56 protein-coding genes and 1 pseudogene (1 of these 57 cut by a window edge) are annotated in these 56,458 nt (G+C 73.2%); 33 read left to right on the top strand and 24 right to left on the bottom strand.

Features of this window, described 5'->3' with window-relative positions; translation table 11 throughout:
* A protein-coding gene (locus DEU32_RS08890) for a YitT family protein (protein ID WP_217488593.1) crosses the window boundary here: on the bottom strand, positions 1–196 show its 5' end (the start). The gene continues 533 nt to the left of window position 1, outside the view; 196 of the gene's 729 nt are visible here — the first part of the coding sequence; it begins with the start codon at positions 194–196; its stop codon lies beyond the left edge, outside the window.
* A 61-nt stretch (positions 197–257) separates the two neighbouring features.
* On the opposite strand from DEU32_RS08890, the gene DEU32_RS08885 reads away from it, so the two are divergent.
* The 3 genes from DEU32_RS08885 (at position 258) to DEU32_RS08870 (ending at position 5,948) form a co-directional block, all read left to right on the top strand.
* Positions 258–1,709 carry a PLP-dependent aminotransferase family protein gene (locus tag DEU32_RS08885; protein WP_114850199.1) on the top strand — a complete coding sequence of 484 codons (1,452 nt, stop codon included), beginning with the start codon at positions 258–260 and terminating at the stop codon, positions 1,707–1,709.
* Positions 1,710–1,798: 89 nt separating this feature from the next.
* Complete coding sequence (locus DEU32_RS16910) at positions 1,799–2,500, top strand: DUF6518 family protein (RefSeq protein ID WP_147281432.1); 702 nt, start codon at positions 1,799–1,801, stop codon at positions 2,498–2,500.
* Positions 2,501–2,564: 64 nt separating this feature from the next.
* Positions 2,565–5,948, top strand: a complete 3,384-nt coding sequence (locus DEU32_RS08870; RefSeq protein ID WP_114850196.1) for an efflux RND transporter permease subunit — start codon at positions 2,565–2,567, stop codon at positions 5,946–5,948.
* Positions 5,949–6,062: 114 nt separating this feature from the next.
* On the opposite strand, the gene DEU32_RS08860 is transcribed toward DEU32_RS08870, so the two are convergent.
* Both DEU32_RS08860 and DEU32_RS08855 read right to left on the bottom strand, forming a co-directional pair.
* Positions 6,063–6,299 carry a hypothetical protein gene (locus tag DEU32_RS08860; protein WP_114850195.1) on the bottom strand — a complete coding sequence of 79 codons (237 nt, stop codon included), beginning with the start codon at positions 6,297–6,299 and terminating at the stop codon, positions 6,063–6,065.
* A gap of 118 nt (positions 6,300–6,417) precedes the next feature.
* On the bottom strand, positions 6,418–7,446 hold the full coding sequence (locus DEU32_RS08855) for an alpha/beta hydrolase (protein ID WP_147281431.1): 1,029 nt from the start codon (positions 7,444–7,446) through the stop codon (positions 6,418–6,420).
* A gap of 96 nt (positions 7,447–7,542) precedes the next feature.
* Between DEU32_RS08855 and DEU32_RS08850 the strand changes: the two genes are divergently transcribed.
* Together DEU32_RS08850 and DEU32_RS08845 are read left to right on the top strand one after the other, a co-directional pair.
* On the top strand, positions 7,543–8,397 hold the full coding sequence (locus DEU32_RS08850) for a PPK2 family polyphosphate kinase (protein WP_114850193.1): 855 nt from the start codon (positions 7,543–7,545) through the stop codon (positions 8,395–8,397).
* Between the two features lie 212 nt (positions 8,398–8,609).
* Positions 8,610–10,667: a DEAD/DEAH box helicase gene (locus tag DEU32_RS08845; RefSeq protein WP_114850192.1), complete on the top strand. Its 2,058-nt coding sequence runs from the start codon at positions 8,610–8,612 to the stop codon at positions 10,665–10,667.
* Between the two features lie 110 nt (positions 10,668–10,777).
* On the opposite strand, the gene DEU32_RS08840 is transcribed toward DEU32_RS08845, so the two are convergent.
* Positions 10,778–11,287, bottom strand: coding sequence for a mycothiol transferase (locus DEU32_RS08840; RefSeq protein ID WP_114850191.1), 510 nt, complete (start codon positions 11,285–11,287; stop codon positions 10,778–10,780).
* A gap of 49 nt (positions 11,288–11,336) precedes the next feature.
* Positions 11,337–11,807: a MarR family winged helix-turn-helix transcriptional regulator gene (locus tag DEU32_RS08835; RefSeq protein ID WP_114850190.1), complete on the bottom strand. Its 471-nt coding sequence runs from the start codon at positions 11,805–11,807 to the stop codon at positions 11,337–11,339.
* A gap of 188 nt (positions 11,808–11,995) precedes the next feature.
* On the opposite strand from DEU32_RS08835, the gene DEU32_RS08830 reads away from it, so the two are divergent.
* The 4 genes from DEU32_RS08830 to DEU32_RS08815 all read left to right on the top strand — a co-directional run bounded on the left by DEU32_RS08830 (position 11,996) and on the right by DEU32_RS08815 (position 18,001).
* Positions 11,996–12,598, top strand: coding sequence for a TasA family protein (locus DEU32_RS08830; protein ID WP_114850189.1), 603 nt, complete (start codon positions 11,996–11,998; stop codon positions 12,596–12,598).
* Between the two features lie 18 nt (positions 12,599–12,616).
* Positions 12,617–13,720 (top strand): S24/S26 family peptidase, encoded by a 1,104-nt coding sequence (locus DEU32_RS08825; RefSeq protein ID WP_114850188.1) that lies wholly within the window; start codon positions 12,617–12,619, stop codon positions 13,718–13,720.
* Between the two features lie 64 nt (positions 13,721–13,784).
* Positions 13,785–14,948 (top strand): exonuclease SbcCD subunit D, encoded by a 1,164-nt coding sequence (locus tag DEU32_RS08820; RefSeq protein ID WP_114850187.1) that lies wholly within the window; start codon positions 13,785–13,787, stop codon positions 14,946–14,948.
* Positions 14,948–18,001, top strand: a complete 3,054-nt coding sequence (locus tag DEU32_RS08815; RefSeq protein ID WP_114850186.1) for an AAA family ATPase — start codon at positions 14,948–14,950, stop codon at positions 17,999–18,001. Before DEU32_RS08820 ends, DEU32_RS08815 begins: the two co-directional genes overlap by 1 nt.
* Before the next feature lie 84 nt (positions 18,002–18,085).
* Here the strand turns inward: DEU32_RS08815 and DEU32_RS17145 are convergent, their stop codons facing one another.
* Both DEU32_RS17145 and DEU32_RS08810 read right to left on the bottom strand, forming a co-directional pair.
* On the bottom strand, positions 18,086–18,262 hold the full coding sequence (locus tag DEU32_RS17145) for a hypothetical protein (protein ID WP_167509945.1): 177 nt from the start codon (positions 18,260–18,262) through the stop codon (positions 18,086–18,088).
* The gene (locus tag DEU32_RS08810) at positions 18,259–19,065 is read right to left on the bottom strand and encodes a class E sortase (protein WP_229666968.1); all 807 of its coding nucleotides are present in this window, start codon (positions 19,063–19,065) and stop codon (positions 18,259–18,261) included. The genes DEU32_RS17145 and DEU32_RS08810 overlap by 4 nt, the downstream gene beginning before the upstream one ends.
* Positions 19,066–19,150: 85 nt before the next feature.
* Here DEU32_RS08810 and DEU32_RS08805 point away from each other — a divergent pair, with 85 nt between their 5' ends.
* Positions 19,151–19,615, top strand: a complete 465-nt coding sequence (locus DEU32_RS08805; protein ID WP_114850421.1) for a GNAT family acetyltransferase — start codon at positions 19,151–19,153, stop codon at positions 19,613–19,615.
* 32 nt (positions 19,616–19,647) lie between these two features.
* Here DEU32_RS08805 and DEU32_RS08800 read toward each other — a convergent pair whose 3' ends face one another.
* Positions 19,648–20,607 carry an EamA family transporter gene (locus DEU32_RS08800; protein WP_114850185.1) on the bottom strand — a complete coding sequence of 320 codons (960 nt, stop codon included), beginning with the start codon at positions 20,605–20,607 and terminating at the stop codon, positions 19,648–19,650.
* Positions 20,608–20,643: 36 nt separating this feature from the next.
* On the opposite strand from DEU32_RS08800, the gene DEU32_RS08795 reads away from it, so the two are divergent.
* From DEU32_RS08795 to DEU32_RS08770, 6 genes are all read left to right on the top strand, one after another.
* Positions 20,644–21,768 (top strand): CPBP family intramembrane glutamic endopeptidase, encoded by a 1,125-nt coding sequence (locus DEU32_RS08795; protein WP_114850184.1) that lies wholly within the window; start codon positions 20,644–20,646, stop codon positions 21,766–21,768.
* Positions 21,769–21,777: 9 nt separating this feature from the next.
* Complete coding sequence (gene recQ, locus DEU32_RS08790) at positions 21,778–23,595, top strand: DNA helicase RecQ (protein ID WP_114850183.1); 1,818 nt, start codon at positions 21,778–21,780, stop codon at positions 23,593–23,595.
* Positions 23,596–23,730: 135 nt separating this feature from the next.
* Positions 23,731–24,444 carry a 1-acyl-sn-glycerol-3-phosphate acyltransferase gene (locus DEU32_RS08785; protein ID WP_229666970.1) on the top strand — a complete coding sequence of 238 codons (714 nt, stop codon included), beginning with the start codon at positions 23,731–23,733 and terminating at the stop codon, positions 24,442–24,444.
* 121 nt (positions 24,445–24,565) lie between these two features.
* Positions 24,566–24,973: a hypothetical protein gene (locus tag DEU32_RS08780; RefSeq protein WP_114850181.1), complete on the top strand. Its 408-nt coding sequence runs from the start codon at positions 24,566–24,568 to the stop codon at positions 24,971–24,973.
* 395 nt (positions 24,974–25,368) lie between these two features.
* Positions 25,369–25,995 carry a M23 family metallopeptidase gene (locus tag DEU32_RS17140; RefSeq protein ID WP_167510002.1) on the top strand — a complete coding sequence of 209 codons (627 nt, stop codon included), beginning with the start codon at positions 25,369–25,371 and terminating at the stop codon, positions 25,993–25,995.
* A 123-nt stretch (positions 25,996–26,118) separates the two neighbouring features.
* A complete protein-coding gene (locus DEU32_RS08770) occupies positions 26,119–26,967 on the top strand; it encodes an NAD(P)-dependent oxidoreductase (RefSeq protein ID WP_258554825.1) in 849 nt (282 codons plus the stop codon).
* A 54-nt stretch (positions 26,968–27,021) separates the two neighbouring features.
* Here the strand turns inward: DEU32_RS08770 and DEU32_RS08765 are convergent, their stop codons facing one another.
* Both DEU32_RS08765 and DEU32_RS08760 read right to left on the bottom strand, forming a co-directional pair.
* Positions 27,022–27,243: a hypothetical protein gene (locus DEU32_RS08765; protein ID WP_114850179.1), complete on the bottom strand. Its 222-nt coding sequence runs from the start codon at positions 27,241–27,243 to the stop codon at positions 27,022–27,024.
* A gap of 9 nt (positions 27,244–27,252) precedes the next feature.
* Positions 27,253–27,768 carry a MarR family winged helix-turn-helix transcriptional regulator gene (locus tag DEU32_RS08760; RefSeq protein ID WP_058740595.1) on the bottom strand — a complete coding sequence of 172 codons (516 nt, stop codon included), beginning with the start codon at positions 27,766–27,768 and terminating at the stop codon, positions 27,253–27,255.
* Positions 27,769–27,944: 176 nt separating this feature from the next.
* On the opposite strand from DEU32_RS08760, the gene DEU32_RS08755 reads away from it, so the two are divergent.
* The gene (locus DEU32_RS08755; protein ID WP_114850178.1) at positions 27,945–28,838 is read left to right on the top strand and encodes an alpha-E domain-containing protein; all 894 of its coding nucleotides are present in this window, start codon (positions 27,945–27,947) and stop codon (positions 28,836–28,838) included.
* Between the two features lie 362 nt (positions 28,839–29,200).
* On the opposite strand, the gene DEU32_RS08750 is transcribed toward DEU32_RS08755, so the two are convergent.
* From DEU32_RS08750 to DEU32_RS08730, 5 genes are all read right to left on the bottom strand, one after another.
* The gene (locus DEU32_RS08750; RefSeq protein ID WP_114850419.1) at positions 29,201–30,538 is read right to left on the bottom strand and encodes an MFS transporter; all 1,338 of its coding nucleotides are present in this window, start codon (positions 30,536–30,538) and stop codon (positions 29,201–29,203) included.
* A gap of 5 nt (positions 30,539–30,543) precedes the next feature.
* Positions 30,544–30,963, bottom strand: a complete 420-nt coding sequence (locus tag DEU32_RS08745; protein ID WP_114850177.1) for a MarR family winged helix-turn-helix transcriptional regulator — start codon at positions 30,961–30,963, stop codon at positions 30,544–30,546.
* Between the two features lie 299 nt (positions 30,964–31,262).
* Positions 31,263–32,204, bottom strand: coding sequence for an acetamidase/formamidase family protein (locus DEU32_RS08740; RefSeq protein ID WP_114850176.1), 942 nt, complete (start codon positions 32,202–32,204; stop codon positions 31,263–31,265).
* Positions 32,205–32,248: 44 nt separating this feature from the next.
* Positions 32,249–32,518, bottom strand: a complete 270-nt coding sequence (locus DEU32_RS08735) for a hypothetical protein (protein ID WP_114850175.1) — start codon at positions 32,516–32,518, stop codon at positions 32,249–32,251.
* Between the two features lie 9 nt (positions 32,519–32,527).
* Entirely contained in the window at positions 32,528–33,673 is a 1,146-nt protein-coding gene (locus tag DEU32_RS08730; protein ID WP_114850174.1) for an inorganic phosphate transporter, read from the bottom strand.
* Positions 33,674–33,760: 87 nt separating this feature from the next.
* Between DEU32_RS08730 and DEU32_RS08725 the strand changes: the two genes are divergently transcribed.
* From DEU32_RS08725 to DEU32_RS08715, 3 genes are all read left to right on the top strand, one after another.
* Positions 33,761–34,630, top strand: coding sequence for an alpha/beta hydrolase (locus tag DEU32_RS08725; protein ID WP_114850173.1), 870 nt, complete (start codon positions 33,761–33,763; stop codon positions 34,628–34,630).
* 85 nt (positions 34,631–34,715) lie between these two features.
* Positions 34,716–35,765: a biotin/lipoate A/B protein ligase family protein gene (locus tag DEU32_RS08720; protein ID WP_114850172.1), complete on the top strand. Its 1,050-nt coding sequence runs from the start codon at positions 34,716–34,718 to the stop codon at positions 35,763–35,765.
* 72 nt (positions 35,766–35,837) lie between these two features.
* The gene (locus DEU32_RS08715) at positions 35,838–36,167 is read left to right on the top strand and encodes a hypothetical protein (RefSeq protein WP_114850171.1); all 330 of its coding nucleotides are present in this window, start codon (positions 35,838–35,840) and stop codon (positions 36,165–36,167) included.
* Positions 36,168–36,173: 6 nt separating this feature from the next.
* Here DEU32_RS08715 and DEU32_RS08710 read toward each other — a convergent pair whose 3' ends face one another.
* A complete protein-coding gene (locus tag DEU32_RS08710; RefSeq protein ID WP_114850170.1) occupies positions 36,174–36,458 on the bottom strand; it encodes a GNAT family N-acetyltransferase in 285 nt (94 codons plus the stop codon).
* 116 nt (positions 36,459–36,574) lie between these two features.
* Between DEU32_RS08710 and DEU32_RS08705 the strand changes: the two genes are divergently transcribed.
* Both DEU32_RS08705 and DEU32_RS08700 read left to right on the top strand, forming a co-directional pair.
* Positions 36,575–37,930 (top strand): hypothetical protein, encoded by a 1,356-nt coding sequence (locus DEU32_RS08705; RefSeq protein WP_114850169.1) that lies wholly within the window; start codon positions 36,575–36,577, stop codon positions 37,928–37,930.
* Positions 37,931–38,015: 85 nt separating this feature from the next.
* On the top strand, positions 38,016–38,885 hold the full coding sequence (locus DEU32_RS08700; RefSeq protein ID WP_114850168.1) for a site-specific DNA-methyltransferase: 870 nt from the start codon (positions 38,016–38,018) through the stop codon (positions 38,883–38,885).
* Positions 38,886–38,948: 63 nt separating this feature from the next.
* Here the strand turns inward: DEU32_RS08700 and DEU32_RS08695 are convergent, their stop codons facing one another.
* Together DEU32_RS08695 and pgm are read right to left on the bottom strand one after the other, a co-directional pair.
* Positions 38,949–41,411, bottom strand: coding sequence for an MDR family MFS transporter (locus DEU32_RS08695; RefSeq protein ID WP_114850167.1), 2,463 nt, complete (start codon positions 41,409–41,411; stop codon positions 38,949–38,951).
* A gap of 201 nt (positions 41,412–41,612) precedes the next feature.
* A complete protein-coding gene (gene pgm / locus DEU32_RS08690; RefSeq protein ID WP_114850166.1) occupies positions 41,613–43,232 on the bottom strand; it encodes a phosphoglucomutase (alpha-D-glucose-1,6-bisphosphate-dependent) in 1,620 nt (539 codons plus the stop codon).
* A 103-nt stretch (positions 43,233–43,335) separates the two neighbouring features.
* Between pgm and DEU32_RS17395 the strand changes: the two are divergent.
* From DEU32_RS17395 to DEU32_RS08670, 5 genes and pseudogenes are all read left to right on the top strand, one after another.
* Positions 43,336–43,827 (top strand): annotated as a pseudogene (locus DEU32_RS17395) (DUF6177 family protein); the annotation flags it as partial.
* A gap of 116 nt (positions 43,828–43,943) precedes the next feature.
* Positions 43,944–44,153 carry an RNase A-like domain-containing protein gene (locus tag DEU32_RS17510; RefSeq protein WP_229666966.1) on the top strand — a complete coding sequence of 70 codons (210 nt, stop codon included), beginning with the start codon at positions 43,944–43,946 and terminating at the stop codon, positions 44,151–44,153.
* Complete coding sequence (locus tag DEU32_RS08680; protein WP_114850164.1) at positions 44,150–44,473, top strand: contact-dependent growth inhibition system immunity protein; 324 nt, start codon at positions 44,150–44,152, stop codon at positions 44,471–44,473. The genes DEU32_RS17510 and DEU32_RS08680 overlap by 4 nt, the downstream gene beginning before the upstream one ends.
* Positions 44,474–45,023: 550 nt before the next feature.
* Positions 45,024–45,617, top strand: a complete 594-nt coding sequence (locus DEU32_RS08675; RefSeq protein ID WP_147281430.1) for a contact-dependent growth inhibition system immunity protein — start codon at positions 45,024–45,026, stop codon at positions 45,615–45,617.
* A gap of 44 nt (positions 45,618–45,661) precedes the next feature.
* Positions 45,662–46,021: a contact-dependent growth inhibition system immunity protein gene (locus tag DEU32_RS08670; RefSeq protein ID WP_147281429.1), complete on the top strand. Its 360-nt coding sequence runs from the start codon at positions 45,662–45,664 to the stop codon at positions 46,019–46,021.
* 99 nt (positions 46,022–46,120) lie between these two features.
* Here DEU32_RS08670 and DEU32_RS08665 read toward each other — a convergent pair whose 3' ends face one another.
* The 6 genes from DEU32_RS08665 to DEU32_RS08640 all read right to left on the bottom strand — a co-directional run bounded on the left by DEU32_RS08665 (position 46,121) and on the right by DEU32_RS08640 (position 50,861).
* Complete coding sequence (locus DEU32_RS08665; protein ID WP_114850161.1) at positions 46,121–46,366, bottom strand: hypothetical protein; 246 nt, start codon at positions 46,364–46,366, stop codon at positions 46,121–46,123.
* Between the two features lie 159 nt (positions 46,367–46,525).
* Positions 46,526–47,188 carry a methyltransferase domain-containing protein gene (locus DEU32_RS08660; protein WP_114850160.1) on the bottom strand — a complete coding sequence of 221 codons (663 nt, stop codon included), beginning with the start codon at positions 47,186–47,188 and terminating at the stop codon, positions 46,526–46,528.
* Complete coding sequence (locus DEU32_RS08655; protein WP_114850159.1) at positions 47,185–47,832, bottom strand: DUF2064 domain-containing protein; 648 nt, start codon at positions 47,830–47,832, stop codon at positions 47,185–47,187. The genes DEU32_RS08660 and DEU32_RS08655 overlap by 4 nt, the downstream gene beginning before the upstream one ends.
* Positions 47,829–48,695: a glycosyltransferase family 2 protein gene (locus tag DEU32_RS08650; protein ID WP_309473785.1), complete on the bottom strand. Its 867-nt coding sequence runs from the start codon at positions 48,693–48,695 to the stop codon at positions 47,829–47,831. The genes DEU32_RS08655 and DEU32_RS08650 overlap by 4 nt, the downstream gene beginning before the upstream one ends.
* Before the next feature lie 220 nt (positions 48,696–48,915).
* Positions 48,916–49,986: an NAD(P)-dependent oxidoreductase gene (locus DEU32_RS08645; RefSeq protein ID WP_058740577.1), complete on the bottom strand. Its 1,071-nt coding sequence runs from the start codon at positions 49,984–49,986 to the stop codon at positions 48,916–48,918.
* Positions 49,983–50,861 (bottom strand): MTAP family purine nucleoside phosphorylase, encoded by an 879-nt coding sequence (locus tag DEU32_RS08640; RefSeq protein WP_229666964.1) that lies wholly within the window; start codon positions 50,859–50,861, stop codon positions 49,983–49,985. The genes DEU32_RS08645 and DEU32_RS08640 overlap by 4 nt, the downstream gene beginning before the upstream one ends.
* A 115-nt stretch (positions 50,862–50,976) precedes the next feature.
* On the opposite strand from DEU32_RS08640, the gene DEU32_RS08635 reads away from it, so the two are divergent.
* The 6 genes from DEU32_RS08635 (at position 50,977) to DEU32_RS08610 (ending at position 56,193) form a co-directional block, all read left to right on the top strand.
* On the top strand, positions 50,977–52,251 hold the full coding sequence (locus DEU32_RS08635) for a molybdopterin molybdotransferase MoeA (RefSeq protein WP_258554824.1): 1,275 nt from the start codon (positions 50,977–50,979) through the stop codon (positions 52,249–52,251).
* The gene (gene moaC, locus DEU32_RS08630; RefSeq protein ID WP_058740575.1) at positions 52,248–52,736 is read left to right on the top strand and encodes a cyclic pyranopterin monophosphate synthase MoaC; all 489 of its coding nucleotides are present in this window, start codon (positions 52,248–52,250) and stop codon (positions 52,734–52,736) included. Before DEU32_RS08635 ends, moaC begins: the two co-directional genes overlap by 4 nt.
* Positions 52,733–53,245, top strand: a complete 513-nt coding sequence (locus DEU32_RS17505; protein ID WP_114850158.1) for a molybdopterin-binding protein — start codon at positions 52,733–52,735, stop codon at positions 53,243–53,245. Before moaC ends, DEU32_RS17505 begins: the two co-directional genes overlap by 4 nt.
* Positions 53,242–53,718 carry a molybdenum cofactor biosynthesis protein MoaE gene (locus tag DEU32_RS17500; protein ID WP_180225657.1) on the top strand — a complete coding sequence of 159 codons (477 nt, stop codon included), beginning with the start codon at positions 53,242–53,244 and terminating at the stop codon, positions 53,716–53,718. Before DEU32_RS17505 ends, DEU32_RS17500 begins: the two co-directional genes overlap by 4 nt.
* Before the next feature lie 96 nt (positions 53,719–53,814).
* Positions 53,815–54,213 (top strand): PLD nuclease N-terminal domain-containing protein, encoded by a 399-nt coding sequence (locus DEU32_RS08615; RefSeq protein WP_114850157.1) that lies wholly within the window; start codon positions 53,815–53,817, stop codon positions 54,211–54,213.
* Between the two features lie 132 nt (positions 54,214–54,345).
* Complete coding sequence (locus tag DEU32_RS08610; protein ID WP_114850156.1) at positions 54,346–56,193, top strand: ABC-F family ATP-binding cassette domain-containing protein; 1,848 nt, start codon at positions 54,346–54,348, stop codon at positions 56,191–56,193.
* The last annotated feature ends 265 nt before the right edge of the window (positions 56,194–56,458 follow it).

Raw genomic sequence — 56,458 nt, 5'->3', positions numbered from 1 at the left:
GCAGGATGACGACGCTCGACACCACGGTGATGACGCCGAACGACCAGGGCAGCACGTTCTCCAGGCCCTGCGTGAGCACCGTCCACGAGCCGACGCCGACCACGGCGCGGACCTGCAGCGCGGTCGAGGCGCCGTAGAGGAACAGGCCGACGAGGAGCTGGACGGAGCGGAGCGAGAGGCTGACAGAGCGGGGCACGGGTCGATACTCCCGCCGGATTGGCCTGTTGGTCGAGAGCCAATCTGGCTACGGTGGACCCGTGCCCCCGGTTCTCCTGAGCGCCCGATCGGCCGCCCTCCTGCTCACCGACTGGCGGGACGGGACCGACGCCCCCGCGTACGAGGCGCTGTCCGACGCCCTGCGCGTGCTCGTCATCGACGGACGCGTGCCCCTGGGCGTCCGGCTGCCGGCCGAGCGCGGGCTGGCCGAGGCCCTCGGCGTCTCGCGGACCACGGTCGCGAACGCCTACGCCCGACTCCGGTCCGACGGGTTCCTCGTGTCGCTGCGCGGCTCCGGCAGCGTCGTGCACCTGCCGCGGGAGCTCGCCGGGCGCCCGGACCCGGAGCGGCTCGGCGGGGTCGTCGACGGCGGGCTGCTCGACCTGCGCAAGGCCGCCCTGCACGCCGCCCCCGAGGTCGCCGAGGCCGTCGAACGCGCGGTCCGGCACGTCCCCGCGGCGCTCGCCGGCATCGGGTACGACACGGTCGGGGACCCCGGGCTGCGGGCCGTGATCGCCGAGCGCTACACGGAGCGCGGGCTGCCGACCGACCCGTCGCAGATCGTCGTGACCATCGGCGCGCAGCACGCCATCGCGCTGCTCGCCCGGGTGCTCGTGCGCCGCGGCGACGCCGTCCTGGTCGAGTCGCCGACCTACCCGCACGCGCACGAGGCCTTCCGCGAGGCCGGCGGCCGGCTCGTCGGCGTCCCGGTCGACGCGCACACCGGGTGGGACGCGTCGGCACTCGAGACGACGCTCCGCCGGACGGCGCCCGCGGTCGCGTACGTGATGCCCGAGCTGCACAACCCGACCGGCGCGACGATGCCCGCCGCGACCCGGGAGCGCCTGCTCGCGACCGCGGCGGCGACCGGCACCGTCGTGGTGGCGGACGAGACCATGGGCGAGCTCCGGATCGACGGCTCGCCGGAGCTGCCGCTGGCCGCGTCCGCCGTGCCGTCCTCCACCGTCGTGATGATCGGCTCGGCGGCCAAGGTGTTCTGGGGTGGGCTGCGCATCGGGTGGGTGCGCGCCGATCCTGACCTGCTGCAGCGGATGCTGCTCGCCCGCCCGTCGGGCGACCTCGGCACGCCCGTGCTCGACCAGTTGGTCGCGCGGGAGCTCGTCCCGCGGACGGCGGCCGTCCTGGAGGCGCGGCGCACGTTCCTGCGCGCCGGTCGCGACGACGTCGTGGGCGCGTTGCGCACGCGGCTCCCGGAGTGGGACGTCCCGTCGCCGGCGGGCGGGCTGACGACGTGGGTGGGCCTCGGCCGGCCGGTGTCGAGCGCACTCGTGCTCGCCGCGCGGGCCGAGGGCGTGGTGCTCGCCTCGGGCGGGGTCTTCGGTCCCGACGGTGGGTTCGAGCGGTTCCTGCGGGTCCCGTTCACGACCGCGCCGGCGGACCGGGAGCGCATGGTCGACGTGCTCGAGCGGGCCTGGGCGCGGATCGGCGGCGACGGGGTCGGGATCCGCGGATCGCTCGCCGCGGTGGTGTGAGCGCACGTCATCCGCTGGGCTGACCCGCCCGGCGCATCGTCGCTCCGACGGCCGACGCGGTGCGGGCGGCTGCGCCGGAGGCTGAGGACGTGCAGCCGACCCGCCCCACCGACGCCCTCGTCTCCGCCTCTGATCCTGCCTCCGTCCACGTCGTTCCGGCCCGTCCGGTCCCGCCGGTCGCGCGGGTGTCGATCGCCCTGACCGGCGCCCTGCTGGCCGGGGTGCTGACCTCGTTCGGGCAGGCGGTCCCCGCGCTCGCGACCGTGTCGAACTCGGCCGGGCCGTGGTTCGTCGTCGCGGTGCTGCTGTGTGCGGTCGCCGGTGTCCGGGCCGGCCGGGTGGCCCTGCCGCTCGCGATGCTGCTCGGCGTCGTGCTCCTCGAGGTCATGCACGTGGGCTACTGGGCGGCCACGGTGCTGCGCGGGTACCCCGACGTCCTGTCGATCACGAACCCGTGGGTCCTGCTCGGGGTCCCCGCGGGGCTGCTGGCCGGGGCGGTCGCGGTGGCGCTGCGGGTCGGACTCCGGCGCGGCACCCGGGGCGCGGTGCTGGCGGCCGGGGCACTCGGGGTCGTGGCGGCGGTGCTCGTCGGGGAGTCGGTGCGGGCGTTCCTGCGCGTGGCGACGCCCGAGACGACGCCCGCCTGGGCCGTGCAGCTCGCCGTCGGGGTGGTGGTGCTCGTCGTGGCGGTCGTGCGGGCGGGGAGCCCGGTCGGCCGCGTCACGGCGCTCGCGACCGGATTCGTCGGTGCCGTCGGGGTGCTCGGGGCACTGCTGCTCATCGGCGGGTGAGGCGGTTCTCCACAGGTCAGCCGCGGGGGGTCTGGTTCGCAGGTGGAACTGGGAGGATCACCGGGTGCACCTCCTCTCGGTCTTCAGCATCCGGAACCGCGCGCTCATCGCCCTCGTCACCATCGTCGTCGCGGTGTTCGGCGGCATCTCGCTCACGAGCCTGAAGCAGGAGCTCATCCCGAGCGTCGAGTTCCCGCAGGTCGCCATCGTCAGCGCCTACCCCGGTGCCACGCCGGAGGTCGTGTCGAACGACGTGTCGACGAAGATCGAGCAGGCGATCCAGGTCGTGCCGAACCTGGAGTCCACGACCTCGACGTCGTCGACCGGGCAGAGCGTGGTGTCGGCGTCGTTCGACTACGGCTCGAACCTGGCGAGCGCCGAGGACAAGATCCAGACCGCCGTGAACGCACTGTCGCTGCCGGACACCGTGCAGACGCAGATCGTCACCGGGTCGTTCGACGACCTGCCCGTGCTGCAGCTCGCCGTCACGGCCTCCGGCAACCAGGAGCAGCTGGTCGACCGGCTGAACGCGACCGCGGTGCCCGACCTCGAGAAGCTCGACGGCGTGCGGCAGGCGAGCGTGTTCGGCAACCCGGGGCGCCGCGTCGTCATCACGCCGAACGAGTCCGAGCTGGCGGCGAAGGGGCTGACGAGCCAGTCCATCTCGGACGCGCTGAGCGACAACGGCACGCTCATCCCGGGCGGCACGATCACGCAGGACGGCACGACGCTCTCGGTGCAGACCGGGCAGCGCATCGCCTCGCTCGCCGACATCGAGGACCTGCCGCTCACGGCGTCGTCCTCGTCCTCGTCCTCGTCCTCGTCCTCGTCGTCCGCCGGTGGCTCCGCGACGGGCGCGGCCGGCGGCTCCGCCGCGTCGGGCGGGGCCGCGTCCGGTGGCGCCACGTCCGGTGACGGCACCGCGGGGGGATCCGCCGCCGGCCAGACCGGCACCGGGACCACCGCGACCGGCGGGGCGGGCGCGAGCAGTGCCTCCAGTCCGACCCGTCTCGGCGACGTGGCGACCGTGCAGATCGCGGAGTCGCCGCGGACCTCGATCAGCCGGGTGGACGGCAAGACCGCGCTGACCATCGCGATCACGAAGACGCAGGAGGCGAACACGGTCGACGTCTCGGAGACGGTGAAGGCCGCGCTGCCCGGGATCGAGGCGAAGGTGGCGGGGAGCCCGCAGTTCACCGTCGTGTTCGACCAGGCGCCGTACATCCAGCAGTCCATCGACTCGCTGGCCGAAGAGGGCCTGCTCGGCCTCGGCTTCGCCGTCGTCGTGATCCTCGTGTTCCTGCTGTCGTTGCGGTCGACGATCGTCACCGCGATCTCGATCCCGACGTCGGTGCTGCTCGCGGCGATCGGCATGCGCGCGGCCGGCTACACGCTGAACATCATCACACTCGCGGCGTTGACCATCGCGATCGGTCGCGTGGTGGACGACTCGATCGTGGTGATCGAGAACATCAAGCGGCACCTGCAACCCGGCGTCGACCGGGGGCGTGCGGTGCTCGACGCCGTGCGCGAGGTGGCGGGGGCGGTGACCGCGTCCACGCTCACCACCGTCGCGGTGTTCCTGCCCGTGGCCTTCGTCGCCGAGCTCGTGGGTGAGCTGTTCCGGCCGTTCGCGCTCACCGTGACGATGGCGCTCGTCGCGTCGCTGCTCGTGTCGCTGACGATCGTGCCGGTGCTCGCGTACTGGTTCCTGCGCCCGCCGAAGGGACACAAGCACGCGGGTGCGGCCGCGTCTCCTGACTCGTCGGCGTCGGCGTCGGCGTCGCCTGCGTCGTCTGCGTCGTCGACCGGGGTGCTGTCGTCCGGCGCGGACCTGCACGACGCCGCTGCTCCCGACCGGCTTCGCCGCGGGTACCAACCGGTGCTGCGCTGGGCGATCGGGCGGCCCGCGATCGTGCTGGTGCTCGCCGTCCTCGTGCTCGGCGGGACGGCCGCGGCGGTGCCGTTCGTCAAGACGAACTACCTCGGCGACTCCGGCCAGAACACGTTCACCGTGACGCAGGACCTGAAGCCGGGCACGAGCCTCGCCGTGCAGTCGGACGAGGCCGAGAAGGTCGAACGGGCCCTCCGCGACGTCCCCGGCGTGCAGACCGTCCAGACGACGATCGGCTCGAGCGGCCAGTCGATCCAGGCGGCGTTCGGCGGCGGGGCGTCGGCCTCGGTGCAGTACAACGTCACGACCGACGCGCAGCGCGACCAGACGACCATCCAGTCCGACGCGCGGAAGCGCATCGACCGGATCGACGGCGCCGGCGAGGTGTCGCTGACCTCGAGCAGCGGGTTCGGCGGCTCGAGCGACATCGAGGTGGACGTCACCGCCCCGACCCAGGCCGAGCTGCAGACCGCCGCGCAGCAGGTCCTCAAGGAGATGCGGGCGGTCGACGGGACGACGGGAGCGACGAGCAACCTGTCCGCCGCCGAGCCGTACCTGGCCGTGAAGGTCGACCGGCAGGCGGCCGCCGAGCGCGGGCTGACCGAGACCCAGGTCGGCGGGCTCGTCGCCGCGGCCGTGTCACCGCGGGACACCGGGAGCGTCGAGATCGACGACGCGACGCTCGACGTGTACATCGCCGACGCGAACCCGCCGGCCACGATCGACGCACTGAAGAGCCTGTCGATCCCCACCGCGACCGGCGAGGTGCCGCTGTCCGACCTCGCCACGGTCGAGCAGTCCGACGGCCCGACGACGATCACGACGTCGAACGCCGTCCGCACCGCCACCATCACGGTGACGCCGGACGCGTCGAACCTCGGTGCGGCCGTGCAGAACGTCACGAAGGCGGTCGACCAGCTCGACCTGCCGAAGGGTGCGTCGGCCTCGATCGGTGGCGTCGCGTCGAGCCAGTCGTCCGCGTTCAGCCAGCTGTTCCTCGCGATCCTCGTCGCGGTGCTGATCGTCTACGTGATCATGGTCGCGACGTTCCGGAGCCTGCTCCAGCCGGTGCTGCTCCTGTTCTCGGTGCCGTTCGCCGCGACCGGCGCCGTGCTGCTCCAGATCGCGACGGGCATCCCGCTCGGCGTCGCGTCGATCATCGGTCTGCTCATGCTCGTCGGCATCGTCGTGACGAACGCGATCGTGCTCATCGACCTCGTGAACCAGTACCGGCGCCGCGGGCTCCGGGTGCGCGAGGCCCTGGTCGAGGGCGCGACGCGGCGACTCCGACCGATCCTGATGACCGCGCTCGCCACGATCTTCGCGCTGCTGCCGATGGCGATGGGGCTCACGGGCAAGTCGGGCTTCATCTCGCAGCCGCTCGCGCTCGTGGTGATCGGTGGTCTGGTGTCCTCGACGCTGCTCACCCTCGTGGTGCTGCCGGCGCTGTACTCCGTCGTCGAGGGTGCGCGGGAGCGGCGGGCGGACCGTCGGGCGGCGAAGTCGGGAGGTGCCGGGGAACCGGCTCCGGGCGGGGTCAGCGCGTCACACTGATCCCGGTCCCGGTCCCGGTCCCGGTCCCGGTCCCGGTCCCGGTCCCGGTCCCGGTCCCGGTCCGGGTCCGGGTCCGGGTCCCGGTCACGGTCCCGCTCCCGGTCGCGGACTCGGTCAGTGGGTCTCGCTGCCCCGAAACCAGGAGACGAGCGCGCACGTGAGCGTCACGAGGAACACGACGGCCGTGCCCTGGGCGACCACGGCGAGGTGGCCGGTCGCCGCCGCGTAGCCGCTCGTCGCCACCGTGGCCGTGAATGACAGACCGAGCAGGAGCTCGGTCCCGGTCTGTGCGGCGGTGCGGCGCGGCCACTCGGAGGTGGCGCGCGCGGGGCGGGTCGGCGTGTCGGTCACCCCAGGAGTCTGGGGGTGCGAGGGACCCTCGCGCACGCCCGCCTCCGGGTGGCACCCGCACGGGGCACGCGCTCCGCCGGGCCCGGTCGTGTCGCGGTCGGGTCCGGTCGCGTCGCCGTCACCCGAGCCGTGCGTGCAGGAACGCGACGACCCGCTCGCTCATCGCCCGGTCGAGCTGTGCGATCGAGTGCGCCGACCCCTCCACCGCGACGAACGTCACCGGGACGTCGTGGGCACGGAGCGCCGCCACGAACTCCTGGGACTCCCAGAGCGGGATGAACTCGTCGGTGGAGTGTCCGACGAAGAACGGTGCCGTGTCCCGGGTGACGTGGGAGGTCGGTGACGCGCGCTCGGCAGCGGGGCACGCAGTGTACGTCCGGCAGCCGAGGTACAGGAGCTGCTTCCGCTGGAAGGACGCCGAGACGCCGTCCGCGCGGGTGGACCGCTCGGTCAGGTTGGTCGGCCCGCTCAGGTCGACGACCGCGCGGATCCGATCACCTGCGGCGTACGCGGCGGACTCGTGGTCGGTGACGGCGAGCAGCGCGACGAGGTTCCCGCCGGCACTGCCGCCGAAGACCCCGACACGGGCGGCGTCGATGTCGTACGTGGCGAGGGTCGACGGGCGGAACACCCAGTCCAGTGCCCGGCGGACGTCGTCGAGACCCGCGGGGAAGGGGTCGGTCGGCGCCAGGCGGTAGTCGACGTTCACCGTGACGAAGCCCTCGGAGGCGAGGTACTCGCACACGGCCCGGTACGCCGCGGTGGCCTTGTCGCCGTGGGACCAGCTGCCGCCGTGCACCATCATCACGGCGGGCCGTCCACCGCGGCGGTCGGCTGCGTCGTCGGTCGCCGGCGACGGCCGTGGCGACGGGGTCGGTGCCGCTGTGGGGGTCGTCTTCGTGTCCGGGGCACTGTCCGGCGGCAGGCACACGTCGAGCCGCTGCAGGGCATCCGCACCGTAGGGGACGTCCGTGACGACGTCGATGCCCGGGTAGCGGAGCGACAGCGGGTGGATCACGGGGTCCGTCGTCACGGTCGCGTTGCTGTCCGTGGCCGGGTCGGCGCTGCACGACCCGAGTGCTCCGAGCACCCCGATCGCCAGGCCCGCGGCGAGGAGCGCGAGCATCGTTCGACGGCGGGACCTCATCGCGTCCACGCTAACCCGGCTCCGGGCGTTCCCCAGCACCACGCGGACCACGAGCGGGTGCCAGGATGGGGGCGACCCCGTGAGCTGGAGGACCCCGTGAGCCGTCGCAAGGCCTGGAACACCGACCCCGAGCCCCTCCTGCGCGTCGAGGAGGGCTTCCGCCTGGACCGCGTCGACCCGGACTCGACGCCGGGGTTCGCCGGCCGCAAGATCGACGGGCTCGAGTCCCTCGCCGCGGGGGCCACACGCCTCGCCGCCCTGCAGGAGCGCCTGCACGCGGCGAGCACCGCCGGCGACGTGCGCCGCGTACTCCTCGTGCTGCAGGCGATGGACACCGCGGGCAAGGGCGGGATCGTCTCCCACGTCGTCGGTGCGGTCGACCCGAACGGCGTGCACTACGCCGGGTTCAAGGCGCCGACGGCCGAGGAGCGCGAGCACGACTTCCTGTGGCGGATCGAACGCGAGCTTCCGCGCGCCGGCCAGCTCGGCGTCTTCGACCGGTCGCACTACGAGGACGTCCTCATCCAGCGCGTGCGGTCGTTCGCCCCGCCGGAGGAGATCGAGCGTCGCTACGGCGCGATCGTCGACTTCGAGGACGACCTGGTCGCGCAGGGCACCACGATCGTCAAGGTGATGCTGCACATCTCGAAGGACGAGCAGCGCGAGCGCCTCGGCGACCGGCTGGACCGCCCGGACAAGCACTGGAAGTTCAACCCGGGCGACATCGACGAGCGCCTGCTCTGGAACGACTACCAGCAGGCGTACCAGATCGCCCTCGACCGCACGTCGACTGCGCGGGCGCCGTGGTACGTCGTCCCCGCGAACCGCAAGTGGTACGCCCGGCTCGCGGTGCAGCAGCTGCTGCTCCGCGCGCTCGAGGACATGCAGCTCACCTGGCCGCCGGCGGACTTCGACGTGGCGGAGGAGCGCCGCCGGCTCGCGGAGTCCTGACCCGGGGGGCTGGCCGTGGCGGCGGATCTCGCGTAGACTCCCGCGGTCGGCCTTCGACACCGTGACACTGTGATCACGGATTCTGCTTGGGTGTGTGTTGCTCGAGGGCTGGATTCACGTCGAACCGCGACGGGAAGAACCCCCTCTCCGCTCGAAGCTCCGCGCCGATGTCGCTGCCGGGCATGCGGACGTCCGCACCCCGGAAAGTAGCCATGGCCCCGTACGACAAGGGCGCGCGTCAGCGTGCCGACGACCGAGTCCGCCACCCGAACGGCACCCCCGCCGCGCGGAGCAGCAAGCACCGCGGCTTCCGCGCCGCCGACCCGTCGCAGCCGCGACAGAAGCAGCGTTGGGACGCCGAGGAGCGCCGCGGCCGTTCGGCGCAGGGCGAGCGTCCGGCGCGTCCGAACTGGGAGCCGCGCGACGGCGGCCAGCGTCGCGACGACCGTGGCGCGCGTGGCTTCGACCGCAACGACCGCGGTGCACGCGGGTACGACCGGGACGACCGTGCGCCGCGTCGCTCCGACCGGGACGACCGCGCTCCGCGTCGCTCCGACCGGGACGACCGCGCTCCGCGTCGCTTCGAACGGGACGACCGCGCTCCCCGTCGTGATGACCGTGACGACCGTGCCCCGCGTCGCTTCGACCGTGACGACCGCGCCCCGCGCCGCTTCGACCGTGACGACCGTGCCCCGCGTCGCTTCGACCGTGACGACCGTGCCCCGCGTCGCTTCGACCGTGACGACCGTGCCCCGCGTCGCGACGACCGTGACGACCGTGCCCCGCGTCGCTTCGACCGCGACGACCGGGCCCCGCGTCGCTTCGACCGCGACGACCGCGCTCCCCGTCGCGACGACCGGGACGACCGCGCCCCGCGCCGCTTCGACCGTGACGAGCGCCCGCAGCGTCGCGACGACCGCGCTCCCCGCAGCTTCGACCGGGACGACCGTGCCCCGCGCCGCTTCGACCGCGACGATCGGCCCCAGCGCCGCGACGCCCGCGACGAGGCCCGCACCGGGTACGTCCCCGCGGACGACGTCAAGCTCGAGAAGCTCCAGGCCGAGGCGACGATCGCGGCCGACGTCGAGGGCGTGAGCTTCACCGACCTCGGCATCGGCGGCAACATCTCCCGCACCCTCGCGGAGATGGGCGCCACCAGCCCGTTCCCGATCCAGGCAGCGACGATCCCCGACGTGCTCGCCGGCAAGGACGTGCTCGGCCGTGGCCGCACCGGTTCCGGCAAGACCATCGCCTTCGGTGCGCCCCTCGTCGAGAAGCTCATGGAGCACGGCGGCGGCACGAAGCGCCGGATGGGCCGTGCCCCGCGCGCCCTCATCCTCGCCCCGACCCGCGAGCTCGCCCTGCAGATCGACCGCACGGTGCAGCCGATCGCCCGTTCGGTCGGCCTCTTCACGACGCAGATCTACGGCGGTGTGCCCTACGGCCGCCAGGAGGGTGCCCTCGAGCGCGGCGTCGACATCATCGTCGGCACGCCCGGTCGCGTCCAGGACCTCATGAACAAGGGGAAGCTCGACCTCAGCGAGGTCGTCGTCTCCGTGCTCGACGAGGCCGATCACATGTGCGACCTCGGGTTCCTCGAGCCGGTGCGCGAGATCCTCTCGGCCACGGCCGAGGTCACCCCGCACGGCGACCGTGCGCAGAAGCTCCTGTTCAGCGCGACGTTGGACGCACAGGTCGCGTCGCTCGTGTCGGAGTTCCTGCACGAGCCGAGCGTCCACGAGGTCGCCGGCGAGGACCAGGCGTCCTCGACGATCGACCACCGCGTGCTCGTGGTCGAGCAGCGCCAGAAGGACCAGGTCCTCGAGGAGCTCGTCGCGGGCGACGGCAAGACCATCGTCTTCGCCCGTACCCGCGCCTACGCCGAGCGTCTCGCCGACCAGTTCGAGGACGCCGGCATCCGTGCGACCTCGCTGCACGGTGACCTCAACCAGTCCCGTCGGACCCGCAACCTGCAGCTCCTGACGAGCGGCCGGGTGAACGTCCTCGTCGCGACCGACGTCGCGGCGCGCGGCATCCACGTCGACGACGTCTCGCTCGTCGTGCAGGCCGACGCCCCCGACGACTACAAGGCGTACCTGCACCGTTCGGGCCGCACGGGCCGTGCCGGCAAGGAGGGCACCGTCGTGACGCTCGTCCCGCGTGGCCGCCGCCGCAAGATCGAGGGCATCCTCGAGAACGCGGAGATCGAGGCGGACCTCGTCGAGGCCGGCCCGGGCGACGGGATCGTCGCGCAGCTCGCTGCGCGCTGATCGCGACGCGACCGGAGAACGGACGGGAGGCACGGTGCCAGCTGGCACCGTGCCTCCCGTCCGTCTTCCCGCACCTCGCACGTTGCGTCTCGCGAAGAACGCGCGGCGGGTCAGCGCGAGAAGAACAGCAGGCCGCGCACGTACCCGGCCTGCCCCGCGTGCTGGACGCAGTCGTCGAGGATGCTGACCAGCCGTGCGCCGCGCGTGACGGGCGGGTCCCACGCGTCGTCGACCACGGGGTCGAGGTCCTCCGGGCCGAGCGTCGCCAGGTAGGCGACCGTGCGCTCGTGCACGGCACGCAGGTACCCGTTCAGCAGTTCGGCCGAGGCCCGGACGCGACCGACGTCGTCCCGGGACATGCCGTAGCCGAGGGCCTCGGCGGGGAACGGCAGGCCGAAGCGCTCGACCCAGCCGTCCGCGGTCCAGACCTGCTCGCTGCCCGCCAGGTCCGCGACCTGCGCGTCCTGGCCGCGTGCGGTGTGCCACGCGAGCCAGGCGAGTGTGTTCGCGCCGGTTGCCGGTCGTGTCGCGAGCTGGTCCTCGGACAGGCCGTCGAGGGCCCTGGCGACGGTCTCGGGGACGCGGGAGAACGCTTCGGTGAGGAGTTCGGACGGTGTCATGCCGCCGACGCTACGCGGCCCTCCCGCAGCTCGGACGGGCTCGCTCCGGTCAGCGGCGGCGGTCGAGGGCGCTGCCGACGGCCTCGAGCGCGGCCGCCACACGGGCGAGGTCGGCAGGGTCGACGCCCGAGCGGAAGGCCTCCCGGTACAGTGCCGCGACCTCGCCGGCGACCGCGGCCCCGGAGGGGGTCAGGTGCACGAGGATGCTCCGTCGGTCGCCGGGGTTCGGCCGTCGTTCGATGTGCCCGCGCTGCTCGAGTCGGTCGATCAACGAGGTCATCGCACCCGTGGTGAGCTCGAGGTGGTCGCTCGCGTGCTTCGGCGTGACGCCCGCGTCTGCACCGGCGACGAACACCAGGAACCGCAGGTCGGTCGCGTGCAGCCCGCGCAGGGCGCTCTGGTGCGTCAGGACCCGCGCGTGCTGGGTCTGCAGCGCTCGGAAGGCCTGGAGCACGCGGTCCAGGTCGTCGACCGGCGCCGGGCGGTCGGCGGTGGTGAGCGTGGTGAGGGTGTTCGTCATGGGACTCGTCTCGGGAGGATGTACCTCATTCAACAAGTATGTGAACGATTGAGCAAGTGATGCGCAAAGAGTCTTGTGGAACGCTCAGGGAGCACGTACGGTGTTGCCCAACCACCAGGTTCCGCAGCGCGACCAACCACCGCGGGTCCGGAACCGAAACCGATCAGAACCCCTCTCGGAGGACAACCATGTCCCGTGTGTCTCCTCGTGCTGCCCGGCTCGCAGCCTGGATCGCCGTCCCGGCCGCACTCGTCGCCTCGGGGGTCGTCGTCTCGACGGCCTCGTACTCCGCCTTCTCCGACACCACGTCGAACCCGACGAGCAACTGGACCGCCGGCAGCGTCGCCCTGTCCGACGACGACAGCAACACCGCGCTCTTCACGGTCACGAACCTCAAGCCCGGGTCGACCGGGTTCAAGTGCATCGCCGTCACGTCCAGCGGCACCCTGCCGTCCGCGGTGAAGCTCTACACGTCGTCCCTCACATCGCAGAAGGACCTGGCGGCGAACATCACGATGACCGTCGACCAGGGGACCGGAGGCGGCTTCGGGTCGTGCGACGGCTTCACCGCCCTGGCGTCCGGCGCCTCGGTGGTCCCCGCGACGACGCTCTCGACGCTCGGCACGAACACCACGACGTACGCGACCGGCAAGGGATCGTGGACGCCCACGGGCACCGCCCCCGAGACCCGGGTCTTCAAGTTCACCTACACGGTGTCGCCGGACACCCCGAACACCGCCCAGGGCGGTTCGGCGTCGCTCGGCTTCACCTGGGAGGCCCAGAACACCTGATCCGCGACGGGCACCGTGATGGACACCACCGGCGTCGACGGTCAGCACCGCCACGCCCGTCCGGACACCGTGCTCGACGCGCTCGACTGGGGGCGCGTCGTGGTCGGCACCCTCGCGCGCGGCATCGTCGCGACCGTGGTCGGCCTGGCGCTGTGGGCCGCCGTCCCGGCCGTGGTCGGCTGGCAGCCCACCACGGTCGTGACCGCGTCGATGGCACCCCGGCTGGTGCCGGGGGACGTCGTCGTCTCCCGGCCGGTGCCCGCGCCCGAGGTCGTCCCCGGCCGGGTCCTGCTCGCCGACGACCCGGACCAGGCCGGGCACCTGCGGCTGCACCGGTACGTCGAGACGGGCGCGGACGGCACGATCGTGACGAAGGGCGACGCCAACCCCGCCGTAGACTCGACACCCCTCGAACGCTCGGCCGTGCACGGGGTCGGCTACTTGCGCGTCCCGTTCATCGGCGTGCCCGTCCTGTGGGCGCACGAGGGTCGGTGGGGCGCGGTCGCCGCCATGGCGGCCGCAGTGGCCGGCCTGCTCGCGCTGTGCACGGTGGACGCGGGGTTGCGTCGGACCGGCCGGGAGGCCCGGGGCACCCCCGCCCCGCAGCCCCCGTCCGACGCCCTGCGCGTCCACGGGCGGCGGTCGGCGCGGGGTCCGGTCGTGCGCGGCGGCGCACGGCACGTCGCGCTGCGGCAGGGGAGCGCGCTGCTCGTCGCGGTGGCGGTGCTCGGCGGGATCGGGGCGGTCGCGCCGCACCGGGCCGAGGCGGCGCCGTTCCGCACGGGGACGAGCTCGCCGACCTCGAACCTGACCGCGGCGACGCTCAGCGGACCGACCAATCTCAGCTGCAGCACGCTCACGATCGGCGGCGGGGGAGTCGAGGTGCGCTGGTCGTACTCTGGGCCGACGACCGGAGGGTTCCAGGTCCTGGTCGATGGACAGGTCTTCCAGGTGGCCGCGAACCAGCGCAGTGCGACGGTGACCATCTCGCCCAGCGTGCTGGTCGGGAAGCCCATCACGGTCCGCGCACTCGACTCGTTCCCCGGAAGCCAGTGGTTTGCGAACGGCGATCGTTCAGTGACCGTGACGGTGACTCTCTCCTTGGTGTACTTGTGCGGTTGACCGGCTCTTCACAGCTCCCCGCGGGGTGCCCGGCGATGTCCCCGGCCGCCGCTACCGTGACGGCATGCGGATCCTCCACACCGGCGACTGGCACCTCGGCCGCACGCTGCTCGGAGCCGACCTGCTCGAGCACCACGCGGCCTTCGCCGACTTCCTCGTCGACACCGTGCGGGACCGCGCCGTCGACCTGGTCGTCATCGCCGGCGACGTCTACGACCGCGCGATCCCGCCCGTCGACGCCGTCCGCCTGCTCTCCCGCACGCTCGAGCGCCTGGCGCAGACGGCGACCGTCGTCCTGACCCCGGGAAACCACGACTCCGCGGCACGGCTCGGCTTCGGCGCCGGGGTGATGCACGACCGGGTCCGCATCGTCGCCGAGCCCGCGCGGCTGGCCGACCCGGTGCTCCTCGCCGACGACCACGGCCCGGTCGCGGTCTACGGCATCCCCTACCTGCACCCCGACCTGACGCGGTACGCCCTCGCTCCGGTCCCCGACGAGCCACTCGCCCGGTCGCACCAGGCCGTGGTCGGGGCCGCGGCGGACCGCATCCGCGCCGACCTCGCCATGCGACCCGGTCACCGCAGCGTCGTCGTCGCGCACGCCTTCGTCAGCGGTGCCGCGCCGAGCGACAGCGAGCAGGACATCCGTGTCGGCGGGGTCGACCAGGTGTCGGTCACGGTGTTCGACGGCATCGACTACGTCGCGCTCGGGCACCTGCACGGGCCGCAGCGGGTGGGCGACGGCGACCGGATCCGGTACGCGGGCTCCCCGCTCGCGTTCTCGTTCGGCGAGCGGCACCAGCGCAAGAGCGTGACCCTCGTCGACCTCGCGGCGGACGGCGGCGTCGCGGTCGAGCTCCTGCCGGCACCGGTGCCGCGCCGCCTGGTGGACGTCCGCGCCACGATCGACGCGATCGAGTCCGGTGCGCACCACGCCGACGCCGATGCGTGGGTCCGGGTCGCGGTCACCGACACCGTGCACCCCGAGCGGATGTACGCCCGCGTCCGCGACCACTTCCCGTTCGCCCTGGCGGTCACGCACGAGCCCGCGGAACGCCCCGAGCGCGTCGCCGCCCGCGCGGTGAGCGCCACCTCCGACCCGGTCGAGGTCGCCGCGGACTTCGTGACCTTCGCGACGGGTGCGGCGCCGGACGACGACGACCTGGCGGTCCTGACCGAGGCGTACGAGGCCGCACTGCAGACCCTCGACGCGGACGGGACGCGCTGATGTACCTGCACCGCCTCGAACTCCGCGCGATCGGGCCGTACCCGGATACCGTCGTCATCGACTTCGCCGCGCTCGCCGCCTCGGGGGTGTTCCTGCTCGAGGGGCCGACGGGGTCCGGCAAGTCGACGATCATCGACGCCGTCGTGTTCGCCCTGTACGGCGGCCTCGCGGGGGAGTCCTCGACGCCCGACCGCCTGCACAGCCAGCACGCCGACCCCGCGACCGAGCCCTTCGTCGAGCTGGTCTTCGAGACGGGTGCCGGGCTGTTCCGGGTCCGGCGCACCCCGCAGTACGACCGACCCAAGCAGCGCGGCACCGGCACGGTCCGGCAGCAGGCGTCCGCCCAGCTCTTCCGTCTGGCGCACCCCGCCGACCCCGCGGGCGAACCGGTGTCGTCCCGCATCCCGGAGATCGGGCTCGAGGTCACGCGGATCGTCGGGCTCGACCGCGCCCAGTTCCTGCAGACCGTCGTGCTGCCCCAGGGCGAGTTCGCGCGGTTCCTGCGGTCCCCGGGCGAGGAACGCCGGAAGCTCCTGCAGTCCCTGTTCGGCACGCAGGTCTACGACCGCACGGCCGACGAGCTCGCGGCCCGTCGTCGCGCGGTCCTCGCCGAGGTCGAGGGCGCCGAGTCCCGCGTCCGCGACGCACAGTCCCGGTTCGCGCAGGCCGCCGGGGTCGAGGATCCCGACGAACGCGCCGTCGACGACGTGGTCGCCGGTCTCCGCAGCGTCGCCGCCGAGACCGACGAGCACCGCCGGGCCGCGGTGTCCGACGCCGAGCGGGCCCGAGAGCGCGAGCGGTCGGTCCGCGAGCGCGTCACCGCCCGCGAACGTCGTGCCGCACTGCTCGACCGTCGTCGGGCGCTCGACGCCGCCGCGGACGAGGTCACCGCGGCGCGCGATCGTCTGGCACTCGGCGAACGCGCCACCCGCGTCGCGACGAGCGCCGACGCCCTCGACGCGGCGCGCGCGCGTGCCGCACAGGCGACGGATGCGGCGGCGTCGCAACGGCAGGGTGCCGGGCTCGACGCCGACACCGATGTGGTCGGCCTCCGGACCGCCCTCGCCGACTGTCTGTCGGACGTCCGACACCTCGTCGCGGTCGAGCGCACCTTCGCGGCCCGTCGCCGGAGCGCTGCGGACGCGGCCGTCCGAGCCGAGGACCTCGCGGCACGGTCGGCGGCGCTCGTCGACGCGCTCGAGCGCCGTCCGGCCGAGCGCGCGACGATCGTCGAGTCCGCCCGGACCGCCGCCGCCCTCGCCGCCGACGCCGAGCCCGCCCGGGTCGAGGTCGAACGGGTTGCTCAGCTCCGGGCCGACCTGTCCACCCGCGTCACGGCAGCCCGAGCCCAGGAGCAGGCCGAGCGAGTGGTCGCGAGTGCCCGGGCTGCAGCCTCGGCCGCGCTCGCCACGGAGACCGACCTGCGCGCCCGACGCATCGCCGGCCTCGCCGGAGAGCTCGGCGCCGCTCTGCAGCCGGGTGACGCCTGCCCGGTGTGCGGTGCGGTCGAGCACCCGAGCGTCGCGGAGCCGCAGGACGACCACCCCTCGGCCGACACGGTCGAGTCCGCCGCGTCCGCCGCCCGCGCTGCCGAGGCCGCCCTCGCCGCAGCGGCGACCGACCTCGCGCTTGCGCAGCAGGAACACGAGCGGCTCCGGACGGTGCTCGGCGACCTCGACGCCGACACCCTCGAGACCCGTGCGACCGCCGCGGCCGAGCGGGTCCGGGCAGCGCACGACGCCGCCGTCCAGGTGCTCGACCTCGAGCGCCGGCGCACCGCCCACGACGAGCGGACCCGCACCCTCGAGCAGGAGCGCACGACGGTCGCGTCCGAGCACGCCGTCCTGGTGTCCTCCGCCGCGGCCGAGTCGGAGCGACTGGGCCAGGACACCGCTGCCGTCGACGCTGCCGTCCGCCGGGCCACCAGAGCGCTCGACGCGGGCGCGATCGCGAGTACCGAATCGGACGCCAACGACGCAGCCGCGGGCACCGACCCCGACGACGCCGACACAGCCGCGGGCTCCGGGGCCTCGCTCGCCGACGCGGTGCGTGCCCTGGACGACCGTGTCGCGGAGCTCGACGCCGTGCTCGCCGCGGACGTCCGCGCCGCCACGGCTGCCGCGTCCGTCGCCGAGCGGCAGCCGGAGGTCACCGAGGTCTGCGCCGAGCAGGGCTTCGAGTCCGTCGAGCGGGCCCGTACGGCACTCGTCCCCGTGGCCGAGGGGGAACGCCTCCGTGCCGTCGTGGCCACGGCGGACCGGGAGCGGGCCGTCGTCGACGCCGGCCTCGCCGAGGCGGCCGTCGCCGAGGCCGCCCGGACCGCCGACGAACCCCTCGACCTGACGGCAGCCGTCGCCGCGCGCGACTCCGCGGTCGAGCGCGCCGACGCCGCCACCCGGGTCGCGGTCTCGGCGGCCGACCGGCTCGAAGCCGCCGCCCGGTGCGGCGAGGACGTCGCTCGTGCCGTCCGTGCGCGGGAGTCCACGTCCGCCCGGAGCCGCGCGGTCGTGCGGCTGGCCGACGTCGCCGCCGGGTCCACCTCGGTCAACCCGAGCGGCATCACCCTCGGCACGTACGTGCTCATGCGGCGGTTCGAGGACGTCGTCGCTGCCGCGAACGACCGACTGCGGGGCATGCTCGGCGGCCGGTTCACCCTCGAGACCTCCGAGGAGCGCGAGACCGGTTCACGCGCCCGCAAGACCGGACTCGCCCTCGCCGTGCACGACCACACGACCGACACGCTCCGGGCTCCCGGCAGCCTGTCCGGCGGCGAGACCTTCACGGTGTCGCTCTGCCTGGCGCTCGGGCTCGCCGACGTCGTGCAGGCCGAGGCCGGCGGCGTCGCGCTCGGCACGCTCTTCGTCGACGAGGGCTTCGGGACGCTCGACCCGGAGACACTCGACGACGTGATCGGGCAGCTCGCCCGGCTCACGGCCGGCGGACGACAGGTCGGCATCGTCAGCCACGTCGAGGAGCTCAAGCAGCGCATTCCCGAGCGCATCGCGGTCCGCCGGACCCCCGGCGGAGGGTCCCGCGTCACCACCACCGTCTGACGCCCGGCCCGGCCCGGACTGGACTGGCCCGACCCGACACGGCAGAGCCCGGCCGGCACGTCCGGAGCGGACCGCGAGCGGTCGTCAGGGCGACGGCGACACGTCCACCGTGCCGTCGGGCGGCGGCAGGATGTCCGACGCGATCCACGGGTAGACGAAGGTGAAGAGCACCCACACGACCGCGGCGATGAGCACGAGCAGCTCGAGCACCTTCAGGACGACGGGGCCCGGCAGGATGCGCCAGACGAACGGGAAGATCAATTCGGCGTCTCCGAGAGTTCCTTCGGGGTGCCCTCCGAAGCGGGCATCCAGTAGTCGAGCTTGGCGTGCGTGACGTACCGCTCCTTGGCCGACCACATCGGGTGGCAGGCGGTGAGCGTGAGCCAGCGGTCCTCGGCGGTGGGCTGCACGCCGGGCTGGTTCGGCACGGGGGCGATCGTCTCGATCTTGTCGGGCGTGACGATCTGCGAGTCGGTGACCTTGTAGACGTACCAGACGTCGAAGTCCTTCGCCTTGTCGGTCACGCGTACGACGATCGAGTCGCCGTTCTTCAGGTCCGCGATCTGGTTGAGCGGCTTGCCGTAGGTGACGCGGTGGCCGGCGACGGCGAAGTTGCCCTCGGCCCCCGGCATCGCGGTGTCCTGGTAGTGGCCGAGGCCGATCGTGTTGAGGACCTTCTCACGGTCCGTGCCCTCACCGATCGGGCGGTTGTAGTCCGCGCCGAACCGGGGGATCTGCATCGTGCCGAACACCGTCGACAGTCCCGGAGGCTCGGCCAGGACGGGAGCGGCCTCGCGGTGCTCGGTCCCCGCGGTCTTGGGCACCGCGGTCTGCTTGAGGTCCTGCACGAGGGCGGTCTGCTCGTTCACCGCGACCACGTCGGTCCACCACGCGGTCCAGAGCACGTAGAGCCCGGTGCCGGCGCCCGCGATGATGAGCAGCTCGGCGAGCAGGGACACGAGCGCGCCACCGACCGTCTGCTTCGGGCGGCGCCGGCGGGGGCGCTCCGGGATCTCGTCACCGGACGGAGACAGCCCCGACGGCATGGTGTCGTGTGCGGTCACGGGGCTCCTGGTCCGAGGTGCGGTGGTCGAACAGGTATAGCAGACGTGAGCGTCCGTCCGGTGGGGGCCGCGCTAGCCTGTGGACATGTCGTACCGCTTCCGAACCTTCGCTGAGGACGACACCGCCGCCGTCGTCGCCCTGTGGGAAGCGTGCGGACTCCTCCGCCCGTGGAACGACCCGTACCGCGACATCGCCCGCAAGACCGCCGAGCAGCCCGAGCTCTTCCTGGTCGCCGAGTCCACGGACGCCACCGCGACGGACGCCAGCGCGACCGCCGCCCCGGCCGCCCTGGTCGGCGCCGGCATGGCCGGCTACGACGGCCACCGCGGCTGGGTGAACTACCTCGCCGTCGACCCGGACCAGCAGGGCACCGGGCTCGGCCGCGCCTTCATGACCGAGTTCGAACGGCTGCTGCTCGCGCGCGGCTGCCCGAAGGTCAACGTCCAGGTGCGGGCCGGCAACGAGCGGGTGCTCGGGTTCTACGCCTCGCTCGGGTACGCCGAGGACCACGCGGTGTCGCTCGGCAAGCGCCTGATCGCGGACGACTGACCCGAGCCGCGCGAGCCAGACGGCCGCCCGCCTCACGCGAGCGCGAGCCCGACGGCCGCCGCGAACGCGAGCCCGATCCCGCTCCACTGCACGGGCGTGAGGCGCTCCCGCAGCACCACACCCGCGAGCGCCACCGTGCCGATCGGGTACAGCGCGTTGAGCACGCTCACCACCGGCAGCGTCGACGGGTCGTCCCCGGCGCGGAGCGCCGCCTGGATGCACACGTTCGCCAGCGCGTCGAGCACCCCGCAGGCGACGACCGTCGCCACGACGCGACGCGACCACGCACCCGCGCGTGCCGACCTGCCCACGCGCACCGTGCCTCCAGTCCCTGCAACAGCACCCACCGGACGCGACGCACCGACAGCGAGCGCTGCACCCGCCGGACCCGACGCGCCGGACCGCACCGCGACCACCACCGCAGCCGCCCCGAGCAGCACCGTCTGCACCCCGCGCGCCACGAGCAGCGGCGCGACCCCCGAGCCGTCCGGCGCCGCGTCGTAGGCGAGCACGATCCCACCGAACCCGCACCCCGCGACGGCTGCCGTGACCAGCCCGGCCGGGGTGACCCGCGCGCCGGAGGTGTCCCGCACCGCCGCGACGAGCACGACCGCGACGACCGCCACCACGAGCGCGACCCACGCCGTCGGCGACAGCGACGTGCCCCGGACGAGCGCGACGACCACGGGCACGACGGCCGCGAAGACGGCGGTCAGTGGCGACAGGACGCTCATCGGACCGATCGCGAGCGCGCGGTAGAGCAGCAGCACCGCGACCCCGCCGGAGAGCCCCGCGACGAGCCCCCACCCGACGGCCGATCCGGTCAGATCCGCGCCGACGAGCGGGATCCCGACCGCGAGCGGCACCAGCCCGACCGCGGCGGCGGCCGCGGCGACCGTGACGGCGCGCAGCCGCCGGGCCGCGACGCCGCCCAGGAAGTCGGCGGCGCCGTAGACGACGGCCCCGGTCAGGCCGAGCAGCACGGTGAGCACGGCTCCCATCCTGCCCGGCCCGGTAGCCTGCGCAGCGTGAGCGTTCCGTACCACCGCCTGCCCCGCGTCGACGCCCGTTGGCGGTGGTGGCGCCCGCTCGTCGCGCTGGCGGTCCTGGCCGGGTGGTACGTCGCGACGCAGGTGGTCCTGGCGGTCGCCTACTTCGTCCCGATCGGGGCGTCGCAGGGACCCGAGGGGCTGATGCGCTTCCAGCAGGACCTGGCCAGCGGCGCGCTCGACCCGACCGATCCGCTGATCCTGTCGCTGTCCCTGGTGTCGCTCGTCGTGCTGCTCCCCGGCATCCTGCTCGCGGTCAAGGTCGCGAAGCTCGGCCCGGCGAACGTCCTGTCGTCGACGCGCTTCCGGGTGCGCTGGCGCTGGACCGCGTGGTGCCTGCTGCCGACGCTCGTCATCGCGGCGATCATGTTCTCGGTCCAGACCATCGGCATGTTCACGTTCGACGGCGGGTTCGGCTGGGACCACGCTGCGATCGGGCAGTCGACCGTCTCGGTCAGCACACTCACGCTGACGATCGTCCTGGTCGTGCTGCTCGTCCCGTTCCAGGGTGCGGCCGAGGAGTACGTCTTCCGCGGCTTCCTCATGCAGACGATCGGCTCGTGGATCCCGGTCCGCTTCGTCGGCACAGTCGTGGCGGTCGGCGTCTCGACCGTCGTGTTCGCGCTGCTGCACATCCCGAACGGCTACAACGTCTGGGGCATCCTCGACGTCGGCTCGTTCGGTCTCGTCGCCGCGATCATCGTGCTGCGCACCGGCGGCATGGAGGCGACGGTGCTCCAGCACGCCTTCAACAACATCATGATCTTCGTGCTGCAGGCGCCCGGCTGGTCGCGGATCGACCTGACGTCGCAGGACGCGCAGGGCACCGTGGGCGGATGGCTCGTGACGCTCGGCACCTCGCTCCTGTACTGGGGGATGGTCGAGGTGCTCGCGCGGTGGCGGAAGCTGGACCGGCGGTTCGCCGGTCACGAGGCGCCCCGCTTCCGGGGGACGCCGCCGGCCTTCGCAGGTGGGTCGCGTTGGTTCCGGCCGGGAGGCACGGGGTGGGCGGGTGCACCGGCCCGCGTCGACGACGCGGCCGGGTCCGGCGACCGCACGGGTGCCGCTGTGGACAGTGCGGTGGGTGTCGCCCGTCGCCCGTAGGCTCGTGGCATGAGTTCCACGCCCGCGCTGGACGTCCTGCACCGGGTCTGGGGGTACGACGCCTTCCGGGGTGAGCAGGCCGCCATCATCGACCAGGTGGTGGGCGGCGGCGACGCGCTCGTCCTGATGCCGACCGGCGGCGGCAAGTCGCTCTGCTACCAGGTGCCCGCGCTCGTGCGCGACGGCATCGGGGTCGTCGTCTCGCCGCTCATCGCCCTCATGCAGGACCAGGTCGACGCCCTCGCGGCGAACGGCGTGCAGGCGGCGTTCCTCAACTCGACGCAGGGACCCGACGAGCGCGCCCGGGTCGAGCGCGCGGTGGTGTCCGGGCAGGTCGACATGCTCTACCTCGCGCCCGAGCGACTGCGGCTCGAGTCCACCCGCTCCCTGCTCGACCGCGCGCGGATCGCGCTGTTCGCGATCGACGAGGCGCACTGCGTCGCCCAGTGGGGCCACGACTTCCGGCCGGACTACCTCGAGCTGAGCGTCCTGCACGAGCGCTGGCCGACGGTGCCGCGGATCGCCCTGACCGCCACCGCCACACCGCAGACCCACCGCGAGATCTCCGCCCGCCTCGGCCTCGACGACGCCGCGCACTTCGTCGCCGACTTCGACCGACCGAACATCCAGTACCGGATCGAGCCGAAGACCGGGGCGCTCCAGCAGCTCCTGACGTTCATCCGCACCGAGCACAGCGGCGACGCGGGCATCGTGTACTGCCTGTCCCGGAACTCGGTCGAGCGCACCGCGGCGGCCCTCGCCGAGCAGGGCATCCCGGCGCTGCCGTACCACGCCGGGCTCGACGCGAAGGTCCGCGAACGCAACCAGTCGACCTTCCTGCGCGAGGACGGCGTCGTCATGGTCGCGACCATCGCGTTCGGCATGGGCATCGACAAGCCCGACGTCCGGTTCGTGGCGCACCTGGACCTGCCCAAGTCGGTCGAGGGCTACTACCAGGAGACCGGCCGTGCCGGGCGGGACGGGCTGCCCTCGACCGCGTGGCTCGCGTACGGGCTGAACGACGTCGTGCAGCAGCGGCGGATGATCGACCAGTCCGAGGGCGACGCCGCACACCGTCGGCAGCTCAGTGCACACCTCGACGCGATGCTCGCCCTGTGCGAGACGATCGAGTGCCGCCGGGTGCGGCTGCTCGCGTACTTCGGGCAGGAGTCGACGCCGTGCGGCAACTGCGACACGTGCATCGCGCCGCCGGAGCCCTGGGACGGCACCGTCCCCGCGCAGAAGTTGCTGTCGACGGTCGTCCGGCTCGACCGGGAGCGCGGGCAGCGGTACGGCGTGGCACACCTCGTCGACATCCTGGTCGGCAAGCAGTCGCCGCGCGTGCAGGAGCTCCGACACGACCAGCTCGCCACGTTCGGCATCGGCAGCGACCTGAGCGAGGGGGAGTGGCGCGCCGTCGCCCGGCAGTTGCTGGCGCAGGGTTACGCCGCGGTCTCCGGCGACGGGTTCGGCACGGTGGTGCTCAGCCCGACCAGTGCGGAAGTCCTGAGCGGGCGCGTGCAGGTCCTCATGCGCCGCGACCCCGTGCAGTCCACCCGGTCGTCGCGCACCCGTCGCACGGTCGTGACGGACATGCCGCGGGAGGCCGTCGGGCTGTTCGAGGCCCTGCGTGCCTGGCGTGCCGGGCAGGCCCGCGAACAGGGCGTCCCCGCCTACGTGGTGTTCAACGACGCGACGCTCCGCGGCATCGCGGCGGTGAAGCCCGCCGACCAGGACGAGCTCGCCGAGATCTCCGGCGTCGGCACGGCGAAGCTCGAGCGGTACGGTCGCGCGGTGCTCGACGTGGTCGCGGCGCACGCGGACTGAGCAGCGGGACCGGGGCCGGCCGCACCGGCTGGGACACATTCCGTCGGCGGCATGCGGTTCCGCGGGCGCTCACTACACTCGGGTACTCGCCAACGAGGAGGTCCGGTGCCCGGTTCGACCAAGCTCGCCACGTCCATGAGCCGTGCCGTGGTGACGCCCCTCGCGCGGATGCTCTGGCGTCCGCGGATCATCGGCCGGAAGCACGTCCCGAAGCACGGACCGGTGATCCTCGCGAGCAACCACCGCTCGTTCATCGACTCCCCGGCGATCACGCTCATGGCTCCGCGGAAGGTGTCGTTCCTCGCGAAGCAGGAGTACTTCACCGGGACGGGTCTGCGCGGCGCGGTGTCCCGGGCGTTCTTCGGCGGCATCGGTGCGATCGGTGTCGAGCGTGGGGCGGGAGCCGCGGCGCAGCACGCCCTCGACCTCGGGCTCGAGCGGCTCGAGGCCGGTGAGGCCTTCGCGATCTACCCAGAGGGCACCCGATCCCTCGACGGGCGGCTCTACAAGGGCCGGACGGGCGTGGCCTGGCTCGCGTTGACGAGCGGCGCCCCGGTGGTGCCCGTCGCCCTGACGGGGACCGAGCACGTGCAGCCCGTGGGCTCGCGCGTCCCCAAGCTCGCGAAGGTGACCATCGAGTTCGGTGAGCCGATGGACCTGTCCTCGTTCGGCGACGCCTCGTCCGGGCGCGCGCGACGGCACGCCACGGATGCGGTGATGGCGGCGATCCAGGCCCTGAGCGGCCAGGAGCCGGCGAACGCGTACAACAACCCGCCCGCCACGATCGTCGAGCGGGTCAAGCAGGTGCTGCGCCGGGACGACCCGAAGCAGGCCGTCGAACCGGACTGATCCAGAACGCCTATTGCACATCTGGAATATCAGTGGTTCAATCGGTCCGTGCCCGAGCGGCACGTGACCGAGCGGCCCGACAGGAACGGGCCGCGCCGACCCTGACCAGAAGGCACGCAGCATGTCCTCCACCCCGCTCTTCGACGCCGTCTCCCGCCGGACGTCCGCACCCGCAGTCTCCGCACCCGCAGTCCCCGCGGTGACAGGCCCCACCCCAGCAGCTCCCGCGCCTGCCGCACTCGCCCCCGCGGCTCGTGCGTCCGCCCCGCTCGCGACCGCGCCCGTCCCGTCGTCCCCGCTGTCCGCGCCCGTCCCGCCGCAGGCATCGGCGCTCGTGCCCGCTGCGCTCGTCGCCGCGATCGACGAGATCCCCGCCCGCCTCGGTGCCGCCCTCGACGCCGAGCACGCGGTCTCGTCCGAGCAGCTCGCCCTCGTCGAGGCCGTCGCCGACGCGATCACCCGCGCGGTCGTCGACGCCGTCGTCGGCGAGCTCGACCGGATCACCCGCGACGGCGTCGTCCGCGCCTGACCCGGGCCACCGCGATGACCGCACCGGACCCCGTCCTCCGCCCGCGAGCCGCCGCACGGCACGCCGCCGGCGCCCGACGATCCCGGTCGGTGCGTCCCGGTCCCACGACCACCGGGGCGGCAGTCCCCCCTGCTGCCGCCCCGGTCTCCATCCGGGCGTCCCCGCGACGCCCCTCGACCACCGGGGCGGCGGTCCCCCCTGCCGCCGTCCCGGTGCCACTCCCGCAGGCGGCTCGGCCGGTCTCCTCCTCCTGCTCCTCTTCGTCCCCATCGAGTCGGCGTGCCGCGCTCGCCCGCGAGCGGTCTGTCGCCCGGTGCCGCGCCCCACGGTTCCGACCCCCCTCTGCTGACCCGGCGCGGGCGGTGCTCCGCGCCGTTGTCAGCCACACGCCGAGCGTGCCCCGGCTGTCCGTGACGGCCGCCGCCCTGTCCGCCTGTCTCGTCGTCTCGGTGTCCACCCCGGCGCAGGCGCTGGACGCGACACTCCCGGCGGCCACCGGACCCCAGGGCACCGTCCAGTGGTACGCCGTCGCGGCGGGAGCGGGTCCGGACGTGCAGCGCGACGACTTCTCGGTCCGCGACGACTTCCGGCGTGGGCCGCGCATCAGCTCCGACGTCACGGTGGTCCGACCGGTCGACGGCACGGTCCCCACCGCCGGGGGCTTCGGCGGTCGCCACGTCGACGGGTGCAGCGCGTGCTCGACGGACCACCACGGACTCGACTTCGCCGCCCGCGCCGGGACCCCGGCCGTCGCGGTCATGTCCGGCACGGTGGTGTCCGCCGGGGTCCTCGGCGGGTACGGCAACCAGGTGCTGCTCCGCCACCCGGACGGCACCGAGACGCGGTACGCGCACCTGTCCCGCATCGACGTGGTGGTCGGGCGCCAGGTCGCGGTCGGCGAACCGGTCGGCGCCGTCGGCAGCACCGGCATCTCGACCGGAGCGCACCTGCACTTCGAGGTCATCCTCGGCGGCGCCCCGGTCGACCCTGCACCGTGGCTCGCTGCCCGCGGGCTGCTCTGACCCGGGCTGCCCGGCGCCCGCGCCCGCGGCCGTGGGCTGTACGGACTGACCGGGACCCGTCCACACCCGGGGCGTAGCGTCGGACCGAGGACGGCACGGCGTCGTCCGAGGACGGAGACGCACGTGCGCGTGACGGTGTTGGGCACAGGGACGATGGGGGCAGGGGTCGCGCGGTCGCTGCTCCGCGAGGGACACGACGTCACGGTCTGGAACCGCAACGCCGACCGTGCCGCACCGCTCGCCGACGACTGCGCCACGGTCGAGCGCGACGCGTCCGCCGCGGTGGCGGAGGCCGAGGTCGTCCTCCTGACGCTGTTCGACACCGACGCGGTGGTCGACGTGCTCGAGGCCGCAGCCGGGGATGCTCCGACCGACGCTGTGTGGGTGCAGGCCTCGACCATCGGGGTCGCGGGTACCGAGACCGTCGTGCAGCTGGCCGGCAAGTACGGCATCACCCTCGTCGAGGCGATGATGCTCGGGACGAAGGGCCCGGCGGAGCAGGGCAAGCTCACCATGCTCGCCGCGGGCCCCTCGACGACGGTCGACCGGATCGACCCGGTGCTCGACGCGATCGGCGCGAAGACCGTCCGGGCCGGCGAGCGGGTCGGCGACGGCACCGCGCTCAAGCTCGCCGCGAACGCCTGGGTCGCCGCGATCACGGCGGCGACCGGCCAGTCCCTCGCCATCGCCCGCGCGCTCGGACTCGACCCGCACCTGTTCCTCGACGCGATCGAGGGCACCGCGAGCGACTCGCCCTACGCGCACACGAAGGGCGAGGCCATGCTGTCGGGGGAGTTCGCGCCGCAGTTCGCGCTCGACGGGATCCGCAAGGACATCGGGCTCATCCGTGACGCCGCGCGGGACGCCGGGGTCTCGACGGAGCTGCTCGACGGCATCGACCGGGTCTACGCGCAGGCGAGCGCGGACGGGCACGGCGGCGACGACATCGCGGCGGTCGGCACCGCGTTCTGACGCAGGTCAGGGCTGGCGCCACCAGGTCGGGTCGCCGTGGCCGGCGCCAGCCCGTCAGGGCCGGTCGAGCCAGCGCCGCAGCGCGCCGGTGAGCCGGCCCACGGCCTCGTCGTTCATCGTGTTCGCGAGGTCGAACGCCTCGCGCGCCGGGTCGGCCCCGGCCTGGATGCGCCGGAGGGCGGCGTCCGCGCGGGCACGGGCGTCGAGCTCCGCGAGGGGCATGTCGTCCTCGGGGTCGTGCGCCGGCACCGCCGTGGGGTCGTCGGTCGCGCGCATGCCGTCAGGCTACGCGGACCGCTCGTCCTCGTCATCGTCCTGGTCGACGACGCGGGCCATCTCCTCGAGGAACGCGACCACGACGCCCATGTCCGACTGGGGCAGGTGCTCGGCGACCTCGAGCGTGCGGGTGTCGAGCTCGTCGATGACCTGCAGCACCTGCCGCATCGAGCCACCCGACGCGGTGAGGATGACCCCGCGGCGGTCGTGCGGGTCGGCGTGCCGCTCGACGTGTCCGCTGCGGACGAGCCGGTCGACGAGCGCCGACGTCGACGCCGGCGTGATCTCGAGTCGGTCGGCCAGCTCCTTCGAGTTCACCGCGCGGCCGGTGGCCTCGGCGTCGAGCAGGATGCGCAGCGCGAGCAGGGCGTTCTCGCCGATGCCGAGCGCCTCGCGTGCCCGTCGCTGGGCAGCGCTTTCGGCACTCCGGTACCTGCGGAGCGCATTGAGGACGTCCACCGCGTCGACCCTGGAACCCTTGCCATACCAGAAGCCCGTGGTGGTGTCCGTCACCTCGGTCGTCATGAGGACAATGCTAGACGCTCTAGTTAGATTGTCTAGCGAGTGCGCGGGAACCGATGCACTTCCCAGCGACCCGGTGGCCGCTCTGCGCGCTCCGCGACCGGTGCAACACCGGTGACCCGCGCCCGTAACACCAGCGCAACGACCCCTCAGTAGGTTCACCCCATGCAGGAGCCGACGTGCTGAGCCGACTCGCGGGGAGCGTGTTCCGTGTCGGGACCGCGGTCGAGCGTGCCGACGTCGTCGCCCGGATGCTCGAGGTGTACGTCGTCCGCCCGGACGTCGTCGCCGCGGGGGAAGACCCGGCCGTCGCCTCGGCGCTCCGCGCGGTGCTCGGCGCCCAGGGTCCGGGACGAGCCGGACGGGCCGCGACGATCGAGTCGCTCGCGCTCGACCGTCACGAGCCGGCGTCGGTGGCGTCTGCGGTCGCGGTGGCCCGGGACGACGCCCGTCGTGCCCGCGAGGTCGTGCCCACCGAGCTCTGGGACTGCCTCGACGTCACCCGGTCCCGGATGCCACGGAAGGTGTCGGTCGAACGCGCGCACGAGTTCCTGGCGTGGGTGCGCGAGCGGAGTGCCCTGGCCGTCGGGGTCGTCGAGGGCGACGCGAGCCGCGACGAGGTGTGGGAGTTCTTCACGCTCGGCCGGTCGCTCCTGCGCTGCGGGGCCACCGCGCGGCTCCTCGCCTCGGACCTCGTCGACACCGCTGCGCCGCACTCGTGGGCGACCGCGCTCCGGGCCTGCGGCGCCGTCGAGGCCTTCCGACGAGGCCGCGACCACCGTGCGACGGACCCGGCGAGCGTCGCGGGCTTCCTGCTCCGGGACGGACACAGTCCGCGGTCGCTCGCGTTCCTCGCGCAGCGGGCGGACGACTGCCTGGCCGACGTCGCGCCGGCCTGCGTCGCGGACGAGGTCGAGGCCTTCCGCCGGGCACGCGCCGCGCTCGAGCACCCCGACGCCGAGCAGCCCGACGCGTGGCCGCGCACGGTGACGGCGCGTCTCGCCGCGGCGGTCGACGCCGTGGTGGCGGCCCTCGACGAGCGCGTGTTCGCGGCCGCCGTCCCGGCGCGCTGACGGCCCCGCCGCTCACCCGTCGCTCCGCGAGCGGGCCACTTCTGTCACGCTCGCCGACCGCGGGCGACCAGTTCCGCCCGCTCGGCGGACGACGGGCGGCGCGTCCTGCCCGCTCGCGGCGCGACCGGCGGCAGTGGGGCCGGGTGGTGACGGCGTGGAGGCACGGTGCGGGCCCGCCACGCGCCTCCCGTCCGCCCTGTCCCCGTCCCTGGGCCCGCCTCGCGTCACCGCACCGCGAGCGGGCCACTCCTGTCACGCTCGGCGGCAGCAGGCGACCGGTTCCGCCCGCTCGGCGGACGACGGGCGGCGCGTCCTGCCCGCTCAGCGCGACCAGCGCACGCGGGTCCTGCCGGACCCGCGGGTCAGACGGCGCTCGAGCGGTCCGCGACCGCCTCGTCGCGCTCCAGGTCCCGCCGGATCGCGGCGCGCGACGCGCGCGTCCCGACCACGGGGATCGCGTGCGTGATCGCGAGGTGCAGGCGGTTGTCGGCGTCGTACCGGACCCTGAAGCGCTCCCACCGGACGAGCCACACGAGGGCGATCGCCAGCGCGACGAACCCGGACGCGGCACCGACGATGATCGCCCACCGTGGCCCCCAGGCATCCGCGACGGCGCCGACGATCGGTGCGCCGATGGGGGTGCCGCCCGCGAAGATCGCCATGTAGAGCGCCATCACGCGGCCGCGCATCGCCGGCTTCGTGGTGGTCTGGACGAGGGCGTTCGCGGTCGTCATGAACGTCAGCGAGGCGAGGCCGACGAACACCAGCACGACGGCGAACGACCAGTAGGTCGGGGCGAGGGCGGCCGCGGTGCACGCGAGCCCGAACCCGGCCGAGGCGATCACGAGCGTGCGCATCCTCGGGCGGTCCCGCCGGGCGGAGAGGAGCGCACCGGCGACCGAGCCGATCGCCATCACCGAGTTGAGCAGGCCGAACTCACCGGCGCCCTTGCCGAACTCGACGCGCGCCATCGTCGAGGTGAAGATCGGGAAGTTCACGCCGAACGTACCGACGACGAAGATCATGCAGAGCACGACGATGATGTCCGGCCGGGTCCGGACGTACCGGAAGCCCGCCACGATCTGGCCCCTGCCGCGCCCTGCACGAGGTCGGTCGGCGAGCTGTGCGGGGTCGACGAACCGCAGCGCGACGAGGACCGCCAGGAACGAGCCGGCGTTGATGACGAACACCCATCCCGAGCCGATAGCGGCGATGAGCACGCCCGCGACCGCGGGGCCGATCAGTCGCGCGGCGTTGAACGAGGCGGAGTTCAGCGCGACGGCGTTCGCCACGTGCTCGCCCTGCACCACGTCGGAGACGAATGCCTGTCGGATCGGGGTGTCGAACGCGGCGACGATGCCGAGCGCGAGCGCGAAGCCGTACAGCGACCAGAGCGTGGCGGTGTGGGTGAGGACCATGACGCCGAGTCCCAGGCCGAGTGCCCCCATCAGGCCCTGGGTGAGCATGAGCATCTTCCGCCGGTCGAACCGGTCGGCCACGAGTCCGGTGAACGGCAGGAGGAGTAGCTGCGGACCGAACTGCAGGGCCATCGTGATGCCGACCGCGACGGCGTCGTTGTCGGAGAGCTCGGTGAGGACGATCCAGTCCTGCGCGGTGCGCTGCATCCACGTGCCGACGTTGGACACGAGCGCGCCGGCGAACCAGATGCGGTAGTTGCGGGCGGCCAGGGAACGGAACATGGCGGTCACTGCTGGGCCAGCCTCCTCATGACGTCGGTGGCGGCGGCCAGGGTGCGGCGTTCGTCGAGGGTGAGTGCGCCGAGCCTCGGCGTGAGCCAGTCGTCGCGGCGGCGTCGGGTCTCCTCCACGAAGGCGGACCCCGCCGGGGTGGCCGAGAGCAGCACCTTGCGGCGGTCGTCGCCGTGGCCGCACTTCGACACGAGGCCCCGTTCGACGAGCGCAGCGACGGACTTCGTCATCGACGGGGGTGTCACCCCGTCCTGGCGGCTCAGCTCGGCGAGGGTCATCGCGCCCTCGCGGTGCAGCCGGGCGAGTGCGGAGAAGTGCGCGTCCGGCATGCTCGCGTCGGCCTTCTGCGCGCGGAGCGTCCGCGACAGCCGGTTCACGGCGATGCGAAGGTCGGTGGCGAGGGAGGAATCGGGCACGGCCGTTAGCCTACCTCATTAGTTCAGCGAACGAACTGGTTGCCCCGAGGTCGATCCGCGCGTGGGATGCCGTTCCGCCCGTCGGAGGACGAATCGCGCATCGGACGTCGGAACTTCTGCCACCCAACGCGCGGATCGATCTCCCATGACAGGCGCGATGGGCTCGAATCGCCGGACTGGAGGCACGGGTCGGGTGCGCGGGTCCGCCGACCTGACCCGCGCCTCCCGTCCGACCGTGTGGTGACGGACGCGCCGACAGCGCGCGTCGGACGCGCCGTCAGCGCTTGTCGGGCGCGCCGTCAGTGAGCGTCCGGACCGGTGATCGCGTCGTGGGGGAGCAGGGCGTGCACCCCCCAGGTGCGGTCCGCGACCTGGGTCACCCGCAAGCTCACGGCGACGCTCGCCATCGCGAGCGCCTGGGCGCGGGAGATGTCGTACAGCCCGGCGATCCAGTCGACCATCCCGTCGAGCGCCGTCGTCGTCGCGGCGTTCAGGTCCGCGTCGAACCCGAAGGTGATCCGTCCAGCAGGGGTGTCCGCGTGGATGCCGGCGACCGGGACCTCGTCGACGAGCGACAGCGTCATCGTGGTCGTCATCCCGCACTCGACCGCGGTACCGGACACCTCGCCGTCGCCCTGCGCGGCGTGGCCGTCGCCGACGGACAGCATCGCGTCCGGCACGGTGACCGGCAGGAACAGCGTCGACCCGGCGACGAGCTCGCGGCAGTCGACGTTGCCGCCGCCGAGGGGCCGCGGCGGGATCGTGGAGTGCTCCCCGGTCGCTTCCGGCGGGAGCCCCACGACGCCGAGGAACGGCGCCGTGCGGACGCCGAGCCCCAGCTGGTTGCGCGCGGTGCCCGCGGCGGCGTCGACGTCCCAGAGCAGGGGACCGCGGGACGCCGGGTCCGCGAGCCCGAGCGCTCGGTTCAGTTCCGTGTCGATCCCACCGGACCCGGTGTAGCCCCAGTCGTCCGGCACGAGTGCGTCGAACCGCACGGCCAGGACCTGTCCGGGGCGGGCGCCCGTCACCGCGATCGGGCCGACCAGGCAGTGCCCGCGCCGCGCGTCGAGCAGGGTCGGTGCATCGGCGCCGGGCGACGCGGGGCGCCTCGTGTACCCGGCGGCGCTCAGCGTCCGGACGGTGACGGTGTCGCCGTCCACGGCGCGGAGCACGGGGGCGCGCTCGGCGGTGAGGACGTCGACGGCGGTGTCGAGCGAGGCATCGAGGCGGTGGGAGGTCACCGGACGATCCTCCCAGCCGCCCCGCCCCAGTGGACTCAGCGGGCTCAGTGGAACTGCGGGATCGTCAGCCAGATCCCGTAGAGGACGGCAGCGGCGCACACCGCGAAGCAGACCACGGCGCCGGCGAGGGCGGCCGGTGGCGTGTGCCCGGACCGCGGGGTCTCGTCGCGGTACTCGGTGCGCTCGCCGGCGGCGTCGACGGGCTGCCCGGTCCCGAGCAGTCGCAGGCCGAGCGTGTAGACGAGCACGACGCCGACCGCGGCGACGAACCCGACGCCGGCGACGATCCCGATGCTGCTGAAGTCGATGGACACGGTCGCTCCCTAGGCCGACACCGAGGCGGAAGCGGGTTCCGTCGGCTGCTCGTCGTTGACGGTGTCCTTCGTGATCGGCTTCCGCCGCGCGAGGAAGAAGAAGCCGAGGCCCCCGACCAGGGCGAGCACCGCGACGACCACCAGGCCGATCGTGCTCGTCGAGGCCACCAGGGTCGCCAGGGCACCGACGACCGCGGCGGCGGGGAGCGTGATCACCCACGCCACGACGATCCGGCCGACCACCGACCAGTGCACGTCGGCGAGCTTCTTGCCGAGGCCGGAGCCGATGACCGAGCCGCTCGTGACGTGCGTCGTCGAGAGCGCGAACCCGAGGTGCGACGACACCAGGATCGTCGCCGCGGAGCTCGTCTCGGCAGCGAAGCCCTGCGGGGACTGCACGTCGGAGATCTTCTTGCCGACCGTGCGCATGATCCGCCAGCCGCCCGTGTAGGTGCCGAGACCGATCGCCAACCCGCACGCCAGGATCACCCAGAGCGCCGGACCGGTGCCGGACGGCTGGTAGTTCGCGGCGATCAGGGTCAGCGTGATGACGCCCATCGTCTTCTGCGCATCGTTCGTGCCGTGCGCGAGCGACACCAGCGACGCCGAGATCGTCTGCCCGTGCCGGAAGCCCGTGGCGGCGCCGTGCGTGGTCGCGTTCTTCGTGAGCGTGTACGCCAGGTACGTCGCGACGAGGGCGATCACGCCCGCGATCACGGGCGACAGGAGCGCCGGCAGCACGACCTTCGACACGACGGTGGCCCAGTCGACCGAGTGCAGCCCGGCACCGATGATCGACGCGCCGATGAGCCCGCCGAACAGGGCGTGCGTCGACGACGACGGCAGCCCGAAGTACCAGGTGGCGAGGTTCCAGAGCACCGCGCCGACGAGTCCCGCGAAGATCATGGTCGGGCTGATCTGGATGCCGTCCTGGCCCTCGCGGATGATGCCCTGCGAGACCGTCTTCGCGACCTCGGTGGACAGGAAGGCGCCGACCACGTTCAGGACGGCGGAGATGAGCACGGCGGTCCGGGGCTTCAGGGCTCCGGTGGCGACCGAGGTGGCCATGGCGTTCGCGGTGTCGTGGAAGCCGTTCGTGAAGTCGAACACGAGGGCCACCACGATCACCAGCACGACGGTGACGAGGACGTCCATGGCGGTGACGGTAGGCCCGCCGGGGACCCGCTGCGTGAACGCCGGGTGAACACGCTCGGGGTGCGCGCTGTCTGCGAGGATGCACCCGTGCCGACCTTCTCCGCAGCCCGGGGCGACGCCTCGTTCACCGACGCGCACGGCGTCGAGATCGTCTACTCCACGTGGCGTGCGGGACGGCCGCGGGGCATCGTGCAGATCGCGCACGGCGTCGGCGAGCACTCGCTCCGGTACGAGGCGCTCGCGCAGGACCTCGTCCGCGCCGGGTGGACCGTGCACGCGAACGACCACCGCGGGCACGGCCGCACGGGCCTGGGGCAGTGGGACGGCGACCACGCACAGCTCGGCCGGCTCGGACCCGGTGGGCTGCGGGCCGCGATCGCCGCGGTCGAGCAGATGACCGCGGTCGCGCGCGAGCAGGACCCCGGTCTGCCGCTCGTGCTGCTCGGGCACTCGTGGGGCTCGCTCATGGCGCAGCGGATCGTGAACACCTCGTCCGCCGCGTACGACGGGGTGGTGCTCTCCGCCACGGCGTACCGCCTGCCCGGCTGGATGAACAGCGGCGACCTGAACGCCCGGCACGCGGGCTCCGGCCCGACGCGCTACGAGTGGATCAGCCGCGACCGGGCGATCATCGAGGCGATCGCGGCGGACCCGCTCGCGGTCGAGGCGGACGTGCTGCAGCTCTTCGGCCTCCGCGACACCCTCCGGCTGCTCGGGGTCCCGCGGCGCCGCATCCCGCACGACCTGCCGGTGCTGCTGCAGGTCGGGTCCGAGGACACGCTCGGCGGCCCCCGCTCCGTCGAGCGGCTCGCGCAGGCGTACCGCCGCCGCGGCGGACTGTCGGACGTGCAGGTGCACGTCTACGAGGGGGCGCGGCACGAGGTCTACAACGAGACGAACCGGGACGAGGTGGTCGCCGACCTGGTCGCGTGGCTCGACCGGCACGTGGGTCGCTGACGCGACGCCGATGACGGACGGGAGGATCGCGGCGGGGCCCGCCACGATCCTCCAGTCCGACTCGTGGCGGGCGTAGGCTCGACCCGTGCACGGTGAGTACAAGGTCCCCGGAGGCAAGCTGGTCGTCGTCGACCTCGAGGTCGTCGACGGGAGCATCCAGGAGTTCCGCCTGGCGGGCGACTTCTTCCTCGAACCCGACGACGCCCTCCCGTTGATCGACCAGGCCGTGAGCGGCCTGCCCGCGACCACCGACGCGGCCGGCATCGCCGCCGCGGTCCGCGGCGCGCTGCCCGAGGACGCCGTCCTGCTCGGCTTCACGCCCGAGTCCGTGGGTGTGGCCGTCCGACGCGCGCTCTCACGGGCCTCGACGTGGCAGGAGTACGACTGGGAGATCGTCCACGAGGGACCGATCAGCCCGAACGAGCACCTCGCGCTCGACCAGGTCCTGACCGAGGAGGTCGGCGCCGGACGCCGCGGCCCGACCCTGCGCATCTGGGAGTGGGACCAGCCCGCGGTCGTGATCGGGTCGTTCCAGTCCCTGAAGAACGAGGTCGACCCCGCCGGCGCCGAGAAGTACGGCGTGCAGGTCGTCCGACGGATCTCCGGCGGCGGGGCGATGTTCATGGACGCCGGCGCGATCATCTCGTACTCGCTCTACGTCCCGACCGACCTCGTGCAGGGCATGACCTTCGCGGATTCGTACGCCTACCTGGACGAGTGGGTGATCGAGGCGCTGAAGTCGCTCGGCATCGAGGCGTACTACCAGCCGCTCAACGACATCACCTCGACGAAGGGCAAGATCGGCGGGGCGGCGCAGAAGCGCCTCGGCACCGGTGCGCTGCTCCACCACGCCACGATGAGCTACGACATGGACGGCCAGAAGATGGTCGAGGTCCTGCGGATCGGGCGCGAGAAGATGAGCGACAAGGGCACGACCTCGGCGGCGAAGCGGGTCGACCCGCTTCGCTCGCAGACCGGGCTGACGCGCGCCGAGATCATCGACCGGTTGATCGGCACCTTCACGAAGCTGTACGGGGCGCACGAGGGACACGTGACCGAGGCCGAGCGGGCCCGGGCGCAGGAGCTCGTGCGCACGAAGTTCGACACGCGGGAGTGGCTCGAGCGGGTCCCCTGATCGTCCGTCCAATCCACGGGATCATCCGCGCGGCGGAGGTGTCACCCGCCCGGCTGACGTACCGTCGGGCACGTGAACTGGTTGATCCTCATGGGGGCGGTGGCCGCAGCGGTCGTCGTGATGTGGATCGCCGATCGCCTGGGGTGGATCGACCTGTCGAACAAGGCCACTCGCTCGGGCGGATCCGGCGGCGTCATCTCGATGATGGACGAGGTCTTCGCGCCGACACGGCACGAGTCCCAGGCCGAGTACGAACGGCAGTCACGCCTGCCCCGGGAAGCCCCGACGCCGGCCAACGACGACCACGACCTGCTCAGCGGCAGCGTGCTCATCAAGGTCCCCGCGGTCGGGGACACCGGACGGCACGAGGCCCGTCCGGGCACGCTCGACCGCAGCTACTGACCCCGACTAGCGGGTCGTCAGCTCTTGGTAGTCCGGGTGCCGCTCGATCCAGGCCTTGACGTAGCTGCACAGCGGGACGACCCGTCGTGTGCCCTCGCGCACGTCGTCCAGCGCGTGCTGGACGAGGATCGACGCGTGACCACCACCTCGGTGTGCCGGGTCGACCTCGGTGTGGGTGAAGCGGATCTCGTCGCCCTCCACCTCGTACGCGGCGAACCCGATCACCTCGCCGTCCTCGACCAGGGAGTACTGCTGCGCGTCGGTGTCGTTCCGGACCTCGGGTGATGCCATGCGGGCGACGCTACGCCCCGGCCCTGACCACGTTCCGGCTGCGGTCCCGCGCAGTGCTCCCGCCGATCCCCGAACGCGGGGCTGTGACCGCTCCCGGAACGCACTACTGTCACCTCGTGCACGACCAGACACCGCCCCTGCGCTTCCGGACCCCGCCCGGGTGGCCCACGCCCTCGCCCGAGTGGGTCGAGCTCTTCCAGGGCGCCGAACCCACCGCCGGGTGGAGCCCCGCCGCGGACGTGCCCCCGGCCCCGGCGCGCTGGACGTTCTGGGTGCCGACCCGGGCGCTGCGCCGTCGCGTGCCCCGGTCCGCGCTGGTGCTGCTGTCCGTGGGCGCCGCGGTGACCGTCGCGTCGTTCGTCGTCGCCGTCGTCCTCTGGGCGCTCGGCCTGCCCGCGGTCTTCGCACTCCCGACCCTGGTTGCCGGTGCCGCCCTGTGGGTGGTCGGTGTCGTCCGCTACGGCGACCGCATCAGCGAGGCCGTGGCCGAGGTCCGTGCATGGTCAGCCGCCCGCCGCGCCGGGGAGCTGCCGCCGCGGGTCGCGCAGACACACCCCGACGTGGCGCCGGACGAGGCGCTCGCTGCCTGGGACGCGGACGCCTGGACCGTTCCGTCTGCTCGTCCCTTCCACGAGGGCACACCCTCTCGGGCGATCCCGCGGGCGCAGCACGTGCTCGCCGGTGTCACCGCGGGCGTCGCGGCGCTCGTGCTGCTCGGCGGTGCCGTCGTCGCCGCGGTCCCCGCCGTCGACTCCGTCGGGCAGGAGCTGTCCGCCGCGTCCAGCACGGACGGCAGCGGCCCGTCCGCGGACGACCCGTCGGGCGGGGACGATGCCCCGCAGCCCGGCTGGGCGTCCGACGACGGCAGCATCAAGACGTACTGGCTGGCCGCCGACGACGAGTGGGAGGCCACCTGCGACATGACCCCGGGCACCACCACCTGCGACCCGTGGGAGATCACGAGCGACCACAGCTGCACGGCGATCGTCACGGTCGGGTTCTTCGCCTCGGCGGACGACGACCAGCCGAGCCGCATCGAGGAGCGCACGGTCACCCTGACGAAGGGCGTCCCGCTGGTCCTGGTCGAGAACTACGACGAAGAAGCCTCGGACATCGGCGACGTGACCTGTGCGACCGGCGACGAGACCGACGGCGACCGCGTGACGGCGACCCAGCACGAGGACACGACGGTGGCCGACGCCGACGTGCCCGCCGGGTGCGACGAGGAGGACTGCGTGGCGTTCGCCGTCACGCCCTCCGCGGACTGCGCCGCCGCAGCCGTGCAGTTCACCGTCGACGCCGCGGTCGGGTCCCTGACGAAGCCGCACGACGTCGCCGTCGTCACCCCGCTGCACGCCGGGAAGGTCACCGACGTGTTCGTCGGGGGGACGGAGCACGCAGCCGACGTGCACGCCGGCGCGGTGACGTGCCGGACGGCCTCCGACCAGCCGGGGTACGCCGCGAACTCCTGACCGGCGCGGGCACCGACGCTCGGCGCCGCCGCCGAGCGCCGACCCACGGCATCGGCGCCCGCCTCGGGTCGGGGAGGATGGTCCGGTGCGCACCATCGACGACCGCAGCCCCGACCTGGTCGTGCTCGGCGAGAACCTCGACGTCACGCCGACCCTGCCCGACGGGGCGTTCACGGTCGTCTACCTCGACCCGCCGTTCAACACCGGCCGGAAGCAGCGTCGGCACGCCGTGACCGCCGTGCAGCGGGACACCGGATCACCGTCCACGATCACGGGCTTCCGGGGTCGCACGTACGAGCGGGTCCGCGGCGACCTGATGCGCTTCGACGACCGGTTCGAGGACTACTGGTCGTTCCTCGAGCCGCGGTTGCTCGAGGCCTGGCGCCTGCTCGCGGACGACGGCACCCTCTACCTGCACCTCGACTACCGCGAGGCCCACTACGCCAAGGTCCTGCTCGACGCGCTGTTCGGCCGCGACGCGTTCCTCAACGAGATCATCTGGGCGTACGACTTCGGCGCGAAGTCCCGGTCGCGCTGGCCGACCAAGCACGACACGATCCTGGTCTACGTGAAGGACCCCGAGCGGTACTGGTTCGACTCCGAGGCCGTCGACCGCGAGCCGTACATGGCGCCGGGACTCGTCACCCCGGAGAAGCGCGAGCGCGGGAAGCTCCCGACGGACGTCTGGTGGCACACGATCGTGTCGCCGACCGGGAGCGAGAAGACCGGCTACCCGACGCAGAAGCCCGAGGGGGTGCTCCGCCGGATGGTGCAGGCGTCCTCACGAGAGGGCGACTGGGTCCTCGACTCCTTCGCCGGCAGCGGCACGCTCGGCGCCGTCGCCCACGCGCTCGGTCGGCGCTTCGTCCTGGTCGACCACAACCCGGTCGCGGTCGACGTCATGCGCCGGCGACTGCCCGGTGCGTCGGTGGAGCAGCAGGGCACCGAGGGCTGACGACCGAGGGGCGGGTCCGACGCCGTCGCGTCGCACCCGCCCCTCGTGCCGTCCCCTGGACCGCTACGCCGAGTGGCGTCCGTGGGTCGGGTGCGGTCCCGTCTGCGGTTCCGCCGGGGCGGTCGGACGGGAGGCGCGGCTCGCGTCCGCCTCGTCGGTCCCGGCCGCCGCGTGGGCCGGGTGGGTGCGGATGGTCCCCGTGGTGGCGGCCGGCTCGTCGACCGGGGCCGCCGCGGCGTGCGCACCGTGCGTCGTCGCGTCCGGCAGCGGTGCACGCGTGTCGGTCGCCCGGTCCGCGACCGCGGTGGCCGTCCCGCCGGTCGCCCCCGCTCCGACGGCCGAGGTGGCGCTCCGGGGCTGCGGGCTCGCCGCGACGTCCGGCGACACGGGCACGGTCCGCATCGAACCGGTGTCCGGGGACACGAGCGAGCCCGTGTTCGCGGCCGCGCGCTGGGCGTCGGCGGACAGCTGGTCGGTGCCGTTCCCGCCGGCGGCGCCCTTGGCGGCGTTCGCCTGCTCCTGCAGGGCGGACACCTTGCGGAGCGGCGGGACGCGGAAGAACCAGGTCAGGACGAACGCGAGCAGGATGACCGCGAGGCCGACCCAGTAGACGACGACGGCCGAGCTGCTGAACCCGACGAGGAACGGACGGGTGAGCCGCGGGTCGGCGCCGTTCAGGAACGAGGTGTCGCTCGTGGCCGATCCGGCTCCCGAGCTCGCCGCCGTGTCGCCCTTCTTCAGCTGGTCGACGAGTTTCGGGGCGACCTCGTCCACCACGGCGCTGCGCTGGTCGGCGTTGCTGTAGTCGACCTGGACCGTGCCGTCGACGACCTCGGCGTTCGCCTTGGACGCGACCGTCTCGAGCGCCTGCTGCTCGGCCTGCGGCTTCGCGGCCGCGACCTGCTGGGCGATGACGCTGTCGGCGGCCGATGCGGGTAGGGCGCCGGCGGCGACCTGCTGCTGGACGGCCGCGGTGACCTTCTGCGTGACCGCCTGGTCCGCTGCCTGCTTGGCCGCGGCGGCCCCCTTGTCGAGCCCGCTCTGGACGTTCTGCTGGACCGGGCGGACGATCTTCGACCAGATCTGGTCCATCACGCCCTTGTTCTCGGAGGCGTTCGCCACGGACGGCGTGAGGGCGGCGGTCAGGGCCGGCTTGAGCGTCGACTCGTTCTGCATCGCGCCGGTGATGTTCGTCGGCATCAGCGTGAACAGGACGGACAGGAGCACCGCGGTGCCCATGGTGCCGCCGATCTGCCGGAAGAACGTCGCCGCGCTCGTCGCGACACCGATGTCCCGGGGGCTCACCGAGTTCTGCGCCGCCAGGGTCAGCGTCTGCATGAGCTGCCCGAGGCCCAGCCCGATGCCGAACATGCCGAGCATGAGGAACCAGAGCGGACGGTCTGCGGTCAGGAAGGTGAGGACCGTGAAGCCGATCGCGGTGAACGCCGTGCCGGTGACCGGGAACACCTGGTACTTGCCGGTGCGCGAGATGATCTGGCCGGAGGCGATCGACGCGATCATCAGGCCGAGGACCATCGGGAGCATGGCGAAGCCGGACTCCGTCGGGGTCACGCCCTTCACGATCTGCAGGTACAGCGGGATGGTCAGCATCGCGCCGAACATGCCGAAGCCGACGAGCACGCTCAGCACCGCCGCCATCGAGAACACCCGCGAGCCGAAGAGCTTGAGGGGCAGGATCGCGTCGTCGCCCATCGAGCGCTCGACGATCACGAACGCGATGAGCCCGAGCGCGCCGATGGCGTAGCAGGCGATGGCGCCGGGGGAGTCCCAGCCCCACTCGCGGCCCTGCTCGGCGATGAGCAGCAGCGGGACGAGGGTGACGATGACGAGCATCGCGCCCCACCAGTCGATGCGGGGCTTGCCGCGGTCGCCGAACTTCGGCAGGTGCAGGAACGTCAGCACCATGACGAGCGCGACGATCCCCACGGGCACGTTGATCAGGAAGACCCAGCGCCAGCCGTTGATGAACAGGATCTGCGAGGCCCCGGCGAACAGACCGCCCACGAGCGGGCCGATGACGGACGAGATCCCGAACACCGCCAGGAAGTAGCCCTGGTACTTCGCACGCTCGCGCGGGGCGAGCATGTCGCCCATGATCGCGAGGGGCAGCGACATCAGGCCACCGGCACCCAGGCCCTGCAGTGCGCGGAACCCGGCGAGCATGAGCATCGAGGTCGAGAACGACGCGGCGAGCGACCCGACGATGAAGATGCCGATCGCGGTGAGGAACAGCGGTCGGCGGCCGAAGATGTCGGAGAGCTTGCCGTAGATCGGGGTCGTCACGGTCGAGGCGATGAGGTACCCCGTCGTGACCCACGCCTGCTGGTCGAGCCCGTGCAGGTCGTCGCCGATCGTGCGGATGGCCGTGCCGACGATGGTCTGGTCGAGGGCACCGAGGAACATGCCGGCCATCAGTCCGTAGATGACGAGCAGGATCTGCCGGTGGTTCATCACGGCGTTCGAGGACGTCGTGGGAGCCGCAGGTGCGGTCGCTGTCTGGGTCATGTGCTTCGGGTCTCCCGTGCTGGTGCGTGCGCGACCGTCCCGGTGATCGAAGGTTGCGCTCGCTGCAAAAATACAACCGGCGCAACCCAGTTGTTCCCACCGACGGCGTTCCTGTGGACATCGGCAGGGTGGTTGCGGGATGTGGAGGAGGCGCCGTCGGACGGATCCGACGACGCCTCCCGGGGGACCAGCGGGCTGGGACTACGCCCCGAGCGCCGCGTCCACGATCTCCTTGGCCTCGCGCTGCACCTGCTCCAGGTGCTCCTGCCCGACGAAGCTCTCGGCGTAGATCTTGTAGACGTCCTCGGTGCCGGACGGGCGCGCGGCGAACCACGCCCGGTCGGTGACCACCTTCACGCCGCCGACCGCCGCGTCGTTGCCCGGGGCCTTCGACAGCTTCGCGGTGATCGGGTCGCCCGCCAGGGTGTCGGCCGTGATGGCGTCCCCGTCGAGCTTCGACAGGCGGGCCTTCTGCTCCTTGCTGGCCGCGGCGTCGACGCGCTGGTACACGGGCGCGCCGAACCGCTCGGTCAGCTCCGTGTAGAGCTGCGAGGGCGTCTTGCCCGTCACGGCGATGATCTCCGACGCGAGCAGCGCCAGGATGATGCCGTCCTTGTCGGTCGTCCACGCGGTGCCGTCCTTGCGCAGGAACGACGCCCCGGCGGACTCCTCGCCACCGAACGCCACCGAGCCGTCGATCAGACCCGGGACGAACCACTTGAAGCCGACCGGGACCTCCCACAGGCGCCGACCCAGCGACTCGGCGACCCGGTCGATGATGCTCGACGACACCAGGGTCTTGCCGATCGCCGCGTCGTCACGCCACTCGGGCCGGTGCGCGTACAGGTACTCGATCGCGACGGCGAGGTAGTGGTTCGGGTTCATCAGGCCGCCGTCGGGCGTGACGATGCCGTGGCGGTCGGAGTCGGCGTCGTTGCCGGTCAGGACGTCGAACTCGTCCTTGCGGGCCACCACGGACGCCATGGCGCTCGCGCTCGACGGGTCCATCCGGATCTTGCCGTCCCAGTCGAGCGTCATGAACGCCCACCGGGGGTCGACCTCAGGGTTCACGACGGTCAGGTCGAGCCCGTAGTGGTCGCGGATGCGCTCCCAGTACGGCAGCGAGGCGCCGCCGAGCGGGTCCGCGCCGATCCGCACCCCGGCGCGCTTGATCGCGTCGATGTCGATGATGTGCTCGAGGTCGGCGACGTACGAGCCGAGGTAGTCGTAGCCCTCCGCCGTGGTCGCGTCCTGCCGTCGCACCTCGGCGTTGCCGCCGGCGATGATCGCGTTCGCGCGGTCGGCGATCCAGGACGTCGCGTCGCTGTCGGCCGGGCCACCGTGCGGCGGGTTGTACTTGAAGCCGCCGTCGCGGGGCGGGTTGTGGCTCGGCGTGATGACGATGCCGTCCGCGGTGTCGGTGTTGCCCGCCCGGTTGTACGCGATGATCGCGTGGCTCAGCGCGGGCGTCGGGACGAAGCCGTCCTGGGCGTCGGCGAGGACCCGGACGCCGTTCGCGGCGAGCACCTGCAGCGCGGTCTGCTCGGCGGGGGCGGACAGGGCGTGCGTGTCGCGGCCGATGAAGAGCGGCCCGTCGGTGCCCTGCTGCGTCCGGTACTCGACGATCGCCTGCGTGATGGCGGCGATGTGGGTGTCGTTGAACGCGGTGTCGAGCGAGGAGCCCCGGTGACCCGAGGTGCCGAAGACCACCTTCTGCTCGGGGATCGACACGTCCGGGACGCGCTCGTGGTAGGCCGCCAGGAGGGCGTCGAGGTCGACGAGGTCGTCTGCGGTCGCGGGGGTGCCGGCGCGGTCGTTCATGTCCCCATCCTGGCACCAGCCCGATGGAGGTGTCCGAGGGTGACGGCGGGCTGCGTAGGCTGATCGCGGGACCACGGACCGTGGCCCGACGGGGGAGAGCACGATGACGATCGTCCGCGCGGACGCCGCGTTCGCGGCTCGGCTGGGACACCGCGGGGAACGCGTCGTCGAGACCCCACCGGGCGCAGTGCTGTCGTGGCCCGCGCTCCACCTGCTCGCGGAGCACGGGTGGCGGTGGCGGCCGGCGGCGGCGGCAGCGGGGGACGCGGGCGCGCCGGTCGGTGACCTCCTCCACGTCGACCTGACGGTCGAGCACGCTCCGTCGCCGCGCACCCTGCTCGGGCCCGCGTCGGAACGCTTCCTCGCGGCCCTCGGCCGACGACCGTCGTGGTCGCGGTACGAGGGCGACGCGCCGCTCACCCCGGCGGCCCTGACCGAGGTCGCTGAACGTCGTTCCCCCGCGCCGACGACGTTCGTCGTCGGCGGTGCCGACCGGGGCGTCGGCGGGCTGCTCGTCGTCGAGCGCGGCCCGCGGTCGGTGTTCGAGACCCTCCGTGTCGTGGTCACGGTCGAAGACCTGCGCGGCCTGCGTGACGGACTGCAGGCGGGCCTCCGGTCGGCGGGTCTGGGTCGCCACCCGCAGTCCGAGCTGACGTCGACCGGCTGGTCGCGAACAACCTGGACTTCAACCACGGTGCAATCCAGGAGTGGTTGCGCTCGGACCAGGGAACGGGCAAGCCGACATCGACCGAAGGATTCGACTGGCCGGCGGATCGCGTCGTGGGCCGCGGATACGAACCAGGTCGGGTCCCGCCGATGAACGACGACACCGTGGTTCGCGTCGTGCTTCGCTGGACCCCGGGCGGCGAGCCGCCGTACCGGGTCATCACCAGCTATCCGAAGGCGACGGTGGAGAAGTGAACGACGTCGAGCGACGGGCACTCATCGCAGAGGTCCCGCACGTCCGGAATCTCCTCGGAGCCGTGTTCAACTACGACTGGGACCTGGATCACGAGGACGCTGAGGCCGCCTACGCGTCGGTGTTCGACGATCTCGGTGCCGAAGCACGAGCCGAGTACGAGCGTGAGGCGCAGGTTCTCGCGCGGAAGCTGACGTCTGCGACCGAAGTCCAGGAGTTCCTGAACCTCGTCGGATCCGGGCTCGCACCCAGTCTGCACCTCGGGGTGCCGCTCGCTGACTGGCCGCGGTCCCTGGTCCGTAGGATCCAGCAGTCGAAGTGAGCCATGACGGCCCCGGACTTCGCCGCGCGGTGCATCCGTTGTTCCTCCGTCGTCGCTCTGACGTCGTACCCGATCGGGGAGATGGGATGACGGGGAGCGACGACTGCGTCAACGAGCGGGGCAGTCGCGAGCGGAGAGCGTTGCGCACACATGACAGGAGACACACCTCGACCACGACTGGGAGCTCGACCATGCCGACGTCGAAGCGGCGTACGCCGACGCGTTCGACGGTCTCACCGCCGACGCTCGCAATGACTGGGCCGAGCAGGCCAAGGTCCTGCAGAAGGAACTGTCCGGTGATCACGCAGTGCGGAAGTTCCTGCGGTACGTCGGAACCGGGCTGTCGCCCGAACGCAACCTGGGGCTGTCGCCGAAACGCTGGCTGGACACGCTCGTCGAGCGTCTGGAACGCACTCGACGGGCGTCCTCGGGGACCGACCTCACCTCGCTCCGGACGTCGGCATCCATGCCCATGCCTCCTTGCCCGCAGACGGCTGATCCCGGCAGCGACGAAGACCCACACCACTCCACCACGAAGAAGGAGCACATCGTGCCGCACAGCGTCAGGACCGGGACCTCGGTGTTCACCGGCGGGACCGACGAGGCCGACCGGATCGTCGCGGACGCCCTCGATGCCAACCACCTGCGCATCCGCGCATGGGTCGCCGACGACTGCCCCAAGCCGCTCCGGGTCTTCGCGGCCCCAGGCGGTGTCACGGGGCGTGGGATGCCGTTCGGCACGATCCATGACCTCGATGCCGTGCGCGTGGTCCTGACCGCGGCGCCGGACCGGCCGGCGGGCTACACGATCCTGACAGCGTACCCGGCGCCGGCCAGCATCACGGCGACGAACTTCCCCGCGTTCGACGACTTCGTCGGTGCCTACTTCCACCAAGACTGGGCCGACGCACCGTACGGGGGACCGGACGCGCTGGAGCACTTCCTGGCGATCAGCTCACCCGACGAGCAGCGCGCGCTGTTGACCAACGTGCGTGACCTCGACGAGGCGCTGCCCGACGCGGCGGCGCTCGGCGGGCGGCTGGTCGAACTGGACTGCAACTACGTGCCCGAGGACGACGGGCTGGACGACCGCGCTTGGCTGCGGAAGGTGGCAGACCGCATCGAGCAGGAGCTCGCCGCCTGACCGGGAGTGGCTCGCCCGTTCCCCTCCTCCGAGGTCGACACCTCGTGCCCGACGACGTGAGCCCAGTAGACCTCGTGGACCTCGAATCGCTGACGAAGCAGTACCCACACTCCTGGACCCTGATGGGTGCGTACTGCACCGTCGACTGGCGCGACGAGTACGAGACGGCGGAGCGCCTCTACGATGACGCGTTCGGACGGATGAACCGCGGCGAGCTCGAGGAGATCGACGCCGAACTCGGCGGTATCGCCGCCGAGTACCCGACCGACGACGCGATCGAGCGGCTGCTCGACACGATCGGCACCGGCCTCGACCCGTCGCTCGACACCGGGCGGACCCCGGTGCAGTGGCTCGGGGACCTGCGGCGACACGTGCGAGGGCTCATCGATGCCCGTGACGCCTGAGCGCCTGCGAGAGCTCGGCGCACTCCCCAGCAGCGTGTTGATCCCGCACCGGGCTGACCCCTCCCGCGGGCTGCGGAGCGGGAAGGGTCCGCTTCGCACTCAGGCGGTGCGGAAGGACCCCGTGGCCGTGCGCAGCGAGCCGGTGACGGTCCGGTTCGAGCTCGTCGCGGTGCCCGGGCGTCGGGACTGCACGTCCACGAAGCGGCCGAGCGTGCGGCCGGCTCCGGTGCCGGTGTAGCTGCCGATCGGACGCCAGGCGGCCTCGACCGCGTAGGCGCCGAGCTCGTCGCGGGTCTCGAGGCCGGAGACGTACGCGCCGCCGAGGGGGTTCTGTCGGTTCTGCACGGGTGCTCCTCGTCGTCGTGCCGAGGCTCGTGCGCCGCCAGGTCCGACGGTCACGACGCCGTCGGCTGGTACCCAGACCCTACGCCCGTGTGTTGCACGATGCAAGACAACACGACGCAAGACAACACGACGCAAGACAACACGACGCAAGATCAGGGATCAGGCGACGAGCTCGCAGAACGTCCGGCCCTCGGCGGTCCAGCTCTGGCGCGGCCGCAGCCCGGCGGCCTCCGCGTGCTCGAGGAGCGCCTCGATGCCGACCTCGGCCCACGGGAAGGCCGCGCTGCGGTTCCCGTCCGTGTCCACCACGTGCGCCGTGAACGCGCGGTCAGCGGCCGGGTCCGCGTGCGCTTCGACGACCACCCGGCCGCCGTCGCGCACGATCGCGGCACAGCGGGCGAGCAGTGCGACGGGGTCCCCGCCGATGCCGATGTTCCCGTCGATGACGAGTGCGGTGTCCCAGCGCCCCTCGCTCGGGATCGGGTCGAAGACCGAGCCCTGCACCGCGGTGCCGCCGGAGCGTCGGGCGATCGCGACGGCCTCGGCCGAGACGTCGACGCCGAGCGCCGGGATGCCCAGGGTCCGTGCGGCGACGAGCATCCGCCCGGGGCCGCAGCCGATGTCGATCACGGGGCCGTCCGCACCGTCGAGCAGCGACCGGTCCACCCGGTCGGCGGCGGCGTTCCAGCGGCCGACGTCCATCGTGACGGTGACGTCCGGGCGCTCGGGGTCCGTGAGCCGGATGCTGCCGTCGGTGCGCAGGGCCCGGGCGTACGGCTCGCCGCCGCCGGCCCCGAAGGTCACGGTGTCGTGCATCGTCATCGGGTACCTCCGCACTCGGCGAGTTCGGTCAGGGTCTCGTCGCGCAGGGCCGCGGCGAACCGGGAGTCGGGCACGAGCGCGGCGACGCGGTCGGCGTCCGGCACGGTGTCCACGTCGAGCAGGGTCTCGAGCAGGCCCACGTCGAGCCCCGCGTCGGCCAGTCGCGACCGCTGCACGGCGCCGGTGTCGTCCTGCGACATCGGCACACCGCGGAGCAGGGCTCCGTCCGGCTCGCGCAGGTACAGCGACCAGAAGCCGCCGTCCTCGGCCGGACCGAACCACGCGTCCCGGCCGGGGTCGTCGAACACGGGGGACAGGTCCGCCGCCGAGGCCTGCGGGGTGTCCATCCCGACCAGGAGCGTCGGACCGCTCATCGCGTCGAACATCGCCCCGAGTCGCTCGTCCAGGCCGCCGCCGATCTGCGGCAGGACCTCGAAGTCGTCGGTGCCGTCCGGCAGCACGACGCCGTCGTAGAGCAGCACCCGACGCGAAGCGGGCAGCGCACGCACCGTCGCGATCGTGTCGGCGAGCGAGGCCGCGGCGACGCGCGCGGCGCCCTCGGGAGTCAGGGCCGGCGTCAGCCGGGTCTTCACCTTGCCGGGAAGGCACTCCTTGGCCACGACGACCACGGTGACGTCGGTCATGAGCGTGCTCCCTCGGTGGCGGTGGCGGTGGCGGTGGCGGTGGATGCAGTGGACCCGGCCGTCCGCCGGAGGGGACCGGGTGCGACGGTCCGGGGGCGTGCCTCCCGGCCGTACTCGCGCAGCAGGCGCGACATGTCGCGGACCGCGTTGACGGTGCCCCGCAGCGTGCCGGTGACCTTGCTGTCGCCCACGCGCTGCGCGTAGCCGATGTCGGACTCGTCGACGCGCCAGCCGGCCGCGTGCGCGGCCAGGACCATCTCGAGCGGGTAGCCGCTGCGGCGGTCCTGCAGGTCGAGCGCGACCAGGTCGGCGCGGCGCATGACGCGCATCGGGCCGAGGTCGCGGAGGCGGTACCCGGTCGCGCGGCGCATCAGGACGGCGAGCACGCGGTTCGCGAACCGGGCGTGCGGTGCCCACGCGCCGCGCGTGGTGGGGACGCGTCGGCCGAGGGCGAGGTCGGTGCGGCCGTCCGCGACGCGGGCGACGAGGGCGGGCAGCTCGCCGGGGTCCATCGAGGCGTCGGCGTCGCAGAAGGCGACGTACTCGGCGGTCGCGGCGGCGACACCGGCGGCGCACGCGGAGCCGAAGCCCTTGACCGGTTCGGTGACGACGGTCGCGCCGTGCGCGCGGGCGACGTCGGCGGAGCCGTCCGTCGAGCCGTTGTCGACGACGATCGCCCGGTAGCCCGGCGGCAGCGCGCCGATCACGCGCGGGAGCGCGTCGGCCTCGTCCAGGCAGGGCAGGATCACGTCGACGTCCATGCCGCCCATTCGGTGCGGGACGCCGGATCGACGGGTCGGGGCGTCCGCCGCGCGCGTCGCGTCCTCGGCGGGGTCGGGGGCGTCGGTCGGCTCGGGGTGCATGCCCTCGACGTAACACGATGCAACGTCGCGGGGTACAGGATCCGTGTCCCCCGGGCGTGGCGGTGCGCGTGTTGCGGCTGTCGCGGCACGCGTTCGGGGGACGGCCTGGTGGCCGGGCTGGGCGGGGCGGGGCCGAGTCTCGGTGCGGCGGACACGACTCGCGGTCCGCGACCCGGGTCTCGTCCGCTGGGCCGAGTCTCGGGTCGCGGCCCGGTGCGGGTCAGCGGACGGCGGCGCGGAGCGGGGCGGTCGCGAAGTCGCGCATGCCCTGCTCGAAGTCGACCTGCGCGTGCCAGCCGAGCTCGGCGCGGATGCGCTCCGAGGACGCCGTCACGTGCCGGACGTCACCGAGCCGGTACTCGCCCGTGACGACGGGCTGCGGGCCGTCCGGTCCGGCGATCGCGGACGCCATGTCGCCGATCGTGTGCACGACGCCGGAGCCGACGTTGTACGCGCGGAACGTCTCGGCGGGCAGGTCGGCGGTCGCGGCGATCGAGGCCGCGTTCGCCCCGGCGACGTCGTCCACGTGCACGAAGTCCCGTCGCTGGCGGCCGTCCTCGAAGACGCGGGGTGCTTCGCCCCGGGCGAGCGCCGAGCGGAACAGGGACGCGACGCCGGCGTACGGGGTGTTCGAGGGCATGCCGGGGCCGTAGACGTTGTGGTACCGCAGGGCGATCGCGGTCCCACCGGTGGCGCGGGCCCAGCTCGAGGCCAGGTGCTCCTGCGCGACCTTGGTCTGCGCGTAGACGTTCCGCGGGTCGAGCGCCGCCGACTCGTCGATCAGGCCGGGGACGAGGGGTCGTCCGTCGGGGCCGATCGGGTCGAACCGCCCGGCGTCCAGGTCCTCGCGGCGCCGGGCCGGCGGACGGGTCGGCTCGCCGTCGGCGGTCTCGTACGCGCCCTCGCCGTAGACGACCATCGAGCTCGCGACGACGAGCCGCCCGATGCCGTGGCGGTCCATGCCGGCAAGGACGTGCGCGGTCCCGGCGTCGTTCGAGGACACGTAGTCGGGGGCGTCCTGGAAGTCGACGCCGAGCCCCACCTTGGCGGCCTGGTGGCAGACGACGTCGACGCCGTCGAGCGCGGCCTCCAGGGCGGCCCGGTCGCGGACGTCGCCGTGCACGAACGCGGTGCCCTGCTGTTCGTGGGCGCGGACGACCTCGGCGGGGTCGCCGTGCACGTCGTCACGGAGGGAGTCGAGCACGCGGACCTCGTACCCCTCGGCGAGGGCGCGGCGGACGATCGCGGAGCCGATGAAGCCCGCGCCGCCGGTGACGAGCAGGCGGGTCACCGCTCGCTCCCGCGGGACAGGACGCTGACGCTGGCGGCGGCGGGGACGAGCTCGCGCGGGGTGTAGTCGTCCGGCAGCGCGCCGACGATGTCGCCGATGGCGCGGACGATCACCTCGTTCGCCCGGGCCAGGCGCTCCATCACGGCGGCGTGCGTGACGGGGGCCTCCGTGTCTGCTGCGGGTCGGCCGGCCGTCTCGTCCGCTGCCGGGGCCAGGCCGGCGTCGGCGTCGGTGACGAACGACAGGTTCACGGTGCCGATGCCGAGCTCGGCGGCGAGCGGGACCTCGGGCGTCATGGTCATGTTGATCGTGTGGCCGCCGGCCTCGCGCAGCCAGACGGACTCCGCGCGGGTCGAGAAGCGCGGCCCCTGGATCACGACGCAGGTGCCGGTCGGCCGGAAGGGCACGTCGAGGGCGGACACCGCGTCGATCGCCGCGCGCCGGAGCACGGGGTCGAAGGGGTCGGCGAAGGACAGGTGCTGCACTTGGTCCTCGAAGAAGGTGTCGGCGCGGCCCCAGGTGCGGTCGATGAGCTGGTCCGTCACGACGAAGGTGCCGGGCGCGTAGTCCGGGTGCAGGCCGCCGACCGCGCTCGAGGACACGATCGCGCGGACGCCGAGCGAGCGCAGCGCCCACAGGTTCGCGCGGTGGTTGATCAGGTGCGGGGCGACCGAGTGCTCGCGGCCGTGCCGGGTGAGGAACGCCACGCGCTTGCCCGACATCGTGCCGACGGTGATCGGGCTGGAGGTCGCGCCGAACGGGGTCTCGACGACGAGCTCGTCGGCCGTGCCCTCCTCGAAGAGCCGGTACAGGCCGGAGCCGCCGATCACCCCGATGCGTGCGGTCGTTCCGTCCACAGGTGCGGTCGTGCTCACGTCGTCCTCCACAGGTCCTGGTGATGTCCTCGGCGCGCGGTGCGCCCTGGATACGCTATCGACGGCCCACCGGCAGCAGCCGAGTGCTCGGGCCCACACGAGTTCGGAGGCACGCGTGCGATCGATCGGTCAGCACCGCCAGGCGGTCGCGACGCTGCTCGCGCCGGTCCTCGGCGGCCTCGGGTCGGAGCGCCGGGCGCTGACGGCGCTCGCGACCGCGTCGGACGCCGGGCGCGGGTACCGCGTGCTCGCCGCGGCCGTGCACGCCCCGGTGCCGCTGCCGACCTTCGAAAACAGCCAGATGGACGGCTTCGCGGTCCGGGCCGCCGACGCCGGTGCGGTGGTACGCGTCGTCGACCCGATCCCGGCAGGCCTCGTCCCCGCGCCGCTCGACCCCGGCACCGCCGCGCCGGTGATGACCGGGGCGCGCATCCCGGACGGCGCGGACGCGGTCGTCCGGGTCGAGTCCGTCCCGCCGGGGGCCTTCCCGGCGGCCATGGCGCTCGACGTGCTCACGGTCCCGGTCGACACCACGGTGGGCACGTTCGTCCGGACCGTCGGGAGCGACGTCGCAGCCGGTGCCGAGCTCGCACCCGCGGGCGCCCCGGTGACGCCGGCGCTCCTCGGGGCGCTCGCCGCGGCGAGCATCGACGCCGTGGACGTCGTGCGGCCCCTGCGTGTGCTCGTCGTGTCGACGGGCAGCGAGCTGCGGGACGACACGACGGACCCCGGTGCCGGCGCGGGTGCCGATGCCGGTGCCGACGCCGCAGCGACGATCGGGGACGCGAACGGTGTCGCGCTGCAGGCCGCCCTGGCCGAGGTCGGCGCCCGGTCCCACACGGTCCGCCTGCGCGACGACCCGGACCGCTTCGTCGACGCCCTCGGCGAGGCGGTCGGCGACCCCGGGGTGGACGGTGCCGACCTCGTGCTCACCACCGGCGGCATCAGCGCGGGTGCGTACGAGGTCGTCCGGCAGGCCCTCGAGCCGCTCGGCCTCGCCGTCACCCCGGTCGCGGTGCAGCCCGGCGGCCCCCAGGCGCTCGGCACCGTCGCGCTCGGCGGACGTCCGGTCCCGGTCGTGGCGTTCCCGGGCAACCCGGTCTCCGCGCTCGTGTCGTTCGAGCTGTTCCTCCGCCCGGTGCTCGCCCCACTCGTCGGCGCGCCCGACCGTGCCGCCGCCGAGCTCCCCGCTGCCGAGGGCACGACCTCGCCCCCGACGAAGCACCAGGTCCGTCGCGGCCGGGTGCAGGACGGCCGGGTCTGGTTCGTCGGCGGGCCGAGCTCGCACCTGCTCGGGCACCTCGCCGCGGCCACCCACCTCGTCCACGTCCCGGTCGGCACCGACACCGTCGCGCCGGGCGACCCCCTGACCGTCTGGAGCCTGCGATGACCACTGCGCCCGACCAGCCCGACCTCTCCCACGTCCGGGCCGACGGCTCCGCGCACATGGTGGACGTCTCCGAGAAGGACGTCACCGACCGCTCGGCGACGGCGACCGCGACCCTCGTGACGCGCGCGGACGTCGTCGACCGGATCCTCGACGGGTCGCTGCCGAAGGGCGAGGTCATCGGCACCGCCCGGATCGCCGCGATCATGGCCGTCAAGAAGACCTCGGACCTCGTGCCCCTCTGCCACCCCCTGCCGATCGCCGGGGTGCAGGTCGACATCACGGGCGACGGGGACCGCGTCCGGATCGAGGTGTCCGTGCGCACGACCTCGCGCACCGGCGTCGAGATGGAAGCGCTGACGGGGGCGAGCGTCGCTGCGCTGACCGTGTACGACATGGTGAAGGCCGTCGACCGCGCGGCCGTGATCACGGAGGTGCGGGTGCTCGAGAAGCGCGGCGGACGCTCCGGCGACTGGAGCAACCGATGACCACCGAACCGACCAGGGGGCGCGCCGGCGTGGTCGTCGTCTCGACCTCCGCCGCGACGGACTCCGCCCTCGACCGCACCGGACCGGTCATCGCGGGATGGCTGCGCGAGCGCGGCTTCACCGTGGCCGAGCCGACGATCGTGCCGGACGGCGGCCCGATCGCCGAGACGGTGTCCGCGGAGCTGCTCGCCGATGCCCGGCTCGTCGTCACGACCGGCGGCACGGGCGTCACACCGACCGACCGCACGCCCGAGGCCGTGGCGCCCCTCGTCGACCTCGAGCTGCCCGGCATCACCGAGGAGATCCGTCGCCGCGGGCTCGCCGGCGCCGGCCCGACGGCGCTCCTGACCCGGGGTGTCGCTGGGATCGCCGGTGGCCGTTCCCTGGTCGTCACGCTGCCCGGATCGCGCGGCGGGGTCGCCGACGGACTCGCGGTGCTCGACGGGGTGCTCGACCACGTGCTCGCCCAGCTGCACGGCGAAGGACACGCACGACGGAGCGCGTCGTGAGCGCCGAGCAGCCCGGCGGGCAGGCCGCCGACCGGGGCGCCGGGACCTCCGCAGACCGCGTCGTCCTCGCCGACGTCGTCGACCGAGTCGTCACCGTGGACGAGGTCTCCGCGGCCGTCGCGACCGACCAGGACGGCGCCGTGGTGACCTTCGCCGGGATCGTCCGCGACCACGACGGCGGCAAGGGCGTCACCGCGCTCGACTACGAGCGGCACCCGAGCGCGGCCGAGGTCATCGCCGAGGTCGCCCGCACCATCGCCGACGAGCACCCCGAGGTCCGCATCGCCGTCCTGCACCGCGTCGGCGCGCTCGGCATCGGGGACGTGGCGCTCGCCGCCGCCGTGGCCTCACCGCACCGCGGGGTGGCCTTCACCGCGTGCGGCGCCCTCGTCGACCTGGTCAAGGAGCGGACGCCGATCTGGAAGCACCAGCGGTTCACCGACGGCAGCGACGAGTGGGTTGCCGCACTCTGACCTGTACGGCCCCGCAGGAGACCGACGCGGGATCGTGATCGCGGCACCCGTCCTGGGCGTGGTCGGGCACTCGGCTGGTCCATAGACTCCCGAGACATGAGCGTGCTGCTGTACGGAGCCGGGGTCGTCCTGCTCGTGTTCGCCCTGATCGACATCATCACGCGGGGCGAGGACCAGGTCCGCGGTCTGCCGAAGTTCGCGTGGATCCTGATCTGCATCTTCCTGCCCGTCGTCGGCAGCATCGTGTGGTTCGCCGTCGGCCACGACTGGAGTGCGAACGACCGGAACCACGGCCGGTACCTCGAGCCGAACCGCCACGAGGACCAGTACGCGAGCCTCGGGCACGCCCGCGCTGCCCACGGGGACGCGCGCGTGACCGGTACGGAGCAGGAGCTCGCCGCGCTCGAGCGGGAGATCGAGTACTGGGAAGCCCAGGCGCGACTGCGCCGGGCCAAGGAGGCAGCCGGCGAGGGCGAGCCGACCCCGGGGAGCTGACCCGCGCCTCCAGGCCGACGGCGCGCGACCAGCCGCACCGAACCACGTTCCCGACGTCGAACCGGCCACCGCGGCTGGTTCGACATCGCATGCCTGGTTCGGCTCGTCACCCGCGCCGCCTACCCTTGTCGGGTGGCTCATCTCCTCGGCGCCGAGAACGTGCATCTCGAGTTCCCCACCCGTGTCGTCTTCGACAGCGTCACCCTCGGCCTCGACGAGGGCGACCGCATCGGCGTCGTCGGCCGGAACGGCGACGGCAAGTCGACGCTGCTCGCGCTGCTCGCGCAGCGTCTGGAGCCCGACGCCGGCCGGGTCACGCACCGCCGCGGGCTGACGATCGGGTACCTCGACCAGCGCGACGTGCTCCCGGCCGGAGCCACGGTCGGCGCGACCGTGGTCGGCGACCTCGCGGAGCACGAGTGGGCGGGCGACCCGAAGATCCGCGACGTCATCGGCGGCCTCGTGTCGGACATCCCGTGGGAGGCCGTCGTCGACGACCTGTCCGGAGGCCAGCGTCGACGGATCGCCCTCGCGAAGCTCCTGGTGGGCGACTGGGACGTGCTGTTCCTCGACGAGCCGACGAACCACCTCGACGTCGAGGGCATCCAGTGGCTCGCCGACCACATCAACCGGCGCTGGTCGTCGAACCAGGGCGGGCTCGTGGTGGTGACGCACGACCGGTGGTTCCTCGATGCCGTGTCCACCGACACGTGGGAGGTGCACGACGGCGTCGTCGAGCCCTTCGAGGGCGGTTACGCCGCGTACATCCTGCAGCGCGTGGAGCGCGACCGGCAGGCCGCCGCGTCCGAGCAGCGCCGGCAGAACCTCGCCCGGAAGGAGCTCGCCTGGCTCCGCCGCGGGGCCCCGGCCCGCACGAGCAAGCCGAAGTTCCGCATCGACGCGGCCAACGCGCTCATCGACGACGTCCCGCCCATCCGCGACACCGTCGCCCTGGCGCAGACGGCGACCGCGCGGCTCGGCAAGGACGTCGTCGACCTGCTCGACGTCGGCGTCTCGTTCGGCGACGACGTGATCCTGCGGGACGTCGAGTGGCGGATCGCGCCGGGGGAGCGGACCGGCATCCTCGGGCCGAACGGCGCGGGCAAGTCCACGCTGCTGAACCTGGTGTCCGGCGCGCTCCAGCCCACCGTCGGCCGGGTGAAGACCGGCAAGACCGTGCAGGTCGCGGTGCTCGACCAGCAGCTCGCTGACCTCGCGCAGTTCGCCGACGACCGGGTGCGCGAGGTCGTCGCCCGCAAGAAGACGAGCTACGTCGCGGACGGCAAGGAGATGACGCCGTCGCAGCTGCTCGAGCGCCTCGGCTTCACGTCGGAGCAGCTCTCCACGCCGGTTCGCGATCTCAGTGGCGGGCAGAAGCGGCGGCTGCAGCTCATGCTCATCCTGCTCGACGAGCCGAACGTGCTGATCCTCGACGAGCCCACGAACGACCTCGACACCGACATGCTCGCCGCGATGGAGGACCTGCTCGACACCTGGCCGGGCACCCTGCTCGTCGTGTCGCACGACCGGTACCTGCTCGAGCGCGTCACCGACCAGCAGTACGCGGTGCTCGGCGGGCACCTCCGGCACCTGCCGGGTGGGGTCGACGAGTACATGCGGTTGCGCGCGTCGGGTTCGGTCCCGCAGACGGCGTCGGCGGCTGCCGCCGCATCAGCCGGGAGGCCCGACACGGCCCCGGCGGGCGGGTCCGGTCCCGGGGCGGTCGCGTCCGGTGCCCCTGCTGCGCCCGGCCTGTCCGGTGCGGACCGGCGCGCTGCCGAGAAGGAGATGTCGGCCCTCGACCGCAAGATCGCGAAGGCGGGGCAGGACCGGCAGAAGCTGCTCGACGCGTTCGCGGCACACGACCAGTCCGACTACGCGGGACTCGGAGCGCTGCAGACGCAGCTCGGCGCCCTCGAGGCCGAGGTCGAGCAGCTGGAGGAGCGCTGGCTCGAGGTCGCCGAGGCGCTCGGGGTGTAGGGGTGCCGGGGTCCGGTCGGCGCTACCGGGTCGTCCGTCGGTGTTGTCCATCCGTCCGTCGGTGTTGTCTGTCCGTCCGTCGGTGTTGTCTGTCCGTCGGTGCTGTCCGTCCGTCGGTGTTGTCTGTCCGTCGGTGGAGAAGACGACGTCGGGTCGTCGCGGGCGGTTTTAGGGGGTGGTTGCAACACCTTGAGTTCGAGGTGGTGGCGTGGGGTGTTTCTTCGCGAGCAGCAGCAGGTGTTCTGGTCGGCGATCCGGTCGGGTG

This window comes from Curtobacterium sp. AG1037, assembly GCF_003349855.1.
GTDB classification, from domain to species: Bacteria; Actinomycetota; Actinomycetes; order Actinomycetales; family Microbacteriaceae; genus Curtobacterium; species Curtobacterium citreum.
Note: the sequence above shows the minus strand (reverse complement) of the source record. Positions and strands in the feature narration are given on the sequence as shown.

What these genes read in the sequence shown, in the direction of transcription:
- DEU32_RS17505 (WP_114850158.1), top strand. Translation starts at nt 52,733, where the DNA reads ATGACCACCGAACCGACCAGGGGGCGCGCCGGCGTGGTCGTCGTCTCG.
- DEU32_RS08825 (WP_114850188.1), top strand. Translation starts at nt 12,617, where the DNA reads ATGGACACCACCGGCGTCGACGGTCAGCACCGCCACGCCCGTCCGGAC.
- DEU32_RS08830 (WP_114850189.1), top strand. Translation starts at nt 11,996, where the DNA reads ATGTCCCGTGTGTCTCCTCGTGCTGCCCGGCTCGCAGCCTGGATCGCC.
- DEU32_RS08785 (WP_229666970.1), top strand. Translation starts at nt 23,731, where the DNA reads ATGAGCCGTGCCGTGGTGACGCCCCTCGCGCGGATGCTCTGGCGTCCG.
- recQ (WP_114850183.1), top strand. Translation starts at nt 21,778, where the DNA reads ATGAGTTCCACGCCCGCGCTGGACGTCCTGCACCGGGTCTGGGGGTAC.
- DEU32_RS08750 (WP_114850419.1), bottom strand. Translation starts at nt 30,538, where the DNA reads ATGTTCCGTTCCCTGGCCGCCCGCAACTACCGCATCTGGTTCGCCGGC.
- DEU32_RS08855 (WP_147281431.1), bottom strand. Translation starts at nt 7,446, where the DNA reads ATGAGGTCCCGCCGTCGAACGATGCTCGCGCTCCTCGCCGCGGGCCTG.
- DEU32_RS08655 (WP_114850159.1), bottom strand. Translation starts at nt 47,832, where the DNA reads ATGACCGACGTCACCGTGGTCGTCGTGGCCAAGGAGTGCCTTCCCGGC.
- DEU32_RS08835 (WP_114850190.1), bottom strand. Translation starts at nt 11,807, where the DNA reads ATGACGAACACCCTCACCACGCTCACCACCGCCGACCGCCCGGCGCCG.
- DEU32_RS08730 (WP_114850174.1), bottom strand. Translation starts at nt 33,673, where the DNA reads ATGGACGTCCTCGTCACCGTCGTGCTGGTGATCGTGGTGGCCCTCGTG.
- moaC (WP_058740575.1), top strand. Translation starts at nt 52,248, where the DNA reads ATGACCACTGCGCCCGACCAGCCCGACCTCTCCCACGTCCGGGCCGAC.
- DEU32_RS08845 (WP_114850192.1), top strand. Translation starts at nt 8,610, where the DNA reads ATGGCCCCGTACGACAAGGGCGCGCGTCAGCGTGCCGACGACCGAGTC.
- DEU32_RS08840 (WP_114850191.1), bottom strand. Translation starts at nt 11,287, where the DNA reads ATGACACCGTCCGAACTCCTCACCGAAGCGTTCTCCCGCGTCCCCGAG.
- DEU32_RS08820 (WP_114850187.1), top strand. Translation starts at nt 13,785, where the DNA reads ATGCGGATCCTCCACACCGGCGACTGGCACCTCGGCCGCACGCTGCTC.
- DEU32_RS08615 (WP_114850157.1), top strand. Translation starts at nt 53,815, where the DNA reads ATGAGCGTGCTGCTGTACGGAGCCGGGGTCGTCCTGCTCGTGTTCGCC.
- DEU32_RS08650 (WP_309473785.1), bottom strand. Translation starts at nt 48,695, where the DNA reads ATGCACCCCGAGCCGACCGACGCCCCCGACCCCGCCGAGGACGCGACG.
- pgm (WP_114850166.1), bottom strand. Translation starts at nt 43,232, where the DNA reads ATGAACGACCGCGCCGGCACCCCCGCGACCGCAGACGACCTCGTCGAC.
- DEU32_RS08780 (WP_114850181.1), top strand. Translation starts at nt 24,566, where the DNA reads ATGTCCTCCACCCCGCTCTTCGACGCCGTCTCCCGCCGGACGTCCGCA.
- DEU32_RS08660 (WP_114850160.1), bottom strand. Translation starts at nt 47,188, where the DNA reads ATGACGATGCACGACACCGTGACCTTCGGGGCCGGCGGCGGCGAGCCG.
- DEU32_RS08760 (WP_058740595.1), bottom strand. Translation starts at nt 27,768, where the DNA reads ATGACGACCGAGGTGACGGACACCACCACGGGCTTCTGGTATGGCAAG.
- DEU32_RS08805 (WP_114850421.1), top strand. Translation starts at nt 19,151, where the DNA reads ATGTCGTACCGCTTCCGAACCTTCGCTGAGGACGACACCGCCGCCGTC.
- DEU32_RS08765 (WP_114850179.1), bottom strand. Translation starts at nt 27,243, where the DNA reads ATGCGCGCGACCGACGACCCCACGGCGGTGCCGGCGCACGACCCCGAG.
- DEU32_RS08815 (WP_114850186.1), top strand. Translation starts at nt 14,948, where the DNA reads ATGTACCTGCACCGCCTCGAACTCCGCGCGATCGGGCCGTACCCGGAT.
- DEU32_RS08710 (WP_114850170.1), bottom strand. Translation starts at nt 36,458, where the DNA reads ATGGCATCACCCGAGGTCCGGAACGACACCGACGCGCAGCAGTACTCC.
- DEU32_RS08695 (WP_114850167.1), bottom strand. Translation starts at nt 41,411, where the DNA reads ATGACCCAGACAGCGACCGCACCTGCGGCTCCCACGACGTCCTCGAAC.